The following is a 57,671-nucleotide window of genomic DNA, read 5'->3' as shown; positions in this document are numbered from 1 at the left end:
CTAATTATATGAGGCTAAAGAAATCTAATGAACAGAATATGTTACCGTTTGTTCTTGATGTATTAAATCCGTCACCAGGACTTGGCCTTAATAACGAAGAACGAACTTCATTTTTGAATAGAATAAAAGACTACGCACCAGATGTTGTTATGGCTTTGGCCGTTATTCATCATATGTCACTATCAGGTAATGTACCTTTTAGGGAATCAGCCCGTTTTTTTGCTCATTTTTCAAATAGGTTAATCATTGAATTTCCAAAACGAAATGATTCCTGGGTACAGCGATTGTTAAAGTCAAAAGGCGAATTTGAAACCTATTTTGATTTTTACAGTTCTGATAATTTTGAAATGAGTTATACAAGATTTTTCAAAATAGAACAGAAAATTGCGATCAAGAATTCTGATCGTGTAATGTATTTAATGAAGAGAAAAGTTGAGTAGTTTACGAGACAAAATTCAAGATTTTATATCTAGTGAAAAGGAAGCACCATTACTAACCTTTCTTGCAATAGCAATAACACCAGTTTTATTCTATGTTTCTAACAACTATTGGGCAGTAAATTCATTATCTCATCTGTTATTTTTTTCCGCTTTTATTTTTGGGTTTGTCCTACTGTTATATGGTATTTACTTTTTTGTTTTTAGAAGAATTGGAAGGTTTAAATCAAAGCAAAAGCATGTGCTGTTTTGGTTAATTACACTAGCTGTTATCATTTTTTTAAGCCAAACTTATTTTAACTCAACATTAAAACGCATTGCACTCCTTGTTGGTATGGCTGTTATTGGATTTGTTTTACCATTTAACCCAAGAAAGCATTATAAAAAAATGGTTGTAGTGCTATTGTTATTTTCTTGCTTGTCTTTTGTGAGAATGTCAGTTAATATTTATGAAGACATCAAACGCGATATATGGTTAGAACAGCCAGATGATATTGAAAATGTAAAATTTAAGTCCTTCCCAAATGTTTATATGATTCAACCAGATGGGTATGTCTCTAAGAAAATGATGCAATCGTCTCCGTATAATTACAAAAGTGATCTTTATGATTGGTTAGATGTAAATGGATTTAAAGTATATGATAATTTTAGGAGTAATTATCCTGCAAGTTTAACCTCCAATGCATCATTATTTGCAATGAAGCAACATAAATATGCCGATATGATATTTCCTAAAATAGAGTTTGCGAATGGAAGAGAAGTTATAACAAAACATAATCCTGTTGCATCTATTTTTAATTCCAATGGTTACGAGACCTATTTTATAGCTGAGGATGAATACTTTCAGCAAAACAAGAAACAAGAAATTTTCGATTATTATAATATAGAAAAAGATGATTTTTCGCACTTGACCAAAGGCGGAAATGAAGTGAGAGACGTCTACAAAGACTTTAAAGCCGTATATAAACCGTTGGACAGCACTCCAAAATTTTTCTTCATCGAAAAGCTAATGCCCCACCATGTAGCATTTTTTAAAACAGATGAATCTGTCTTGAAAGAACGCGATCGCTATCTGAGCAGAATTGAAGAAGTTAATATTTGGTTGAAGGACATTATTAATTATATATCTGAAAAGGATGGAAATGGAATAATTATCATTCTAGCAGATCATGGCGGATGGGTTGGCTTAAGAAGTTTTAATGACCTTTATAGTAATGAAAAACCAGAATTGATCAATTCTATTTTTTCGAATATTGCAGCAATAAAATGGACTGGTCATCTTGAAGAAGGGTTTGATAAGGACCTTGAATCTAATGTTAATGTATTTAGGGTTTTATTTGCGTCTTTAAGCAAAAATGAAAAGTATTTAGATCATATGGAAGAAGACATTAGTTACAACCTAAGATTGAACAGCTTTGGGAATAAAGACGTAATTGAAGCGATTGATCATAACGGCAATGTAACTACAAAAGATAAATGATTTATTTGTCCATGTAAAACTAGGTTTATTATACAGATTAAGAAATATAGCACTAACGATATTGAAATTTGGGATGACTTTGTGGATTCATCACCAGAGATGACCTTTTTGTTCAAAAGGAATTTTATGGACTATCATAGTGATAGATTTGAAGATTTTTCATTAATGATTTATATGGGAAATAGCCTAATTGGGTTGCTTCCTGCCAATCTTAAAGACAACACCCTTTATTCACATCAAGGTTTAACCTATGGTGGCCTTTTTCTAGAAAGCAATTATAGTATAGATTCAATATTCATTGCATTACGAGATTACTTAATTGAATTTGAAATTGAATATCTGAAGATAAGAAGTTTACCCGTCATTTATCAATCAGCCAACTCAAAGCGGGTAACAAATTATCTTCAAGGTATTAGTTCTATTTTGTACCATAGCAATAAGGTCCTGGCGATAGACTATAGTTTACCCTTGAATATTCATAAAACAAAACTTAAGCATTACCGTAAGAACCATATTAAGGGTTTTGAAATAAGAGAGGAAAGTAGCTTCGAAAGTTTTTGGAATCGTGTGCTCATCCCGCGCTTAAAATCCAGACATAACACTAGCCCTGTGCATACTTTGAATGAAATAACCCTTTTAAAATCGAGATTCATTGAACAGATAAAGCAGTATAATATCTATTTAAAGGGAGAGATTCTAGCCGGTATTACTATTTTTGACAAAGGCCATGTTGTAAAGTCCCAATACGGTGCAACGAATGATCTTGGCGAAAACCAACGTGCATTGGAATATTTGTTTATTGAATTAATTTACAAATACAAGACAGAAGGTAAACGTTATTTTTCAATGGGAACTGTTATGGATGACGCCTATCCTGAAGGCTATAACGTAGGCCTAATGAGGCAAAAAATTGAGTTGGGTTGTAAGGAGTACCAACAGGATTATTATGAAATTAAATTAGTATGATACCCTTTTTAGATCTACATAAAATTAACGCTAGATTCAAGAATCAGTTTCATGCTTCACTAGACAATGATATTAGCAATGCTCAATATATTCTTGGGAATAATGTTTCTAGTTTTGAAAAAGAATTTAGCGACTATTGCGGTACATCCTATTGTATAGGAACTGGAAATGGTCTAGATGCCTTGACATTAATCTTAAAAGGTTATATTGAAATAGGTAGGTTAAAAATTGGTGATAAAGTTATAGTTCCTGCTAATACTTTTATTGCAACTGTACTCTCTGTTATTCATGCTGGATTGGAACCTATATTTGTTGAACCAGACCCCAAAACCTATAATATAACTGCTGATACCATAAGCCCTTACCTAACTGATGATATTAAAGCAATAATTGTGGTTCATCTTTATGGTCAATTAGCTGACGTTAGTGCCATTAAAACACTTATCAAATCGAAAGCTATTTTTTTAATTGAAGACGCAGCTCAGGCACACGGTGCATACAATGAAGATGGCAAAGCTGGTAACCTTGGAGATGCCAGTGCTTTCAGTTTTTATCCTAGTAAAAATTTGGGAGCACTAGGTGACGGAGGAGCTATAACAACAAACGATAAAGAGCTAAATGATATGGTTCGAAAGTTGTCCAACTATGGATGCACAGCAAAATATCAAAATGCCCTAAAAGGATACAATACGAGATTAGATGGTATACAGGCTTCGTTTTTATCTATAAAGTTAAAAGTACTTGACAACGACAATCAACGTCGTAGAGAAATTGCAATGCGCTATTTAAAAGAAATTGCCAATCCTAAGCTGAAACTTCCATATTATAGTGGTGCAAAAAACCATGTGTTCTATGCTTTTATTGTTGAGGTCAAAAACAGAGAAGCGTTTACTCAGTATTTAAATAATAATAAGATTGGTTGGCTAATTCATTATCCAATACCACCTCACAAGCAGGAAGCATTAAAAGAGTATTCAACTTTGAGTTTACCCATAACAGAGAGGATTCATCAAAACGTAATTAGTTTACCTATAAGCCCAGTAATGACAAAAGAAGAAGTGAACGCCATTATCCAAGTTCTAAATGCCTACTAATTGAAAAAATTATTCAACTATATAAACACTGAAGTCTTAAATAAGGCCGCAAGTCTTAATACGGCAAATATTAGTATAAAGATTATTGCCGGAATCTTAATTTCCAAGTTTATCGCAGTTTTTATCGGTGCAGAAGGCATGGCATTAATTGGTAACTTGCGGAATTTTTTAAGTGCGATCCAATCCCTAGCTATAGTTGGACTTTATAAAGGAGTTGTAAAATATATTGATAAGTTTAAAAATGACGCCAGAGAACTGAGCAAAACCCTGTCTACAGTATTTTATATTGGATTTTTTACCTCAATGATCCTTGCCTTATTATGTTATTACAATGCGGAATTTATTAACAGTCTCATTTTTCAAGGCAATTATAAGTACACCTATGTAATTGAATATTTGGCTATTGTCCTACCATTTTATGCGCTAAACATGTTTGTGTTTTCAATAATGAATGGTTTTTCAAAGTATAAAATTCTATTCATTATTAATATAATAGGGCAGATACTTGGTTTGTTGGTAACCATTTTGCTGATATGGCAAGACAATATTGATGGCGCACTGGTAGCGGTGGTAATTACTCCAGCCCTTAATTTGCTAATATCTATAGTTGGTATTCTATACCGAAAAAGTCTTATAAACTTAATTAAAATAACTAATTTTAGTTTTTCCATTCTTGATAGATTAAGTCCTTACATGCTTATAGCATTAGTTTCTTCAATAGCGATACCAGTGGTTTTAATTATAATAAGAAACTACATTATCGCAGAAATAGGGTTGAAAGAGGCTGGTTATTGGCAAGCAATGAATAGAGTTTCGGACTATTATTTAATGTTTATCAATTCCTTAATGGCATTGTATATATTACCAAGATTTTCTGAAATTACAACCAAGAAGGAATTTAGAAAGGAAGTACTCAGTTTTTACAAGACTATAATACCTGTTTTTGGTTTGATTTTGCTTATAATTTACTTAAGTAGATCTGTACTGGTAAACATTCTATTTACTGAGGAATTTCAACCTGTTGAAGACTTATTTGGATACCAGATCCTTGGGGATTTTATGAGGGTATTATCTATGGTTATTGCATATCAGTTTTTGGCAAAAAAGATGTTTGCACATTTCATTGTTATTGAGATTTTTCTATTTGTAATTATATACTTTTCAAGCATATACCTTATTGATGCTTACGGGCTTGTAGGAGCAGTAATGGGCCATTGTTTAAGTTATTTTATGCATTTTGGAATTATATTGCTAATTTTTGGTAGTTCTTTGTTTGGAGTTTTGTCAGATGAAGGACTCGAAGAAAGCTAATACTGTAATATTGAAATTTCCGGATTTTATTAGAAATAACATTGTTTTAAAGATAACCTCTTTAAATGCTGTTGTTATTTCAATAAGGTTAATCGTTTCTGTTATAATTCAAAGACTGTTAGCCGTAACGGTTGGAGAGGCTGGTATCGCTAGTATTGGTCAGATTCGGAATATCCTCGCTATGCTTTCAAGTACTTCAACACTTGGTACTTTTAGTGGACTGGTAAAGTATGTTTCCGAATTTAAGAACAACCGTCCAGAACTTACAAAAGTTTTTTCTACAGCGACTGTTTTTTTGCTTTTAGGCGCAATTATTTCTGCTTTGGTTTTGTTTGTTGGGGCAGATTATTTTACAAACTATGTGTTCAAAAGTAATGAGTTTACTTATGTGTTTAAGGTATTGGCAATCATAGTACCTTTTATAGCTCTTAGCAGGGTCATAAGTGGTGTGGTCAATGGATTATCCGACTATAAGAAGTATGCCAAAATTGAACTTATTAGTTATTTGATCGCTTCTGTTATTTTGGTAGTTGGGTTATACAGCTATAATCTACAAGGTGTAATAATTGCAATTGTTATTGCACCTATAATTCAGCTTATAACTCTTGTGGCTATTTTTGGAAAGACCTTAACACAGTATGTAAAATTAAAGAACTTTAAACTTCAATTAGATTATCGTAAAAACCTTATGGCTTTTACTTTAATGTCCTTCATTTCAGCTTTTTTAATCAATTATATTGAATTAGAGATACGAACTTTAGTTACGGATGAAATAAATATCAACGAAGCAGGCTATTGGACTGCAATTACCTTTATTTCAAAAAATTACATGGTTTTTGCAACAGGCCTTTTTACGCTTTATGTTTTGCCGAGATTCGCAAGTATCCATGGTCGATTAGAATTTACTCGAGAAGTTCTTACTATTTATAAAACAATTCTACCGATATTTTTTATCGGTATGCTATTGGTTTATTTATCGCGCAACTATATTATTCAATTAATCTATCCGAATTTTACGGGAATGGAACCACTTTTTAAGTGGCAGCTGTTAGGGGATTTCATTAGACTTTGCGCGTTAGTTTTGGCCTATCAGTTTTTGGCAAAAAAGTTAGTATCTAGTTTTGTTATTACTGAATTGATTTCTCTTGTCTTATTCTATGTTTTAACAAAGCTATTTTTAAATAATTATGGTACGGAGGGGGTTGTAATTGCACACTTTGTAAGATATGCTGTATATCTAATCGTGGTTATAATTTTTGTGCATCTGTATTACAGAAAACAATCTAAGATTAATGCATAATGGCCTCTTTCCAAATTTCTAAATATTTGTCTGCACATGCTACATAATTATGATGGTCTTCAACAAACTTGCGTGCCTTTTTAGAAATTTCTATTATTTTTTTGGGATTTTCAATCAACCAAATGAGTTTGTTTGCGATTAAAACCGGATCAGGTAAAGCGTTAAGGGCTATTGTATCTCCTTCCACATTAAAGTAATCTTCCCATTCTTTTTCAGCGCCAGTAAATACAACTTTACCTTTGGCCATAGCTTCTAGGGCATTAAAACCTTGGTCATAAGCATAAACCTGATCTAATAAGATATGCGCTTTGTCAAAGCTTTTTATGTAATCTTTATAGGGTAAATTCTTCGTAATTATAATCTCTGCTTTAGTGCTGTACCTTTCCTCGACTATTTGTAATGCCTGATCAAAAATATCATTTCCTTTTTTAAAATAGTTGAAGGTATTAATGCCGTGAAAAATAATAACTTTATCCGTTATGACTGGTCTTTGGTATTTTAGTTTAGAAGTATCTATAGCATGCGGAATCATACCAAGATATTTTTTATATCCTATTAATGGTAAATGATAATCGAGATCATTTGAAATAACACCAGATATATGATTGAAGATATAATGATGAAATTCTACATGCTCCTCAGAAATATAGCTTAAGGCAGGAGAGAAGTCTCTTTTGCTTCCCTTGCCTTCAAAATATGGGGTTAATACGGAATATCTAAATTTCTTATCATAAGCATATTTTACGCTGGGATAATCTAATCCGCAAGACAACAAAAAGATGGTTTTATTCCAATCTTTTAACCAATCGAAGATTATCTTTTGGTGTTTCCTATTAAAATCGAATGGTGCTTCATTTACCAATTGAACGATATCAAAGTTTGAGAGTTTATCTTTTTTGGCTTTAATCTGGCGTTTAATACTCCATGCTGAAATATCAAAACCAAAAAGTCTAATTAAAAGATTTCTGATTTTTTTAAGAGCATAAGATGTAAAATGATCCTTAATTTCAATATCAACATCTACTTTCTTAAACCCATCCCTTAGACTTACCACAACGGCTTCGTGACCGAGATTTTCTAGCCCTTTCTTAATGTTCCATTGTGCTCTGTTGTATTCTCCAAAAAGTAATACTTTCATTTAATATCTTTACCTTCCAATTTATATGCAAAGTAATCATAAAAAAAGAATATGTATAGTTTGCCGATCACTCAGTGAAGGTGGAGCAGACCGCGTAGCATCCTTGCAATCTATCATGCTTGCCAATCTTGGTTATCAGGTGTACATCGTCACAATTTTAAATAGTATTTCCTATCCATATAAAGGCCAATTATTTAATCTTGGAGAAATAAAAGAGAAGAAAGATACCTTATTAGGTAGGTTTAACAGATTACGTTTGCTAAAGCGTTTTATCACTGAGAAAAAAATTGATATTCTCATAGACCATAGGGTTAGGACTAAATTATTTTCTGAGCATATATTATCTGGTTTAATCTATCCAAAAGCCACAATTTATATTGTACATAATCATGCAATTGATTTGTATTTCCCTCCAGTAAAATGGTTAACTAAATTACTGTATAAGCGTTCAAAAGCTATTGTTTCCGTCTCTAATGGAATTACCAACAAAGTAGCTAGTACTTATGGTTTTAAAAATTTAGACACCATTTACAACCCTATCGATTTTGATTATTTAGATAAACTAAAAATACAGACGCTAAAAGACCAAATTGATTTTGTACTGTGGTATGGTCGTTTTGAGGATGAACAAAAAAACTTAAAACTATTGGTGGAATCTTACAATCAGTCTATTCTAAAAGACAGGGCAATCAAGCTAATACTAATGGGAGATGGCAAGGATAAAGTAGATATACTCAACCTAATTTCTGACTTAAAATTGAAAGAACATGTCATTGTCCTGCCTTTTTCTGATAATCCATTTAAGTACATTGTTAATTCGAGATTTACAGTGTTGAGTAGCCGTTATGAAGGTTTTCCTATGACCGTATTGGAATCTCTAGCTTGCGGAATTCCCGTGGTTAGCGTTATGTATGATAATTATAAAGACGGTGTTTTAGAAAATGGCCATAATGGATTATTGGTAGAAAACAATAATGAATTAACATTAGCTAAAGGTCTGAATAGATTTGTAGAAGATGAAAAGTTATATCTTAGCTGCAAGCAAAATGCAAGGAGTAGTGTTATGACTTTTGCCATGTCGAATATAGCCTTGCAATGGCAAAAATTATTAGAATCCTAAAAATGAATTCAAAAATAGAGAATGTCGAACTGATTGAAATTCCCAGAGTTCATGACGAAAGAGGTTTACTTGCTGTTATTGAAGGTACAACTATACCTTTTCCGATTGAGCGTGTTTACTACTTGTACGATGTACCTTCTGATGCATTCAGGGGAGGACATGCGCACAAAGAACTGTATCAACTTTTAATTCCACTCTCTGGAAGTTTTGATGTGCATTTAAAGGATGGGGAAACCACCAAAATAATAAACTTAAATAAACCTCATAAAGGCTTATTGATTGTTCCAGGTATCTGGCGGGAAATAGACAACTTCTCTTCTGGTTGTGTTTGCTTGGTATTAGCATCAGCTCAATATAATGAGGATGATTATATCAGGAATTTTAACGACTTTCTAGCTTTTAAAAATAGCTAGATACAGTCTATTTTTAATAAGATAAGGTCTTATGTTATTCATAATCATAAGTAGGAAAGCAGGTGTTCTAAGAAGGAGTTTTTGTTTTACACTTAAATTTCTTATATCTATCAATTTTACCGTTTCTGAATGAATTTTTTCTTCACCATTAATTTTGGTTCGTAATGCAAGACCATAGCGCTTTAAATCTAAATACGCTTTTAAACTAGGGTTCTCTTTTTCTTTGTTTTTAAACGAACTTAATAATATAAAGCGTGCATCATTATCTTCTATTTTACCAAGACTATTTTCAATGGATTTATTGTAAATCATAGTGCGCTTAGGGTGAAAAACCACTGCTTCATTTAGGGCTATCCTTATCCACATATCTAAATCTTGACTGCTTAAATAAACAGGATTAAACATGCCGTAATCTATAAACTTAGACTTCTTAATTGAACATGCCGAAGTCCAGACTACCGTTTCATGCAAACTTGCTTTAAAAAAATCATCTAGTATAAAAGGTTTATCACCATTGAATTTAAAATTGAATTTTGCAGGAGCAGTTATAGAATTGCTGTGCTTAATGAAATAATTGTTAGTGTAAATTCCACAGTCTTTAAAAGTACTAATGCTTTCATAAAGACAAGCCAAATGGTTAGTTTTCCAGATATCGTCTGCATCTAAGAAAGCTAAATATTTACCTGTTGAAAAATTTGTGGCATTATTTCTTGCCTTACTAGCACCTTGATTTTCCTGATGAAACAGCCTAATCTTATCCGATTTAAAATTCTCTACCAACTTTATGCTGTTGTCCGTAGAGCCGTCATTAACAATGATAATTTCGTAATCCTTAAAAGTCTGATTTAAGGCACTCTCAAGACATTCAGAAATGTAGTCTTCTTTATTATATAGTGGTATTATGACAGAAAAAAACGGCATGTTAATGCTTTGAAATTAAGTGGTTGGCTATTGTTTTTGAGGCAGTCAAATTCTTGTCTGTTATACTTCCTTTCAGCATTACAGAATTATACAATTGTTCAAAAAATGCATCTATTTCTTGTTTGTTAATTTTTTGTTCTAATGCTTGCTTTAAAATCTGGGATAAATTGGTTTTGCTTTTCAATTTTAAACATATTTTTTCATTGTCATAAAATGTATCACCTAGAACCACAACAGATTTATATATTTTTATAGCTTCTAAACCAACAGTTGAATTATTCACGATAACAACCTTAGCTTCCTTTAATGCAACTTCTAGAGTTGAGGTATTATCGATTTCAATATTTTTGGAATCTAAATAGTTGTAAAATTCCTTGCCATATTTTCGTAGATAAAGTGGATGTTCTCTTACTACTAATTTCAATCCTTTAGGTAAATTTTCATAAATGTCTTTAATCATTACAAAATGTGAGTCATACAATGGGCTATGATTTATAAGATTTACGTCGAGGGGTAGTTGCATTGCAAAAAGAGCATATTCAGTAGTTTTAGTTAGTGATGATTTAGTTTTTCCCGCATTCTTTCTGTAGGTAATTATATCTGTAAATTTTAAGTCTGGTGGATATAGCCTAGTTTTTTCAAACAATTTCATTATTAGTATATCTATACCTCGATAAAGAGGAGAGCGATTGTATTTTTCCGTAACTATATCAGTTTGCGAATTGGGTGACTTTGCTTTGATTTTGTTTGATGGTTTATTTCTAATACTTAGGTTTGCATTTACACCCTCTTCATCAAAAAAAGTGGTATTGAATGGTCCCTGTTCTAGGTAATAAATTTGAATATTTCTGTGTTTTGCGATAGCAATTGCAATTTCAACGCATAATCTAGAATCACCAAGAGAAATTAAGTAATCTGGTCTTTTGTTATCGTATACCTTATCTAATATATCTATATATGAAAGTGCTTGTAATTTCAGGGCTCGCTTAGAAATCCCTTTATTTAGTTTTAAATGGAAATCAATAAAATTCGAGTATTTTATTCCTTTGTAGATATCAGAGGTTTCAATAATCTCTTTGTAGTATTTTCTTTTAAGGTAAGCATTTAGCCATGCTTTAAACGTAATAATTGAGTTGGGTTGTAGCCTGAAAAATGCATATAAAAAACCACTAATATGTATGCTATAGCAATTAAAATTTATCTTTTTAGTTGTCTTCTGTTTTAGCCATTTTCTTATATCAAGAAAAAATCTTGAGTGTTTGTCAAAATAACCTACACAGATTACATTCATAAGAAGGAATATTGGCTTTAGTTTTTGCGTTGTACAACTTCAAATACTTTGTTTTGGTCGCACTTAAGTGTTTTGCTCGGATATTTTAAAAGTAAAGCATAATCGTGAGTTGCCATTAAAATGGTATTTCCATTTTTGTTAATGTCTTGGAGTACTTCCATAACCTCAATACTAGTTTGGGGATCTAGATTTCCGGTAGGCTCGTCTGCCAGTATCAGTTCAGGATCATTTAGCAAAGCTCTAGCTATTGCGATACGCTGCTGTTCCCCTCCAGATAATTCATGTGGAAATTTAAAGCCTTTGGTTTTCATGTCTACCTTGTCCAAAACACTTTCAATTTTTTGTTTTATGTCTACTTTATCCTTCCATCCAGTGGCTCTGAGTACAAACTCTAAATTGCTATTAACCGTTCTGTCTGGTAACAATTTAAAATCCTGAAAAACGACCCCTAATTTGCGTCTTAGAAAGGGAATATCCTTTTCCTTCATCGTTCTCAAATTAAAATCAACAACAGAACCTTCACCTTCGGTCAATTCTAAGTCTCCGTAGAGCGTTTTCATAAAGCTACTTTTACCACTTCCGGTTTTACCAATAAGATAGACAAAATCCCCTTTTTGCATCTCAAAATTAATATTTGATAATACCATGCTTTCTCCTTGGTATATTGTGGCGTCTTTAAGTTGTAAAACGGGTTCGGACATAAATGGTTAAATGTTTGATTAGTGTAAAAGTATTATTAATAAAATCAATTGTCAAGTTGCTTAGGATACAATAACGACGAATTATTTTTTTTAATGTCTGAATGTTAATAATTAATAAGTCAGTTTATAATTATAGCTAAATTCTAGCGTTATAGCTTCTGTATTAAATTATATTTGATTCATCACAATTTATTAATCAAAAAACGAAATCAATGCTCGGATCAATCAAGCGGTTGTGCTTAGTTTTAATGATATCTACGTTGTTTAGTTATGCTCAAAAATCCGCGATTTACACAAGTGATTTAGTAGACTATCAAAAGGCCCTTATCCTATATAATAATCAGCAATTTAAAGCAGCACAATCTTTATTTGATGATTTAAAATACAATACTAGAGATGCAGTAATGAAATCTGATTGTGCATATTATATAGCAAATTGTGCAGTTATGTTAAACCAGCAAAATGCAGACGATTTGATTTTGAAATTTGTTGAAGAATATCCTACCAGTACAAAAAAGAATACCGCTTTTATGGATGTAGCTGATTATTATTTTGAAAATTCAAAATTTGCCTACGCACGGAAATGGTATGAAAAAGTAGATGAGTTAAGCATTTCAAGAAATGAAAGAAATCGTTATTACTTCAACTTTGGGTACAGTCTTTATTCTACAGGCAGCAGAAAACAAGCAACGAAATATTTAAAACGGGTAACAGATAGCAAGGAATACGGTTCACAATCCAAATATTATATTGGTTATATGGCCTATGAGGGTGACGATTATGACACCGCAAATAGATATTTTGATGAGGTTAGTGATAACGAAAAATACAAGGAAAAACTGTCGTATTATCAAGCAGATCTAAATTTTAAACTTGGAAAATTTGAACAAGCAATTGAATTGGCCAAAGCACAATTACCAAACGGTAACCCAGACGAAAAATCTGAGCTAAATAAGATCATTGGTGAGAGTCTTTTCAATTTAGAGAAATATGAGGAAGCTATTCCCTATTTAAAAGCCTATAAAGGGAAAAGGGGTAGATGGAATAACACGGATTACTATCAATTAGGCTATGCGTATTATAAGCAAAAAGATTTTGAAAGTGCTATTTCAGAATTTAATAAAATAATAGATGGAAATAATAGTGTTGCCCAAAATGCATATTATCATTTGGGTGAGAGTTATATTAATTTAGATAAGAAGCAAGAGGCATTAAATGCCTTTAGGAATGCTTCCCAGATGGATTTTGATTTAAAAATTCAGGAAGATGCATGGTTAAATTATGCAAAGATAAGTTATGAGATTGGTAATCCTTATCAGTCCGTACCACAAGTATTATATGGCTATTTGGAAAAATACCCAAAAACCGCATTCAAGGAAGAAATTGAGACTTTGCTAATTGACTCATATATCACATCAAAAAATTATAGCGAGGCATTAGAGCTATTGGAGGGAAAGACCAGTTTTGAAAACAAGCTAGCTTATCAAAAAGTAGCATTTTTTAGAGGGATAGAATTATATAATGAAGCACGATATAAAGATGCGTTAGATATGTTCAATAATTCATTAAACGAACCAAGAGATCCCATTTTTGCTGCTAAAGCAACCTATTGGCGTGCAGAAACGGAATACAATTTATCTTACTACAACGAAGCATTAGTAGGGTTTAAGCAGTTTGCAGAAAGAGATGAAGTAAAGTCACTTCCAGAACGTGAAAATTTGAACTATAACCTGGCCTACACTTATTTTAAGCTCAAGGATTATAATAAAGCTTCAGAATATTTTAATATTTACATTAATACAAAGCAAAATGATAGACTTAGACGCAATGATGCTTACCTAAGGTTAGGTGACGGATATTTTGTTTCAAGTCGCTATAATGAGGCTATTAAAGCATACGAAAAAGCGATTCAGATTAATGAAATTGAAACGGATTATGCATCTTTTCAAAAAGCAATGAGTCATGGGTATTTGGGAAATAGAAATCAGAAAATCATTGAAATAAAAACGTTTATAAATGGTTATCCAAAGTCTGCCTTAAGAGATGACGCTATGTACGAGTTAGCTAATACCTATGTGAAATCAGGAGAAATTGATAAAGCCCTGGAGATGTACGATCGTTTAAATACTGAGTATCGTAGAAGTGCATTCACATCTAAGGCTTTACTGCGTCAAGGTCTCGTGTATTACAACACAAATGATAATGAAAGCGCATTAAGAAAATTTAAAGGAGTTGCACGTGATTTCCCTGGTTCCGGTGAAGCTGTTCAGGCCGTTTCTACCGCCAGACTAATCTACATAGATTTAGGAAAAGTGGATGAATACGCCAATTGGGTCAAATCATTAGATTATGTTGAGGTTTCAGATGTAGAATTGGATAATACCATGTATCTGGCGGCAGAAAAACCATATTTGGATAATGATACGGATAATGCCATACGTCAATTCAACAAATATTTAATTGAATTTCCAAATGGAATCAATGCGCTTAAATCCCACTTTTATTTAGCCCAACTATATTACCAAAAAGACTTATTCGAGAATGCACAACCGCATTTCAAGTATGTCATGGAAGCTCCCAGAAGTGAATATACAGAACAAGCCATGGTAAAAATGAGTGAGATTTATTTAACCAATTCAAGTTGGGATATGGCCATTCCCATTTTACAGCGTCTAGAGAATGAAGCAGACTATCCACAGAATACGTTATATGCACAATCTAATTTAATGAATGCTTTTTATCAATTGACAGATTATGCCAAAGCTAATGATTATGCAGAAAAAGTATTAAGCAAAGACAAATTAAACAAAAAGATTGAGAGCGATGCACTGCTCATCATTGCAAGGTCTGCCATAAAAAGAGGCAATGAAAATAAGGCAAAGGAAGCCTATAGTAAGATTCAAAAAACGGCAACTGGTAGTACAATGGCAGAAGCTCTTTATTACAACGCCTATTTTGAGAATAGGGAAGGGCAATATGAAGCATCCAATATAACAATTCAAAAATTAGCCAAGGATTTCAGCAGTTATAAATACTTTAGCGCAAAAGGATTGGTTGTTATGGCCAAGAACTATTATGCCTTAAATGATGCTTTTCAAGCAACCTATATTCTAGAAAGTGTGATATCAAATTTCAGCGAGTTTAATGATGTTACAGAAGCTGCTACTATAGAGTTGAAGAAAATCAAGACAGAACAGGCTAAAACAAATTCATCAATCGAAACAGACAAAAACTGATACCGTTTTAGTCTTATTTAATCAAAGAAATCACAATGAATATTAAATATAAAATCGCGAGTGTAATCTTAACTATGACCCTGTTTAATGTCGCCGGGCAAGATCGCAAAAAGGATACCATAGACGATCAAGTAGTTAATGTTGTGAGACCTTATCAACCTACTATATCAGACGCTTTTAAAATTAAGGATATACCAAAATTAAGTGATTCTAATTCTGTGAAGAAAAAACCTGTTAAGTACAATATATTTTCTATTCCGGTGGCATCAACCTTCACTCCTGCAAAAGGAAAGGCCGCAACTGTAGATAAGGCAAAACCAACAAAGTTGTTTGATAATTATGCTTCATTAGGTGTGGGCACTTATACTACTGTGCTGGGCGAAGTCTATTTAAATCATGCTATAAATAGAAGTGAAAATGTAGGTGGTTATTTTAGCCACCATTCATCACAAGGAGGTATTGAAGATTTATTATTGGATGACGATTTTGCAAAGACTGTATTAAATGCACATTACTCTCAAAAATTGCGGGATTTTTCATGGAAAATTGATGCAGGTTATGACGTACGATCCTATAACTGGTATGGTTTGCCTCAAAACTTTTTTGGACCTGAAGAGGCAGGTTCCATAGATTCAGGATACTCCTTTAGCGGATTTAATATGGGTGGCAAATTGAATTTTGATGATGCAATAGTTAAAGATGGTAGTGTAAGATTTAGGCGATTTACAGATAATCGAGACTCTGGAGAAAATAGATTTATTGCCAAAACAAGTTTTAGTATTCCAATTCAAGATGAATTGCTTAGCACGTCATTCTACATAGATTATATTGGTGGCAGTTTTGATAACACTTATACCTCTGCCGATGAACTTAAATATGGAAATACAACATTGGGCTTATCGCCATCCTATCAATTAAAACATGATGATTTAACTGTAGATTTAGGTCTTAGACTCGTTTATTTAAATGATAATGAATTTGATGATAACAAGTTTTTTATATATCCAAATATTGAAGCATCATATAGGTTGGTAGACGAAATACTGATAGCCTATGGAGGTATTACAGGAGGCCTTATACAAAACTCTTACCAAGAATTTTCCAACCAAAACCCTTTCGTTTCCCCAACGTTATTTATATCACCTACAGATCAACGCTATAGTGGATTTTTGGGATTAAAAGGGAAACTCTCAAACAATGTTAGCTATAATATTAAAGGCAACTATTACGCTGAGGAAAACAAACCTCTATTCAAAGCAAATGATGCGCAGACCTTTGCTACAAGAGATTATCAGTATGGGAATTCATTCAGTGTTGTTTATGACGATGTGACAACATTTTCTATTGCTGGAGAACTTAATATAGACGTTAATAGAAACTTCACTTTAGGCATTAAAGGTGAGTATTTTAATTATTCTTTAGACAATCAGCAAGAAGCTTGGAATTTGCCGGATATTACTGGGTCTATTTTTATGGATTTTCAGATTTCAGAAAAATGGTATGCTGGAGCTAGCGCTTTTTATGTTGGAGAACGTAAGGACCAATTATTGCTAGTTGGTACTCTTATTTTTCCTGATCCTACGCCTGTAACTCTTGATAGTTACTTTGATGCCAACGCACATGTAGGTTATAAGATTAATGATCAACTTTCGGTTTTTGCAAAGGTCAACAACATTACAAATCAAGATTATCAGAGATTTTTAAATTTCCCAGTTCAAGGTATTCAAGCATTAGCTGGTGCAACGTATCAGTTTGATTTTTAATTCATTTTGTTTAAAATAATTTCAATTGTGCCAGATAATCAAAATGTGGACCATCTATGATTTTATAACACTTAAATCCAACCGTTTGACAAGCGGTTTTCAAAGTGTCAAAATCAAGATACAACCACTTCATAGGTGTTTCGATTTCTCCTTTATAACTGATATAATAATCTAACTCTCCGTAATAATTTTGGTTTAGATCAATCCAGTAACTACCTTCCTCGTCTTCGTACATATATCGAATGTCAGACGAATCAATTAATATTTTACCTTTTTTGGTTAAAAGTGATTTTAGATGTTCAAGGTATTGGTTCAGTTTAGTCAATTCCTCAAAAATTCCGGTGCCATTCATAAGTAAAAGTATAGTGTCATAAGTTTCTGTTTCTTCCAACAAATGCTTTTGTTCAACAATATTAACACCTCTACTCTTAGCAACTGAAACAGCACCCATGGAGATATCTATAGCCTTTACCTCAAATCCCTTATTTTGTAACCACAACGAATGGTTGCCTGTACCACAACCCACATCCAGAATCTTGCCATTAGAATGTTTTAATGCCTCTTGTTCTATCATTGGCATTTCCTCAAAATTTCTAAATAAATAGGGAAGCGGGAGCATATCTTTATCTGAGATATTTGTCCATGTTATGATATCCTCCGTATAATTATCATTGTGATAATCGAGTAAGGCTTTTCCAAAGACATCCTTATACATTTATCTTCAAAATTACTTTAATATTATCTTCTGAAGTTTCATTAAATTTGTGATATGCAGGATCAAATCGAAAAACTCCTTAAGCTTGCCAAAGATAAGCATAACGAAAACAAGACGTTTTTTAAAAGACTGCGAAAAAAACCACCCAAAAAATTAGATTTCATCATGCAAGAATTACATGATGAAGAGTTTGAGCGCACAGATTGTTTAACTTGTGCCAATTGTTGCAAAACTACTGGCCCTTTGTTTACTGATAAGGATATACTGCGTATTTCCAAGTATTTTAAAATAAAACCTCAAAAGTTTATTGAAATGTATCTTAGAATCGATGAAGATAATGACTATGTTTTACAATCTGTTCCTTGTACATTTTTAGGTCAAGATAATTATTGTTCTATCTATGAGGTTAGACCAAAAGCTTGCAAGGAATTTCCTCACACAGACAGGAAAAAATTTCATCAGATTTCTAATCTTACGTTAAAGAACGTTGCTATTTGTCCCGCGGCCTTTAATATTGTAGAAAACATGAAGAAAAGGATTCAAATTTGAAAGATGGTGGTGGAATAATTTTTGATGCAAACAATTTAAAGAAACTATGAAAAAATACATTGTCGTTCCCCTTTTGGTTGTCATGTTCGGCTCGTTTTTACATGCCCAACAGTGGATGCGTTCTTTAGAAATTGCCCAAAAGTTGGCATTGGTGCAGAATAAAATGATATTCATGGTTTGGGAGGAGTCTACCTTTTATGATTATCCTGTGGTTGTACAGAATAAAAAGGGACGTTACTTAGTGATTCCAAATTTATTTTCTGACGAAAAGATTAGTCCACTAATATGGCAAAACTTTGTTCCTGTTATTGTTAGCGAAGATAAATACGAAGAACATTATTTAAAAATAAAGGGTAAACGCTCCTTAAGGTACATTGATAAGTTTAATGACGATTCTATCAAAATCATGGACATAAATGGTAATATTTTAAATGTAGGTAGCAATATTGAGCCATTGCAAAATATTACTGGAATTATCGAGGACTATGCCCTAAATACAGAATTTATAGCTAGCGAACTAAGAAATTACTATACCGATAAAAGTTTTTATTCAGCCTATTTCTTAGCATCAAAATATCTTGATCTTACCTTGTATACAAGAGAAAGAACTAGGACAAAGCTTATTGATTTATCAAATATTTACTTGGAAGAAGCCAAAGAACTTGTAAAAACAGAAAACCTTGACGGTAAACAATCGCTTTTAATGCGATGTGAACTTTTAAAAATTCAAGAGTATTTATTGTTAAAACGACCTAAGAAATTACTGAGATCACTTAAAAGACTAGAAAAACAACAATCTCTTGATGATAACGAGGCGTTTGTGGCATTCTTGTATTACACTGCTTATATGAGTTTAGGAAAGCAAGAAGAAGCGCAACTATGGAAAAGTAAAGTTTCTTCTTTAAATTTGAAGAAAGCAGAAAAAATAATAAACCTAAATATTTAGATTGTTGGAAACCATAATTGACTACTTCGAAACCATTCCTTCGTCACATAGGAGTATTATTCTTGTTGGTGGTTTGGCTTTCTTTTGGATTCTTGAAAGCGGCGTACCATTATTTAAATTTAGATATAAAAAGTGGAAACACGCCATTCCTAACCTTTTCTTTACGCTAACAACGGTAATTATAAATTTTAGTTTGGCATGGATGTTACTTGGAACAGCAGATTGGGTTACGGCAAACAGTTTTGGTGTCATCAATTGGTTGCCTCAAATGCCATTGTGGCTATATGCTCTTCTAGGGGTGCTATTACTTGACTTCTTTGGTGCATATTTGGCACATTATGTAGAGCACAAAATAAAACCATTATGGATGGTGCATTTGGTGCACCATACAGATCATAAGGTAGATACCACTACTGCCAACAGGCATCACCCAATTGAAAGTGTAATTAGGTTTTCATTTACTTTATTAGGTGTTTTTTTAGTAGGAACACCAATTGCCTTAGTGTTTTTATATCAATCTATGTCTTTGGTGTTTACACAATTCACACATGCCAATATTAAGATGTCTAAAGGTTTGGATAAGTTTTTAAGTTATATTATTGTATCCCCAGACATGCACAAAACGCATCACCATTACAGATTGCCCTATACAGATTCAAATTATGGCAATATTTTTAGTATTTGGGACAGGATTTTTGGTACATATATGTACTTAGATAGAGAAAAATTAGTGTATGGTGTAGATGTTTTTCCAGATGAAGCCAAGAATAGTGATATTACGGAATTACTGAAACAACCATTTCAGAAGTACGAAAAACCAACGCTTTCTGCTGACTTTGAGGAGTAAAATATTTCTTTTAACAAGTATTGTTTTGATGGGCTGTGCAAATTCAAAATTAGATGTTCAAGGCCATAGAGGTTGTCGTGGATTATACCCAGAAAATACGCTTCCTGCATTTAAAAAAGCAATCGAATTAGGTGTTACTACCTTAGAACTTGATATCGTCATTTCAAAGGATAATAAAGTTGTAGTATCACACGAGCCTTACATCAATTCTGTTATATGTTATGATGTAAATGGAAATACAATTTCTGAAGATGAAGCTTTACAATACAATTTTTATAAACTTAATTATGAAGCTATAAAACACTTCGATTGTGGATCGAAGTTTCACCCAGTATATCCAAACCAAAAGAAACTAAAAACATACAAACCGCTCCTAAAAGATTTATTTGACTTGGTAGAGTCTCTAGGTGCTAATGTGAGATTTAACATAGAAATAAAATCCGACGAGGAATACTATGGCAAGTTTACCCCATTCCCAAGAGAGTACGTATCAGTTGTTCTAAAGGAGATTAATGATTCTGGTTTTACCAATAGATCGAACTTACAATCTTTCGATATTAACGTCCTTGAAGAAATCAATAAACAAGATCCAAAAATGCCTGTCGCATTATTAGTCGAGGAAGATGAGGAGATATTGAAGAAACTACAATCCTTATCCTTCAAACCAAAAATTATTAGTCCATTTTATAAATTGCTAAGTAAAGATTTGATTTCGACATTACATGCTGAAAATCATTTAGTAATCCCGTGGACTATAAATGAAGTTAAAGACATGACCCATTTGATTGATATGGGTGTAGATGGAATAATTACAGATTACCCAGACCGTCTGATAGACCTATTGGAAAATCGGAGTTATTAACAGGTTTATTAACAATTTATGCAGTTCTTCTATTTTTTCAGTCATTTTGTGGGATTTGTTGTACAATTTATGTAAATAGAATTATGTTTACAGCGGATTGATTAATTACTGTTGAGTAAACGTTTATGTTTAACTTAATAGTTCGCTTTGAAAAACTTATTACGAATCTGCATAGTTGTAGTTCTCCTTTTTTTATTGAGTTTTACACTTCAAGCTCAAGAGCACTACGCCAAATTAGAAAAAAATAGAAATATCCAAGCCAAGGATTTAATTCATGAGTTAAATAAAACTAAGGATACTTTAATTTTGAGAAGTAACAAGAAAATTAATTCCTTGTACTCTATAAATAAAGACTATTCCCGTGAATTAGATTTTTACGTTAATAATACAAGCTTTAAATTACCTTTAAACAAATTGTCAGTTGGTAAACATGTTATGGTTGCCGTACAGTCACCAAAACGTATCGTTTTTGTAATCAGAATTTTAAAGGAAATACCTGTAGTGTCTGAAGTAATTTCAAAGCCCAGTAAAGTTGCTTCTGCGGTTAAATTTAATGCTATAAACGCTGGAAATAATTAGATTAGGGATATAACAAATAAGGTTGTCTCATTTGTTCGTATTCCATTAGCCCTTTTGTCCAACTTGTTTTAATTTTTTCGATAGACAATCCATCTTCTATTTGTTTTTGTAGCTTTTCAGTTCCCGCTAAGGTTGTAAAGAAGTTTGTAAAAAAAGCTTCCTTTTTAGCAAATTGTTTATTCGCTTTGTAAAACGTAACTAACCACTCTAAGTTTAGGTCGTTGAGTTTTTCATTTTTTGATAGATCATAACCACTGCATAGTTTACCCTGATGCTTAGGGTACTTCGCTCCTTCATTTGGTATAGGTGTGAATTCATAATTATGACTTTTCAATGAATAAAATGGGCTACCAATTATTTGAAACTGTTTGTTGGTTCCTCTGCCAACGCTAATGTTAGTACCTTCAAAGAAACATAAACTAGGATACAGATTAATTGCTGTATCATTAGGTAAATTTGGGGATGGTTTAATAGGTAAGCTATAGGCAGTATTGTGTGTGTAATTTTTAATAGGAATTATTTCCAAACCGCATTGAATATTGTTTTCCAACCAGCCTTCACCATTAATCATTTTGGCATATTCGCCAATTGTCATTCCGTGAACAACGGGAACAGGATGCATACCAACAAAGCTTTTATGTTTCATTTCTAAAATTGGGCCGTCTATATAATGGCCATTTGGGTTTGGTCTATCTAAAATTATAACAGGAATATTTTTTTCAGCACAAGCTTCCATCACATAATGTAAGCTAGAGATATAAGTGTAGAAGCGAGCACCAACATCTTGTATATCAAAAACAATCAGGTCCAAACCATGTAATTGTTCTACACTTGGTTTTTTATTTTTTCCGTATAGTGACACAATTGGGATCCCGGTTTTGGTGTCTATTCCATCCTTTACAAACTCACCTGCATCGGCAGTACCTCTAAAACCGTGTTCGGGAGCAAAGACCGTTTTAATATCTACATTGTGCTTTAATAATGAATCTACTATATGTGTATAAGAATTATCATTAAAAACAACACTAGTTTGATTGGCAACAATTCCTATGCGTTTACCGTTAACTAAGGGTAAGTATAAATCCATTCTGTTAGCGCCAACAACCACTGAGGAATCTTTTTGAACAAGTTGGGTAGAAGTGTCACTTTTAACCCATTCATTTTTTGTTTTATTACCGCAAGAGATGGCAACCAAAACAAATAATAAAACTGTATTTTTGAAAACCTTAAAACGCATATATCGGTTTGAATTTTGAATTGTTTATAGCTAAACGGATAATTGGCAATAAAACGTATAAAAGTAGTGTATCAGCACCAATTATTAAAATTGGTATTGCGGCCATTGCCATTGGAATAATCGTGATGCTAATTGCCATTGCTACTGGTCTCGGACTTCAACAAAAAATTAGAGATAAGGTTGTAGCATTTAATGGACATGTCGAGATTACCAATTACGATACAAACGCTTCGGATGAATCACAAGTACCTATAGCACTGAAACAAGAATTTTATCCAGAGTTCAATGCTATCGATGGTATTCGTCACATACAAGGTGTGGCTACAAAGTTTGCTGTAATTAGAACAGAAACGGATTTTGAAGGTGTTGTTGTAAAAGGAGTAGGAGCGGATTACGATTGGCAATACTTTGAGGAATTCCTTGTTGCGGGCAGGCTGCCTGATTTCACCGGGAAACGCAATGAAGAAATTCTAATTTCTGAATACTTGGCAAATCGACTTGGATTTATCGTTGGCGACAAATTTCAAACCTTGTTTGGTGAAAATTTAAATAGGCTTCCAAATATCATTAACTATGAAATAGTTGGTATATATAATTCAGGATTTCAGGAGTTAGACGAAAAGATTTGTATTGCAGATTTAAGGCATATACAGCGATTAAACAAATGGAATTCAAATGAAGTCGGGAATTTTGAAGTTTTTATTGAAGACTTTAGATTGCTAGAAGAAAAAACCAATGCCATCTATCAAGAAATACCATCTTTACTTAATGCAAGAGCTGTAGATCAAAAGTACTTTACCGTTTTTGAATGGATTAAAATATTTGACAATAACACCTATGGAATTATTGCCATTATGATCGTCGTTGCTGGAATTAATATGATTACGGCCTTGCTGGTATTAATACTGGAACGTACCACAATGATCGGAACCCTTAAAGCTCTTGGTTCTTCAAATTGGAGTATTAGAAAAATCTTTCTTTACAATGCTTCTTATCTTATCGGTTTAGGTTTATTCTGGGGAAATCTGATTGGGCTAGGAATGTTATTAGCTCAGAAATATTTTAAACTTTTTCCATTAGATCCAGATACTTATTACGTTAGCGAGGCACCAGTTTATCTAAGCTTGGATTATATCCTATATCTCAATATTGGGACCTTTATTGCATGCTTGCTCATGCTCATGATTCCATCGGTTATTGTCGCAAAAATTTCGCCTATTAAGGCCATTCGCTTTGATTAAAACATAACTAACTTTTAACGATTTAGTTAACACTTTTAACTAATTTTGCATCGCAAAATAGATTTATGGATTACGCTGAAAACATTTTAGAAACAATAGGTAATACACCATTGGTTAAATTAAATAAATTGGTCGAGGATTTACCTTGCTTGGTTTTGGCAAAATATGAAACCTTTAATCCTGGAAATTCCGTTAAAGACAGAATGGCACTTCAGATGATAGAAGATGCAGAGGCAGACGGTAGGTTAAAACCAGGAGGCACAATTATTGAAGGCACTTCTGGAAATACAGGTATGGGACTTGCCTTGGCAGCTATTGTAAAGGGATACAAGTGCATTTTTGTGATTAGTGATAAGCAGTCCAAAGAAAAAATGGATGTGCTTAGGGCTGTTGGTGCTGAGGTGATTGTTTGCCCAACGGATGTTGAGCCAGATGATCCAAGAAGTTATTATTCTGTTTCTAAAAGACTAGGTGAAGAAACACCTAATTCATGGTATGTAAATCAATACGACAATCCAAGTAATTGTAAAGCACACTTTAAAACTACTGGTCCTGAAATTTGGGAGCAAACAGATGGTAGGGTAACTCATTTTGTGGTAGGTGTGGGAACAGGAGGAACAATATCTGGAGTGGGAAGCTATCTTAAAATGAAAAATCCAAATGTAAAAGTTTGGGGTGTTGATACTTATGGTTCTGTTTTTAAAAAATACCACGAAACAGGTATTTTTGATGAGAATGAGATCTATCCATATGTAACAGAAGGCATTGGTGAAGACATATTACCTGCCAACGTTAATTTCAATATTATAGATGGTTTTACAAAAGTTACTGATAAAGACGCGGCTGTTTATACCCAAAGACTTGCTAAGGAAGAAGGCATGTTTCTAGGTAATTCTGCAGGTGCAGCTATAAAAGGAGTGTTACAGCTTAAAGAACATTTTAAGCCAGATGATGTCGTTGTGGTCCTCTTCCATGATCATGGTAGTCGTTATGTCGGAAAAATGTTTAACAACGATTGGATGCGTAAAATGGGTTATATTGATTAACTAAAACCTTTACTCAGTTTCGTGGTAAAAGGCTTTTCGCCATATTTCGCGTACATTATCGCCATTGTTGTTCTGATACTCAAGGGTAAGTATTCCATCTAATATGTTGAAACTTGAAGTTAATAGCTCACCAGAAGTACTTTCAAAATTTAAATCGTAGGGTAGTCCAGTAACGAAAAATAATCCTGACGTTTCTGTATCACTGGTCAATGTATAACGACCTATGAGGTCTTCAAAATTATTGTCTTCAGAAAAAATCAGCGATTCTTCCCCAGACTCAATTGGCAAACTATTATTTAATGTGCGAATTTCTAATTTCCACTCGCCAATAAAATCAGCAATAGCTGAGTACTTTGGTTTATCCTCATAACTACAGCCATACCAGAATGAAAAAACCGTTAAAAGTAAAAGTAAACGTTTCATAATGCTTTTTTATTTAAAGTTATAAAAAGTGTTCGGGAACAAAAAAATAATTAACAAATGATGCTGTTTTTAATATAGATTGAATTTTGCACACCGTGACTTAGAATAGTGATATAAAAATTACAATGCATTAGGTATAAAATGCCCTGTATTTTTACTGTAAGTTCGATTAACTCAATTAATAGAGCATTTTTTTTAGTTAAAACTTTGATTTTAAGTAATTTTTGACATATATTCGCTGAAATGCATATTTATTCGATAAAGTGCATAACCCTAAATTTACTATAAGCGATGAAAGTAGAGCAACTGTCCCTAACAGATGCGTCCTGGCATGATGTGGTACCAAATATAGAATTGGAGGCAAGTCTCCTTTTGCTATTCATTTCCCCTACATTCAAAGGAAAAGAAGAATTAATCAAATCTTTAAGAAAAAAGTTTTCCAATGCAACCATAATGGGTTGTTCAACGGCTGGTGAAATTTCGGATGTCAAAGTTAATGATAACACCGTTTCTCTGACGCTAGTGCAATTGGAGAAAACTACGCATAACCTTGAAATGGTTAAGGTAAATAGTATGGATGAAAGTTTCAGCGCTGGTATAACACTTGCAAAGAAACTCCAGGCAAAAGACCTTCAACATGTCATGGTTTTTAGCGATGGACTAAATGTAAATGGTGCAGATCTAGTATCAGGATTAAAAAGTGTTTTACCTAATACAAGTATTACAGGTGGTTTGGCAGGTGATTCTGGTAATTTTTCCGAGACGTTTATCGTGGCAAATGACATTATAACCGACAAATCAATCGTGGGTATTGGATTTTATGGAAGTGAATTAAGGGTTGGCTTTAGTTCTAAAGGTGGCTGGGATAGCTTTGGTATAGATAGACTTGTTACCAAATCAAATAAAAACGTGTTGTATGAATTAGATGGTTTACCAGCTTTAGAACTTTATAAATCGTTTTTAGGAGACAATGCTAAAAACTTACCAAGTTCAGGACTGCTTTTTCCATTAAGTATGAGGATTAATGATTGTGATACACCTGTGGTAAGAACAATACTCGGTGTTAATGAGAAGGACCAAAGCTTAACTTTTGCTGGAAATATTCCGGAAGGTTCTTACGTACGCCTGATGAAGGCAAATATCGATAGATTAATTGACGGCGCTGAAGATTCTGCAAAAGATGCGTGCAAAGCATCAAATATAGATACACAACTTGCAATTTTAATTAGCTGCGTAGGTAGGCGTTTTGTTCTGAAGCAACTAGTTGAAGAAGAAGTCGAGGCAGTCAAAGAAATAGTTGGTGTAAACACAAAAATAACAGGTTTTTATTCTTATGGCGAAATAGCACCTTTCGGGAAATATTCTCCTTGTGAATTACATAACCAAACAATGACCATAACTACCTTATCAGAGTGTTAGACAAAAGTGCACATAGATTGTTACGCCGGCAAATTAAGAATGCTGGTTTTAATAAAGATGAGTTAGAAAAATTCAAGGATTTTTTTAATATGGTTAATGATGCCTATAATAGTTTTGATGAGGATATTAGACACATAGAAAATATTTTGGATCGAAGTTCGCATGAGCTTTTTAAGTTAAACCAGACATTGAAATCTCGTGTCGTTAGTGCGGAGAATGAATTAAATACAATTGTGAATTCCATTGAGGGCGTAATCTTTAAAACAGATATGGAGGGTAATTTCAAATACCTCAACAAAGCATGGGAGGATTTGACGGATGTACCTGTAGAAAAGGCCCTAAATCACACGTACAGAGATTTATTGTTTGGTAAAAATGAAGCAGAGAAAGCTCGAATCAGACGGTTTTTTAGTGAAGGCAAAGAAGACTATTCAACACTTTTTAAATATACCAAGCCAAATGGAGAAAAACTTTGGATACAGCTAAAAGTAGAAATGACTAAAGATGCAAATGGTGATAACATTGGTACTATAGGAACAATGATTGATGTTACTCAATTAAAGGAAACCGAAATAGAATTGAAGCATGCTAACAAAACCAAAGATGCATTTCTATCTACAATGTCTCACGAAATTAGAACACCGCTAAACGCTGTAATCGGAATGTCCGACATACTTTTAATGGAACGATTTTTGCCTGAGCAGTTAGAAAACCTGCAAGCACTTAAATATTCAAGTGAACATCTATTGGCACTAATTAACGATCTGCTGGACCTGAATAAATTTAAATCCAGGGAAATAAAATTAGTTGAAGACGATTTTATTTTAACAGAGTTTATACAAAATATTCAATTGCACTTTAAACAAACGGCTATTAAGAAAGGGCTTGGTTTTGAAGTAATAATGGATAGTAAATTACCAAAAATAGTAAAAGGAGATAGTCTCAAACTTTCACAGGTGCTTAAAAACTTATTGAGTAATGCATTTAAATTTACCCATGAAGGAGGAATTACATTTTACATTGAACTCGCAGAACGTTCAGAGAAAGAATGTAAAATAAGGTTTACTGTAGAAGATACAGGAATAGGAGTATCTTACAACAAGCAGAAGGACATCTTCAAAAGCTTTGTGCAAGCAAATGATAATACAACAAAATTGTATGGTGGGTCAGGATTAGGACTTTATATAAGTAAAGAACTCCTAAAGATTCAATCGAGCAAACTCAATTTAAAGAGTAAAAAAGATGAGGGATCTACCTTTTGGTTCGAAATACCCTTTAAATATTCAGTTGAAAAGTCTATTGCCAAGAAAAATGTATTGGTTAAGAACAAGAAAATAGATTTGAGAGTTTTGGTTGCGGAGGATAACAATTTGAATGCATTACTACTAAGAAAGCTCTTTAAAAAATGGAATCTAGATTATGTAATTGCAAATGATGGACAAGAACTATTAGAAATCTACAATCAGGGAGAATTTGATATCATATTAATGGATTTGCAAATGCCAGTTATGGATGGCTATACTACAACGCGAACCATTAGAAAATTAGATGACACTGATAAATCACTTATTCCGATAATTGCACTTACTGCTTTCACGCAATCAGAAGTGAAAGAAAAGATTGAACGCTATAAAATGAATGGATATTTGAGTAAGCCTATAGATGTAAATGAGTTGCACGCATTGTTAAGATTTTATAGTAAAGAAAAACAAGAAGCTGTTTAGTTAAAGAATTTTCTTTTACTATTTTGGCATATGCAAGAAGAATTTCTTCATTATGTTTGGAAACACAAGGCTTTAAAAACAACCCAATTAAAAGCTGTAAATGGTGAGGCTATCCTTATCAAAAATTTTGGACAGCACAATCTTAATTCAGGTCCGGATTTTTTCAATGCACTGATACAAATAGATAATCAACTATGGGCTGGTAATGTTGAGATACACATTAAATCTTCTGACTGGTATGCGCATAACCACGAAAAAGACCGAGCATATGACAGCGTTATATTGCACGTAGTTTGGGAGCACGATATCGAAATATTCAGAAGGGACAATTCAACACTTCCTACTTTGGAGTTGAGCAATTATGTAGATGTAAAACTCTATGGCAATTATAAAAAACTAATCCGTTCTAAATTATGGATAAATTGCCAAAATGATTTTTCATCAATTGATGATTTTACTGTAATGAATTGGTTAGAGCGCCTTTATATTGAAAGGCTAGAAAGCAAATTGAAAGATATAAATAATCTTTTAAAAGATTCAAAAAATAATTGGGAGGCCGTTTTGTTTAAATTGTTATTCAAAAATTTTGGTCTTAAAACAAATGGAGAATCGTTTTTGAGTATCGCGAATTCTATTGATTATTCAGTGTTTCAAAAATCGAGAAATGATGTTTTCCAAATGGAAGCGATACTTTTTGGGCTATCTGGACTTTTAGAAAATGATGGGCAAGAGCCCTATATGATAAATCTAAAAAATCAATATTTATTTTTACAACGGAAATTTAATTTGAGTGATAGTGGAGTGCTAAAACCAAAATTTTTTAGACTAAGACCGCACAATTTCCCAACGATTAGAATTTCTCAATTTGCAAATCTATATGCACTTCAGACTAATCTGTTTTCACGGATAATTGAAGTTCAGGCAAAGAAGGAGTTTTATGAACTTTTTAGAATTGGAGTAACCGATTTTTGGAAGTCTCATTATACCTTTTCCAAAGTATCTAAAATATCTCAAAAGCCATTGACTAAGTCATTCATTGATTTGTTGATAATCAATACAATCATACCCATAAAATTTTCATATGCCAGGTTTATAGGTAAAAAAGCTGATGATGAAATTCTTGATTTACTCAAGGAACTAAAGTTTGAAAAAAATGCCATTACCCAAAAATTTTTAGATTTAAAATCTCTTGAAACGCACGCTTTAACATCTCAGGCATTATTGGAATTAAAGCAAAATTACTGCGATAAAAATCAATGCTTACGATGTGCCATTGGTAATGGTTTAATCGTCAAAAATTAATTACCTTGCGTCTATGAATCTATTTTATGCCCTATTATTATATTTTCAAAAGCGTGGTTATTATGTCTGCCAGAGAATTGCTGATAGATTAGGAATAAGAGCTAAGATTGTTAGGACCACATTTATGTATCTCACCTTTGTAACCTTGGGTTTTGGTTTTGCATTGTACTTGTTCTTAGCATTTTGGATGCGAATAAAAGATATCCTGTATACAAAACGTTCTTCAGTATTTGACTTATGAAAGTTCGTAACCCTCTGCTAAGACTCTTTAGGTCCAAAATATACACTGCGCTACTCCTGTTACTATTAGTTCTTTTTATCGGTGTGTCAGGATTCAGATTTATCGCAGATTACAGTTGGATTGATGCTGTTTATATGACAGTAATAACCATCACGACAGTAGGATTTGAAGAGGTAAACCCATTAAATACAACAGCAAAGATATTTACTGTTTTTTTAATACTTTCGAGTGTTGTGATTGTTGGATATGCCATTTCGATCATCACTGAATATATTCTTAGTAAAAATAATTTAGAAGATATAAAACAACGCAAAATGCAAAAGGAAATAAGCACAATGAGAGACCATATTATTATATGCGGATTTGGGCGAAATGGGAGACAGGCCGCTAGAAAACTAAAAATCTATAAGAAACCTTTTGTAATTATTGAAAGAAACAAGGATATCATAGAGCGTCTACAAGAAGAAGGATATCCGTATGTCTTGGGAAATGCCAATGAAGATGAAACCTTATTAGAAGCAGGCATTGATCGTGCAAGTACGCTTATTTGTGCCTTACCAAGCGATGCAGATAATTTATTTGTGGTGTTATCTGCACGTCAAATAAATGGTAAAATGACAATTATTAGTAGGGCTTCCCAAGAAGCGTCTTATAATAAATTAAAATTAGCAGGAGCCAATAATGTAATATTACCAGATAAGATAGGTGGAGATCATATGGCATCACTTGTAGTAATTCCTGGATTGGTTGAATTTATAGATAATCTTGGTATAGTCGGTGAAAGTAATATCAATATTGAAGAAGTAAAAGTTGAATTGTTGTACGATGCTAAAGAAGTAAAGACTATAAGGCAATTAGACCTGCGCAAAAAAACAGGTTGTACAGTAATTGGGTTTAAAAATAAAGATGGTGAATATATAGTTAATCCGGAGGCAGATACCAAATTATTTACTGGCACCAAAATAGTGGTTTTGGGTAGACCTGAGCAAATTGAAAGATTAAATTCTGAATATAATATACCCTAGATTTTAAGCCCATTTTAACTTACTTGACTTTATAAACTCGTTTTTTTTTAGCATCTTGTCGGCTACTTTAACAAGAACTAACTAATACTACTACAAATGAAGAAATATCTTCTTGCAACTAGTGTGCTACTATTACCATTATTAAATTTTGCCCAAGAAGCAACAAAAGGTATAGACGAAAAAGTAAATGATGCCTTTATGCCCTTCGCTGTTTGGTGGGAAGGTTTAATTTTAACGTCTGTACCTATTGCAGGTTTAAGTGTGCCTCTCGTTGTAATATTATTAGTTGCTGGAGCTACATTCTTTACTGTCTATTTCAAGTTTCCAAGCATAACCAGATTTCCTACTGCCATTAGTACGGTAAGAGGAAAGTATGTAGATATTGAAAAGCACGGCGTTGCTAAATTATATGATAACGAAGAGCCCTTAGATGTTGATGATATACAACGTACCATACGGGACGAAAGTGCTGCAGGCGAGGTTTCACATTTTCAGGCGTTAGCTACAGCAGTATCGGGCACAGTTGGTTTAGGGAATATTGCAGGAGTTGCTGTTGCTATTGCAATGGGTGGTCCTGGCGCTACCTTTTGGATGATTATATGTGGACTGCTTGGTATGGCAACAAAGTTTGTAGAATGTACCTTGGGTGTTAAATATAGAGATGTTGGAGATGATGGAACCATTTATGGAGGTCCAATGTATTACTTGTCAAAGGGATTGAAATCGCGAGGAATGACAGGTCTTGGTAAAGTTCTTGCTGGAGTTTTTGCCGTTTTGTGTGTTGGCGCTTCATTTGGTGGTGGTAATGCCTTTCAATCAAATCAGGCAACAGTTCAAATATCATCTTTAATTGGTCTAGAAGGAGGTTCTAATGGATTTATAATTGGCATAATTTTAGCTGTCTTAGTCGGAATCGTAATCATCGGTGGAATCAAAAGAATTGCGAAAATTACCGAAAAGATAGTACCCTTTATGGCAGGAATTTATGTTTTGGCGTCCTTGATAATAATTTTCGCAAACATATCTTATATAGATGACGCTTTTGGTTTAATTTTTAAAGGTGCATTTTCACCTATGGCTGGATTAGGTGGTTTTATGGGAGTCTTAATAGTTGGATTTCAAAGAGCGGCATTCTCCAATGAAGCTGGTGCTGGTTCTGCTGCTATTGCTCACTCTGCAGTAAAAACTAAGTATCCTGCCTCAGAAGGTGTTGTAGCATTATTAGAGCCTTTTATAGATACGGTAGTTATTTGCACCATGACCGCATTGGTAATTATCTTCTTCAATATCGATGGAGCAAATATGCAAAGCGTATTTGAATATGGTGCGGTAGAAGGAAGTAATGTTTTAATTTCTGCTACTGGAGAGCAAATTGGAGGTGTGGATTTAACATCCGAAGCATTTGATTCTGTAATACCAGGATTCTCATACGTTTTAACCATTGCAATAGTGTTGTTTGCGTTTTCTACAATGATTTCTTGGTCTTATTATGGCCTACAGTCGTGGAAGTATCTGTTTGGTAGAGGCCAAGTGGCAGATTTACTTTATAAGATTTTATTTCTAGTTTTTGTAATTATTGGAGCTGCGGCAACTCTTGATGCTGTTATTAAGTTTTCTGATGCTATGATTCTTGCACTGGTCTTTCCAAATATGTTAGGACTATTACTTTTATTCCCTCGTGTTAGAGATGAGATGAAACGTTATTTAGATGCTATATCTAAAAAACAAGAAGCATTGGAGGAAGGTCATGAAGACCTTTCTAAGCATTTGTAAATGACTCTTTTAATGAAATTTTTTAAACCCCATTTTCAGTTTTCAAATCAACAACGAAATGGGATTTTTTTATTGCTTCTAATTATTTTTGTGCTGCAAATTATTTACATGGTTCCATATTTTACTGAGAAGCAAGAATCATTCGATAGTCCAATAATTGACACTCTACGATCTGAGATAGACTCTCTAAAAGTTGCAAAGTTAGAAGAAAATAAAACAACTATTTATCCTTTTAACCCAAATTACATTACTGATTTTAAAGGATATTCCTTGGGAATGAGCAATGAAGAAATTGATCGCCTACATGAATTTAGATCCAAAAATCAATGGGTAAATTCTGCCTCACAATTTCAAAAAGTTACAAATGTATCTGATTCCCTATTGGCTGAAATTTCACCATATTTTAAATTTCCAGAATGGGTTAACAAACCAAAAAAACAGTATTCAAATACTTATTTAAATCAAAATACAACCAAAACATTTGAACAAAAAATAGACTTAAATAAAGCAACCAAAAGTCAACTTCAAAAGGTCTATGGTGTAGGTGAAAAACTTTCTGAACGAATAATTACGTATAGAAATCGATTAGTGGGTGGGTTTCATTCAGAAATTGAATTAACTGAAGTTCATGGTTTAACAGACGAGGTAATTGAAAATATCAAAAAAGATTTTGTTGTAAAAACCCCTCGGACTATAGTTACTTATAACCTTAATACAGCATCTAAGGATGATTTGGTCCTAATAAAGTATGTAGACTATGAAATTGCGAGTAATATTATAGAGGAAAGAACACTCCGTGATGGCTTTAAGTCTTTGGAAGAATTAACAAAAGTTGAGGATTTTCCTCTAAACAAATATGAGATAATTAAGTTATATTTGCACCTTTAAAAAATTGCATAAAATGTCGAGGTTGTATTTTACGGAAGAGCATAATTTATTTAGAGAAAGTTTAAGAGATTTTTTACAAAAGGAAGTTGTTCCGCATGTAGAAAAATGGGAAAAACAGGGTAGTTTAGATAAATTCATTTGGAAGAAGTTTGGAGAGATGGGATACTTCGGTTTGGCCTATCCAGAACAGTATGGAGGTTTAGACCTCGATTTGTTTTATACTGTTATTCTTCTTGAAGAATTGCAAAAAATAAACTCTGGTGGATTTGCTGCTGCAATCTGGGCACATGTGTATTTGGCAATGACCCATATCAATAAAGAAGGCGACGAGGCAATAAAAGAAAAGTATCTTACGGCCAGTATAACAGGAGATAAAATAGGCTGTCTATGCATCACAGAACCTTTTGGAGGAAGTGATGTTGCTGGTATGCGCACTACCGCTGTAAAAAAAGGCGATAACTACATAATTAACGGGTCTAAAACCTTTATAACTAATGGTGTTTACAGCGATTATCTGGTAGTAGCGGCAAAAACAAACCCTGAATTGGGCAATAAGGGAATAAGTATTTTTGTTCTTGATAGAGAAATGCCAGGGATTTCTGCTACCAAATTAGATAAACTTGGTTGGCGAGCGTCGGATACAGGAGAAATAGCATTTGATAACGTTGAAGTTCCTACTTCGCATCTCATGGGAGAAGAAAACCAAGGTTTTGGTTATATAATGCAACATTTTGCTTTAGAGCGCTTAATCATGGGCATTAATGCACATGCTAGAGCAGAGTTTGCTTTAGACTATGCAAAACAATATATGAGCGAGCGCACCGCTTTTGGTAAAACCATCGATAAATTTCAGGCATTAAGGCACACCTATGCAGAGTGTGAAACTCAAATGGAAATTTGTAAACAATTCAACTACTATGTGGCAAAAAGATTAGATATGGGTGAGTATGTTGTAAAAGAAGCAACCATGTCTAAATTACAATCTACAAAAATGGCAGATGAAGTTATTTACCAATGCCTGCAATTTCTAGGAGGCTATGGCTACATGGAGGAATATCCATTAGCGAGACTTGCTCGTGATAGCCGACTCGGTCCGATTGGTGGTGGGACATCTGAAATCCTTAAAGAGATTATTGCCAAAATGGTAATTGATAATAAAGATTACAAACCAGCTACATAATTAAATATTAGTACATTTGGATATTAAAATCTCAAATGGCTATGATTTCTAACCTACGTCTCAGCTTATTTTTTGCTTTCACATCGGCTTTTATTTTTGTTGCCAATGCTCAGATTGAGCTCAAAAATAAGGTTGTAGATTTTTCCACTTTATTACCTCTAGAAAATGCAAGTATCTACATAAAAAATACTACTATTGGTACGGTCAGTAATTCAGATGGTAGATTCCTTTTGCTCGTACCAGAAGGATTTAGTCAAGATACAATAGTAATTTCATCAATTGGTTTTAAAACCTTTAAAACAAAAGTAGATGAATTTGACAATTCTCTAGATATCTTTCTTGAAGAAGATATTGCCACATTAGATGAGGTTGTAATTCTGGCAGAACCAAGGCCAACAGATGGAAACGGTATTGTACTTAAGGCTATTGAGAAGTTAGATGTAAATCTGCCCGATTCATCTTATGTCCAAAAAGGATTCTTTCGCCATAAAGAACGAAATAAGGTAGAGTTTAAGTGGTTGATAGAAAGTGCTATTACCTTATATGATTCTGGTTATACTGTATCCGCAAAAGATTATCTTAAGCTAAATGTTGATGAAGTTCGAAAGAGTTACGATTTACGTGATATAGACAGTATTTTTTCATATGTAGCTTATACCAATCAAAAGGACTCTGGTAAGCGCATTAAGATAACAGATGTAGAAAGGTCAGAGCTTTCAAAAGAGCAATTAGTTAAGGCAATAAAATGGAACGATACCAGAGTAAATGGATTAAAAAACTTGTTTTCTGGAAAGCTGAATTTACTGAGAAATTCAAAAGATAACAATGCATTATTTGGAGAGGAGATTCTAAGTAATCATCAATTTGAACTAGATACAATTCTAGTAGATAATGAACGTAAAATCTATAAAATTAAAATTGATAAGAGTTTTGATTTTGTTGGGCTTCAAACCGAAGGTATTTATAACGAAGGCTATATCGCAAATGGCTGGCTTTATATTTATTATGATAATTACGCCATTAAACGAATAGAATATAACTTAATTGCAGCGTCAGATGCTCAAAAAATAAGAAGTAAGCGCTTGTTTGATACACAGACCAACCACAAGCTAATTCTAAATTACATGGAGTTTCAAGATAAAATGTACCCGAATTACATTTACTACGAAACGCCAAAGTTGGTTACTGTTGGTCTTAAATCAGATACCAAGATGACCGAAAGTCAAAAAGAACGTTATAATAAAAATGAGCGTTACTATTCAACTATACAAGAGGTGCTATTTTCAGAAATTGTATTAGATAATGACATTATCAAACTAGAGTTGGAGAAAGATTGGGATGCAGATATTTTTGCTACTAAACCATACAATAAAGAGTTCTGGAGAAACTACAATGTATTATTAGAAAGCGAAGAAGACGAAAAACTTATTAAAGACCTAACCAAAAAGGCACAATTATTTAAGGAATAATTTTAATTGCAAATCTAAAAATCATCTTATCTTTGCGCCCAAATTTTAAAAGGGAGGAGGTTAAGTTCCAATGTTAAAAATACAGGTAAACGAAGGCGAAAACATAGAGCGGGCACTAAAGCGATATAAACGTAAGTTTGACAAAACTGGCACAAAAAGACAGTTGCAAACAAGAAAGTACTTTATAAAACCATCAGTTGAGCGTAGAAAAGAACTGCAAAAAGCAGAATATGTTCAAATGTTACAAGATAAAGAAATTTTATAATCATCATTATCACTAGTAAAATCCTGTGTTTATCACAGGATTTTTTATTAAGAGCTATTTTGTATCTATTTGGTTATATTTATTCTCAAGCTTTTAAAGATGAGTATTAAGGCATTTTCAGATTATCTTTCATTAGAGAAAAATTATTCACAGCATACCGTTACTGCTTACATTAATGATGTAAATTCTGCTCAGGACTTTTTGGCTGAAAACTATAATGACGTCAATATCAAAGACGCAGACTACAGTTTAATAAGACAATGGATTGTTGAGTTAGTGGATAATGGCGTAAGCAATAGATCTATAAATAGAAAAATATCTTCATTGAATGCCTATTACAAGTTTTTGCAGAAAACTTTGGTAATTAAGAGTAACCCGTTAAGCAAACACAAGGCACTTAAGGTCGGAAAAAAGTTAAATCTCCCATTTTCTAAAAATGAGCTTAAAGCGGTCTTGGACCAAAGTATTGAAGTTGTAGATTTTGAATCTGCCAGGGATAGCTTAATCATTGAATTATTTTATTCAACGGGAATAAGAAGAATTGAATTAGTTAACATTGAGCTTTCGGATGTAGATTTAAAAACTAAACAACTTAAAGTAATCGGAAAGCGCAACAAGGAGCGCTATACTCCCATAATTAACTCTGTTGTTCAATCCTTTGAGCGTTACCTGCAATATAGAAATGAACTACAACAAATCACAGACAAAAAGGCAGTTTTTTTAACCAAAAAGGGTATTAAAATTTACGAAATGCTTGTTTACAGAATAATAAATAAGTATTTTAGTAAGGCGTCTTCAAAAGCAAAATGTAGCCCACATGTACTGAGACATTCTTTTGCTACTCACTTATTAAACGAAGGTGCAGATTTAAATGCAGTGAAAGAACTTCTTGGACATACAAGTTTGGCAGCTACTCAAGTATACACGCACAATAGTATAGCAGAATTAAAAAAGGTCTATGCCAAATCGCACCCAAGAAATAAAAAGTAACTGCGTTAAAAATATTGAAGGTGATTAAATGTCAATTTATCATCATTTGTTTAACCTAAAAATGAGCTTATGAAAGTAAACACTCAATCCGTAAATTTTACTGCAGATCGTAAACTAATTGATTTCATTCAAAAACGTATGGATAAATTAGACTTGTTTTATGATAAAATCATACAATCAGATGTATATTTAAAGGTGGAAAATACTAGCGGTAAAGAGAACAAGGTATTTGAAGCTAAGATTAGAGTTCCAGGAGACAGCTTTATTGTAAAAAAACAATGTAAAACATTCGAGGAAGGTGCCGATATTGCTATTGCCTCTCTAGAAAGACAAATTAAAAAAAGAAAGCAAAAATTGAGAGCCCATAGCTAACTAAAATTTTTTCAAAAATGTTTTGAATACAAAAATAAAACACTACATTTGCAGTCCGTTAGAAATAGCGGACTTTTTTGTGGTCTTTTTTGACCCAGAAAACGAAGAAAAAAGGCCGATATAGCTCAGCTGGCTAGAGCAGCTGATTTGTAATCAGCAGGTCGTGGGTTCGAGTCCCTCTATCGGCTCTTAACTAAAAAAGAATCAGTTCTTTAGTTTATTGATTTTTGGGAAGATACTCAAGCGGCCAACGAGGACAGACTGTAAATCTGTTGGTTTTTACCTTCGCAGGTTCGAATCCTGCTCTTCCCACCAAATGCAACAAAGAAAAAGTTTGTTTCATAAAAGCGGGAGTAGCTCAGTTGGTAGAGCGTCAGCCTTCCAAGCTGAATGTCGCCGGTTCGAACCCGGTCTCCCGCTCAATATTCCTGTGAAGGCAGGAACTCATTAGATGTAATGTAATGAGAAACTAAAACCTTTACGCCGGTGTAGCTCAGGGGTAGAGCGTTTCCTTGGTAAGGAAGAGGTCACGAGTTCAAATCTCGTCATTGGCTCTTTTTTCTAAGAGATAGTTTAGAATTTAAATTGAACACTAATATTTAATAAGATTAAAATAAATTAAACATGGCAAAGGCAACTTTTGATCGTTCAAAACCACACTTAAACATTGGTACTATTGGACACGTAGATCACGGTAAAACAACTTTAACTGCTGCTATTACTAAAGTATTAGCTGATGCAGGTTTTTCAGAGGCTAAATCTTTTGATCAGATTGATAACGCACCAGAAGAAAAAGAAAGAGGTATAACAATTAATACTTCACACGTAGAATATCAAACAGCTAACCGTCACTATGCACACGTAGACTGTCCAGGTCACGCGGATTATGTAAAGAACATGGTAACTGGTGCTGCTCAAATGGATGGTGCTATTTTAGTTGTTGCTGCAACGGATGGTCCTATGCCACAAACACGTGAGCACATCTTATTAGGTCGTCAGGTAGGTATTCCTCGTATCGTTGTTTTCTTGAACAAAGTAGATATGGTTGATGATGAAGAGCTTTTAGAATTGGTAGACATGGAAGTTAGAGACTTATTAAACTTCTATGAGTACGATGGAGACAATGGTCCAGTTGTGGCTGGTTCTGCTTTAGGCGCACTTAATGGTGAGCAAAAGTGGGTAGACACTGTAATGGAATTAATGGAAGCCGTTGACACTTGGATCGAAGAGCCAGTGCGTGATATGGATAAGCCATTCCTAATGCCAATTGAGGATGTATTTTCAATTACAGGTCGTGGTACTGTAGCAACAGGACGTATTGAAACTGGTATTGCTAAAACAGGTGATCCAGTAGAAATTATCGGTATGGGTGCTGAGAAATTAACATCTACTATTACAGGTATCGAAATGTTCCGTCAAATTCTTGACAGAGGTGAGGCTGGAGATAACGCGGGTATTCTTTTAAGAGGTATTGAAAAAACGCAGATTTCAAGAGGTATGGTAATCACTAAACCTGGATCTGTAACGCCACATGCTAAATTCAAAGCTGAGGTTTATATCCTTAAAAAAGAAGAAGGAGGCCGTCACACACCATTCCACAATAACTATCGTCCACAGTTCTATGTAAGAACTACTGACGTTACAGGTAACATTACTTTACCTTCTGGTGTTGAAATGGTAATGCCTGGTGATAACCTTACTATTGAGGTAGATTTAATCCAGCCAATTGCAATGAACGTAGGTTTACGTTTCGCTATCCGTGAAGGTGGTAGAACAGTTGGAGCTGGTCAGGTAACTGAAATATTAGACTAAACATTATAATGTTAAATAGTTAATTAAGGTGTCCTGTAATACAGGACGCCTTGATTATTATTTACGGGTTTAGCTCAGTTGGTAGAGCACTGGTCTCCAAAACCAGGTGTCGTGAGTTCGAGTCTCGCAACCCGTGCGAAGCAAAATAAGGCTGTAATAGAGTCTGAAAAACAAATAACAAATGGCAGGAATTATAACATATATAAAAGAGTCTTTTGAGGAATTAAAAAACAATGTGTCTTGGACACCTTGGCCAGAAGCTCAGAGATTAACAGTTTTGGTAGCTGTATTTTCAATTATTTTTTCATTGGCTATTTGGGGTGTTGACACGGTTTTTAGTCGTGCAGTTAAAGCATATTTTCAATTTATAAACTAACAATATTACAGAAACGATTATGTCTGATAAAAAATGGTATGTTGTTAGAGCTGTAAGTGGACAGGAAAACAAAATAAAAACTTACATCGAAAACGAAATTGCAAGATTAGGGCTTGAGGATTATGTTGACCAAGTATTGGTGCCTACAGAAAAAGTAATTCAAATCCGTAATGGGAAAAAGATTAACAAAGAGAAAGTCTATTTCCCTGGATACATAATGATACAGGCAAACCTTAGCGGTGAGATTCCACATATTATAAAGTCCATTACAAATGTAATTGGCTTTTTAGGAGAGACTAAAGGTGGTGATCCTGTACCGTTAAGACAATCTGAAGTAAATAGAATGTTAGGTAAAGTAGATGAATTGGCTATTGAAGCAGATGCTCTTGTGGCCATACCGTTTACAAAAGGAGAAACCGTAAAGGTTATAGATGGACCATTCAATGGATTTGATGGTACTATAGAAAAGATAAACGAAGAAAAGCGCAAGCTTGAGGTAATGGTTAAGATTTTCGGTAGAAAGACACCATTAGAATTGAGCTATATGCAAGTAGAAAAGTTATAATAATTGTTACAATAAAGATAGCGTTCATTCTAGCTTCCAATTTAGATATAACGCACTAAACATTTAAAAATGGCAAAAGAATTAGACAAAGTAGTTAAGCTACAAGTTCGGGGAGGTGCTGCGAATCCGTCGCCACCGGTTGGACCCGCTTTAGGTGCTGCTGGAGTTAATATCATGGAGTTCTGTAAGCAGTTTAATGCGAGAACCCAGGATAAACCAGGTAAAGTTTTACCTGTGGTCATTTCTGTTTACAAAGACAAATCATTTGAATTTGTAATCAAGACACCACCAGCTGCAGTACAATTATTAGAAGCGGCCAAAGTAAAGAAGGGTTCTGGAGAACCAAACCGACGAAAAGTAGCAAAAGTAACTTGGGATCAAGTTAGAGCTATTGCTGAAGACAAAATGCAAGATTTAAATGCATTTGAAATAGGTTCAGCAATGAAGATGGTAGCTGGTACAGCTAGATCTATGGGAATCACTGTTAAAGGAGGTGAGGCTCCAAACTAAAATTTTTGAAATGGCAAGATTAACAAGAAAGCAAAAAGAAGCACGAGCAAAGGTTGATAAAAACAAACTTTACTCGTTAGAAGAAGCTTCAGCTTTACTAAAAGAAATAACATACACAAAGTTTGACGCTTCAGTAGATTTAGCAGTTAGACTTGGTGTAGATCCTCGTAAGGCCAATCAAATGGTTCGTGGTGTTGTTTCATTACCACACGGTACAGGTAAAGATATGAAGGTTCTCGCATTAGTAACTCCAGATAAGGAAGCCGAAGCTAAGGAAGCTGGTGCAGATTATGTTGGGTTAGATGAATACTTACAAAAAATAAAAGATGGTTGGACAGACGTTGACGTTATCGTTACAATGCCAAGCATTATGGGTAAGTTGGGACCATTAGGTAGGATATTAGGCCCAAGAGGTCTTATGCCAAACCCTAAAACAGGAACAGTTACAATGGATGTAGCTAAGGCTGTTAGTGAAGTAAAAGCTGGTAAAATAGATTTTAAAGTTGATAAAACAGGTATCGTACATGCACCAATTGGAAAAGCATCTTTTAGTGCTGAGAAATTGGTTGGTAATGCAAACGAGCTTTTAACTACTTTAATGAAGTTAAAGCCAACTGCAGCTAAAGGTACTTATGTAAAGAGTATTTACATGTCAAGTACAATGAGCCCAAGTATAGCAATTGATACTAAAATAGGATAGTAGTTAAACTTAGAATATTATGACAAGAGAAGAAAAATCGCAAGTAATTGAAGAGTTAACTGCTCAATTAGCTGAAAACACTAATATCTATCTTACTGATATTTCTGGGTTAGATGCAGCAACGACTTCAAACTTAAGAAGAGCTTGTTTTAAATCAAACGTAAAACTGGCTGTTGTGAAGAATACGCTTTTAGAGAAGGCAATGGAAGCTTCTGATAAGGACTTTGGTGAATTACCATCTACTTTGAAAGGGAACACTTCTGTTATGTATTCTGAAGCAGGGAACGCACCTGCAAAGGTTATTAAACAATTCCGAAAAAAATCAGATAAGCCTTTATTAAAAGGTGCTTTTATTGAAGAAGCTATTTATATTGGTGATGACTTATTAGATACACTTGTAGAAATTAAGTCTCGTGAAGAGCTTCTTGGAGAAATTATTACAATATTACAATCGCCAGCTAAGAATGTTATCTCAGCACTTAAATCAGGTGGAGGAACCCTAGCTGGTATCGTAAAAACGTTATCTGAGAAAGAAGGATAAAATAAACACACAAAAATTATTATAACACACACATTAAACAATAGAAAAATGGCAGATTTAAAAGATTTCGCAGAACAATTGGTTAATTTAACCGTAAAAGAGGTTAACGAATTAGCTACAATATTAAAAGATGAGTATGGCATTGAGCCTGCTGCAGCTGCAGTTGCAGTTGCTGCTGGAGGTGGTGCTGCAGGTGGCGGTGAAGCTGCTGAAGAGCAAACTGAATTTGATGTTATATTAAAAGCAGCTGGAGCATCTAAGTTGGCTGTTGTAAAATTAGTTAAGGAGTTAACTGGTTTAGGATTAAAAGATGCTAAAGGCTTAGTAGATGAAGCACCAAGTACAATAAAAGAAGGTGTTTCTAAAGACGAAGCAGAGGGCTTAAAATCTTCTTTAGAAGAAGCAGGAGCTGAGGTTGAGCTTAAGTAAGCTCAGCTTAACCTACAACATATGGTTTAGGTCTGGAGTTACCCTCTAAGACCTAAACCCTTTTGTGTATATAAAGGATATGCACAATTTTAATTTTTTTTAATAAAAAATCTCGTTCATCAATGTTAGCAAAAAAGGCTGAAAGAATTAATTTCTCTTCTATTGTAAATAGAACAGATTACCCAGACTTTTTGGATATTCAAATAAAATCCTTTCAGGATTTTTTCCAATTAGAAACAAAGTCAGAAGCAAGAGAGAATGAAGGTTTGTATAACACCTTCATGGAGAACTTCCCAATTACAGATACACGTAATCAATTCGTCTTAGAATTTTTAGATTACTTTATAGATCCTCCAAGATACACGATTGAAGAATGTATCGAAAGGGGATTAACTTACAGTGTACCTTTAAAAGCAAGATTGAAACTGTATTGTACAGATCCAGAGCACGAGGATTTCGAAACTATAGTTCAAGATGTTTATTTAGGTACTATCCCTTACATGACACCTAGTGGTACATTTTGCATAAACGGCGCTGAGCGTGTAGTTGTATCGCAGTTACATAGATCACCTGGTGTGTTCTTTAGCCAATCATTCCACGCTAATGGTACGAAGTTGTATTCTGCAAGAGTAATTCCTTTTAAAGGTTCTTGGATAGAATTCGCAACGGATATCAATAGTGTAATGTACGCTTATATTGATAGAAAGAAAAAATTACCTGTTACTACTTTATTCCGTGCAATTGGTTTTGAGCGTGATAAGGATATTTTAGAGATATTCGACCTTGCAGAGGAGGTTAAAGTTTCTAAAACAGGATTGAAAAAAGTTATTGGTCGCAAGTTGGCGGCACGTGTTCTTAATACATGGCATGAAGATTTCGTAGATGAAGATACTGGGGAAGTTGTATCTATTGAGCGTAACGAAATTGTATTAGATCGTGACACCATTGTAGACAAAGAAAATATTGAAGAAATCCTTGAAGCAGGTGTAAAAACAATTCTTTTACACAAGGAAAGTGCCCAACAGGGAGATTATGCCATTATTCATAACACATTACAGAAAGATCCAACAAACTCAGAGAAAGAGGCTGTTGAGCACATTTACCGTCAGTTACGTAATGCAGAACCGCCAGATGAGGAAACTGCACGTGGTATAATTGATAAGTTGTTCTTTTCTGATCAGCGTTATTCTCTAGGAGAAGTTGGACGTTACAGAATGAACAAAAAATTAGGTCTTGATATCGGTATGGATAAGCAAGTGCTTACTAAAGAAGATATCATTACCATCATAAAATATTTAATTGAGTTAATTAACTCTAAAGCAGAGATTGACGATATTGACCACTTATCAAATCGTCGTGTACGTACGGTTGGTGAACAGTTATCGTCTCAGTTTGGAGTTGGCTTAGCACGTATGGCACGTACTATTCGTGAGCGTATGAATGTACGAGACAACGAAGTATTTACGCCAATTGATTTGATAAATGCTAAAACATTATCGTCTGTAATTAACTCGTTCTTTGGTACAAACCAATTATCTCAGTTCATGGATCAAACAAATCCATTGGCAGAGATTACCCACAAACGAAGATTATCGGCCTTAGGACCTGGGGGTCTTTCTAGAGAAAGAGCAGGTTTTGAGGTTCGTGACGTTCATTACACACACTATGGTCGCTTGTGTCCAATTGAAACACCAGAAGGACCAAACATTGGTTTAATATCTTCACTTTCAGTTTACGCTAAGGTGAATTCAATGGGATTCATTGAAACTCCATATAGAAAAGTTGAAGATGGTGTCGTAGATATCAAGAATGCGCCAACATATTTAAGTGCAGAAGAGGAAGAAGAAAAATTAATCGCCCAAGCAACAGTTGAGGTAGATGGCAAAGGTAAAATTACTCATGATAAGGTAATTGCGCGTCAAGAAGGAGATTTCCCTGTTGTGGAGCCTTCAACTGTAAGTTACACAGACGTTGCGCCAAATCAGATCGCATCGATTTCGGCATCGTTAATACCTTTCTTAGAGCATGATGATGCAAACCGTGCCTTAATGGGTTCTAATATGATGCGTCAAGCTGTACCTTTATTACGTCCAGAATCACCAATTGTGGGTACTGGTTTAGAACGTCAGGTTGCATCAGATTCCAGAGTTTTAATTAATGCCGAGGGCGAGGGTGTCGTTGAGTATGTTGATGCTGATAAAATTGTGATTAAATACAAGCGCACTGAAGAGGAAGCAATGGTAAGCTTTGATAGTGATGTCAAAGAATATCCATTGGTGAAATTCAGAAAAACCAACCAAGGGACTTCAATAAACTTAAAGCCTATTGTTCAAAAAGGTGATAAGGTTACAAAAGGTCAGGTGCTTTGTGAGGGTTATGCAACGCAGAATGGTGAACTTGCACTTGGTAGAAATATGAAAGTGGCCTTTATGCCTTGGAAAGGATATAACTTTGAGGATGCTATTGTAATTTCTGAAAAAGTTGTTCGTGACGATATTTTCACGTCAATTCATATAGATGAATATTCGTTAGAAGTAAGAGATACCAAATTAGGTAATGAGGAGTTGACTAATGATATTCCAAATGTTTCAGAAGAGGCTACTAAAGACCTTGATGAGAATGGTATGATTCGTATTGGTGCTGAAATTAAACCAGGCGATATCTTGATTGGTAAGATTACACCAAAAGGTGAATCTGATCCAACACCAGAAGAAAAACTTTTGCGTGCAATTTTCGGGGACAAAGCAGGTGATGTAAAAGATGCTTCTTTAAAAGCTTCACCATCATTAAATGGCGTTGTAATAGATAAGAAGTTGTTTGCAAGAGCTGTAAAAGATAAGCGTAAAAGAGCACAAGATAAAGAAGATATCGAAAAGCTCGAAGATGCTTACGATAAGCGTTTTGACGATCTTAAAAATATTTTAGTTGAAAAATTATTTGCAATTGTAAATGGTAAAACCGCTCAAGGTATTTATAATGATCTTGGAGAAGAAATTATACCAAAAGGTAAGAAGTATACTTTAAAAATGTTGAACGCTGTGGATGACTACACGCATTTAACATCAGGAAAGTGGACTACAGACGACCATACAAATACTTTAGTTGCAGACTTAATTCACAACTATAAGATTAAGGAAAATGATTTACAAGGTTCACTCAGACGCGAGAAATTTACAATCTCTGTAGGAGACGAGTTACCTTCAGGGATCATTAAACTTGCAAAGGTTTATATTGCTAAAAAACGTAAGCTAAAAGTTGGTGATAAAATGGCAGGACGTCATGGTAACAAAGGTATAGTTGCTCGTATTGTACGTCAAGAAGACATGCCATTCCTAGAGGACGGAACACCTGTAGATATCGTATTGAATCCACTAGGTGTACCATCACGTATGAATATTGGTCAGATTTATGAAACTGTACTAGGCTGGGCAGGTCAAAAATTAGATCGTAAGTACGCGACACCAATTTTTGATGGTGCTACTCTAGATCAAATTAATGAATATACTGATGAAGCTGGTATACCGAGATTTGGCCATACCTATTTATATGATGGTGGAACCGGAGAGCGATTTGACCAGGCTGCAACAGTCGGTGTGATTTATATGATTAAGTTAGGTCACATGATTGATGATAAGATGCATGCACGTTCAATAGGCCCGTACTCGTTAATTACGCAACAACCGCTTGGTGGTAAGGCGCAATTTGGAGGTCAACGTTTTGGTGAGATGGAAGTTTGGGCACTTGAAGCCTACGGTGCATCAAGTACATTGCGTGAAATCTTAACTGTTAAATCAGATGATGTAATAGGTAGAGCTAAAACTTACGAGGCAATCGTTAAGGGTGAGCCAATGCCAGAGCCAGGATTACCAGAATCTTTCAATGTACTTATGCACGAATTGAAGGGACTAGGATTAGATATTAGATTAGAAGAGTAAAACTTAGGTGTATAACTTTGGTCAATAAATGACTGAAGTTATGCGCTGAATACCATAAACAACATGGCAAGAAAACAAGATAAGAATACATTACAGAAGTTTAACAAAATTTCTATCGGTTTAGCATCACCTGAGTCTGTTCTAGCGGCATCTCGAGGTGAAGTTTTAAAGCCGGAAACTATTAATTATCGAACACACAAACCTGAACGTGATGGTTTGTTCTGCGAGCGTATTTTTGGTCCCGTAAAGGATTACGAATGTGCCTGTGGTAAATATAAAAGAATTCGCTACAAAGGTATTGTTTGTGACCGATGTGGTGTAGAGGTAACCGAAAAGAAAGTACGTAGAGATAGAGTAGGGCACATTAATTTGGTTGTCCCTGTAGCACATATCTGGTATTTCCGTTCGTTACCAAATAAAATTGGTTATCTACTTGGATTACCATCTAAGAAATTAGACATGATTATCTATTATGAGCGTTATGTTGTAATTCAACCTGGTAATGCAGTAAATGCTGAAGGTGAGCCTGTTCAAAAGATGGATTTCCTCACAGAAGAAGAGTATTTGAATATTTTAGAGACACTGCCACAGGAGAACCAATATCTAGAAGATACAGATCCAAATAAATTCATTGCTAAAATGGGTGCCGAGTGTCTCATTGATTTATTGGCGAGAATTGATTTAGACGAGTTATCATACGATTTAAGACACAAGGCAAATAATGAAACTTCTAAACAACGTAAAACAGAGGCATTGAAACGTCTTCAAGTTGTTGAAGCTTTTAGAGAGTCTAACTTAAATAGAGAGAATAAGCCAGAGTGGATGATTATGAAGGCAATTCCGGTAATTCCGCCAGAATTGAGACCTTTAGTACCACTAGATGGAGGTCGTTTTGCGACATCAGATTTAAATGATCTCTACCGTCGTGTAATTATCCGTAACAACCGTCTTAAAAGATTGGTCGAAATCAAAGCACCAGAAGTAATCTTGCGTAATGAGAAGCGTATGCTACAAGAATCGGTAGATTCATTATTTGACAACACTCGCAAGTCTTCAGCTGTTAAAACAGATTCCAACAGACCATTAAAGTCGTTGTCAGATTCTCTTAAAGGTAAGCAAGGACGTTTCCGTCAGAATTTACTTGGTAAGCGTGTAGATTATTCTGCTCGTTCTGTTATTGTTGTTGGACCAGAATTAAAATTATTCGAATGTGGATTGCCTAAAAATATGGCAGCAGAGCTTTATAAGCCTTTTATCATCAGAAAATTAATTGAAAGAGGTATTGTAAAAACTGTAAAATCTGCTAAGAAAATTATAGATAGAAAAGAGCCTGTAGTATGGGATATCCTAGAAAATGTTCTTAAAGGACATCCAGTATTACTGAACCGTGCTCCTACATTACACAGATTAGGTATCCAAGCGTTCCAGCCAAAACTTATTGAAGGTAAAGCAATTCAGTTACATCCATTAGTGTGTACCGCATTTAACGCGGATTTCGATGGTGACCAGATGGCGGTACATTTACCATTAGGACCGGAGGCAATTTTAGAGGCACAATTGTTAATGCTAGCCTCTCACAATATACTCAATCCAGCAAATGGATCACCTGTAACAGTACCTTCACAAGATATGGTTCTTGGTCTATATTACATGACCAAGCTACGTAAATCTGATAAGGATTATAGAGTTAAAGGCGAGGGGTTGACATTCTATTCTCCAGAAGAAGTAACTATTGCTTATAATGAGAAAAAAGTAGATCTTAATGCTGGAATCAAAGTAAGAACTAAAGATTTCAATGAGGAAGGCGAGCTAACAACTCAAATTATTGAAACAACAGTAGGGCGTGTACTTTTCAATGAAAAGGTTCCTGAAGTTGCTGGATATATAAACGAGGTATTAACTAAGAAGTCTTTGAGAGATATCATTGGTAAGATCCTTAAAGTTACATCTGTTCCTGAAACGGCAGAGTTCTTGGATGAAATCAAAACTTTAGGATATCAATTTGCCTTCCAAGGTGGATTGTCGTTCAGTTTAGGAGATATCATCATACCAGAAGAAAAGCACGCAATGATTGATGCGGCCAACAAGCAAGTTGATGGTATTATGGGTAACTATAACATGGGTCTTATTACCAATAACGAACGTTATAATCAGGTTATTGATATATGGACTTCAACGAATGCCGAATTAACTGAGCTTTCTATGAAACGCATCCGTGAAGATCAACAAGGATTTAACTCAGTTTATATGATGTTAGATTCTGGAGCTCGTGGATCTAAGGAACAAATCCGTCAGTTAACTGGTATGCGTGGATTGATGGCTAAGCCTAAGAAATCTAATGCAGGTGGTGGCGAAATTATTGAAAACCCTATCCTTTCAAACTTTAAGGAAGGTCTTTCAATTTTAGAATACTTTATCTCTACTCACGGTGCGCGTAAAGGACTTGCTGATACAGCCCTTAAAACAGCTGATGCAGGTTATTTAACACGTCGATTGGTAGATGTATCCCAAGATGTAATTGTATATGAAGAGGACTGTGGTACATTAAGAGGGATTGAAGTTTCAGCACTTAAGAAAAATGAAGAAGTAGTTGAGAAACTAGAAGATCGGATCGTAGGTAGAACATCGCTTAATGATGTTTATGATCCACATACCGAAGAATTACTGGTAGAAGCAGGTGGGCATATCGATGACACAATTGCTAAGCGCATTGAAAATTCTGCTATAGAATCTATTGAAGTGCGTTCACCGTTAACCTGTGAAGCTAAGAAAGGCATCTGTGTTAAATGTTACGGACGCAACTTAGCTACTGGCAAAATGGTACAACGTGGTGAAGCCGTTGGTGTTGTGGCAGCACAATCGATCGGTGAGCCAGGAACCCAGCTTACACTGCGTACGTTCCACGTAGGTGGTATTGCAGGTAATATTTCAGAAGAAAATAAGTTAACAGTCAAGTTTGATGGTGTTGCTGAAATAGATGATCTTAAAACAGTTAAGACAAAGGATAACGAAGGAAATAATGTCGATGTAGTAATTTCTAGAACTTCAGAATTAAAGTTAGTAGACGCTAAAACTGGCATTGTTTTAAGCACAAACAACATACCTTACGGTTCACACATTTTTGTTAAGCCAGGTGCTAAAGTGAAAAAAGGAGATGTTATTTGTAAATGGGATCCTTACAATGGAGTTATTATTTCTGAGTTTGCTGGAAAAGTAAAATATGAAAACATTGAACAAGGGGTAACATATCAGGTTGAGATTGATGAGCAAACTGGTTTCCAAGAAAAGGTAATCTCAGAATCCAGAAACAAGAAATTAATCCCAACATTATTAATTGAAGATTCTAAGGGAGAAACGATTCGTTCTTATAATCTGCCAGTTGGGGCACACATCATGATAGATGATGGTGATAAGATTGAAATCGGTAAGATTTTAGTTAAGATACCTCGTAAATCAGCAAAAGCTGGAGATATTACAGGTGGTTTACCTCGTGTAACAGAGTTATTTGAAGCACGTAACCCATCCAACCCAGCTGTTGTGAGTGAGATTGATGGTGTAGTTTCTTTTGGTAAGATTAAGCGTGGTAACCGTGAAATCATTATAGAATCAAAATTAGGTGAGATTAAGAAATACTTAGTTAAGTTATCTAACCAAATCTTAGTTCAAGAAAATGATTATGTAAAAGCCGGTATGCCATTATCAGACGGATCAATTACTCCAAACGATATATTAAATATTAAAGGACCTTCTGCAGTGCAGCAGTATTTGGTAAATGAGGTGCAAGAGGTATACCGTTTACAAGGAGTTAAGATTAATGACAAACACTTTGAAGTGGTTGTTAGGCAAATGATGCGCAAGGTAAGAATTATGGATTCTGGTGATACAATTTTCTTGGAGAATCAATTAGTTCATAAATCAGATTTCATTGAAGAGAACGACAAGATCTTCGGAATGAAAGTTATTGAAGACAGGGGCGATTCAGAGAATTTTAAATCAGGTCAAATTGTAACTGTAAGACAATTACGAGATGAAAATTCTGTACTTAGAAGAGAAGATAAAAATCTTGTTACGGCTAGAGACGCACAACCTGCGACAGCTACGCCAATTTTACAGGGTATTACAAGAGCATCATTGCAGACCAAGTCGTTTATTTCAGCGGCATCGTTCCAAGAAACGACTAAGGTATTAAACGAAGCTGCAGTAAATGGTAAGATTGATACATTAGAAGGACTTAAAGAAAATGTAATTGTTGGTCACAGAATACCAGCGGGTACAGGAGTTAGATCTTATGACAATATCATCGTAGGATCTAAGGAAGAGTTCGAAGAAATGATGAAAGCTAAAGAAGAGATGAATTTTAACTAAATGAGACTCAAGTTTATCTAGCCGAAGGCGAAAGTAAACTTGCTAGTCGAATTTATCCTGAACTGGGTTCAGGCTCTCAAATAATAAAAGCCTTCAAACTAATTTAGATTGAAGGCTTTTTTAAATTAAAGTAAATAAACATGCCAGACGAAAAAAAGAATCCAAAAAAAGGACAAATTAATATTGAGCTTGATGAGAAGATTGCAGAAGGTATATATTCCAACTTAGCAATCATTAATCATTCGGTCTCAGAATTTGTAGTAGACTTTGTAAACATCATGCCAGGTGCACCAAAAAGTAAGGTGAAATCTAGAATTATATTAACACCGCAACATGCAAAACGATTGGTTAAAGCTTTAAGTGATAATGTTGCTCGGTTTGAAAAAGCTCATGGTGAAATCAAAGATTACGAGCAACCACCGATTCCTCTGAATTTCGGACCGACAGGTCAGGCTTAAATTTTGAATTGTTGTTGCGAGAAATTTTTTCATGGAGCAACCACCGATTCCTCTGAATTTCGGACCGACAGGTCAGGCTTAAATTATAATGGTAAGCGGTTGCTTCAAATTTTTCTCCTGAGCAATCTCCGATCTAATGTAGTTTTGTGACAATTTAAGTTGATTTAATTCAGATAACTGTTAAGTGATACGAAAAGAAAACCCAATAATAAAATTAATGGGTTTTCTTTTTTGCAGTTCGTCATCAATAAGGTTAGGCTACCTCCTTACTATTTAAATAATATTGAAGTGCTCCAGATGGGCAGCGTTTTACTTGTTTTATAATTTTTTTGGTCTTTGCACCTTCTAAATTAATCCATGGAATAACGGAATGTCTAAAGACTTCAGAAAGCTGGTTGGCACATAATTCGGCGTTGATACAACAACTCGGTTCGTAGGTTACAGTAATTTTACCATTACTGAAAACATTGTGATTTGTTTCCATAATAAGTAGATCAATTTGGGGTTAATCTTGTCTTAATTAAAACATATAGATAGTAATAATAGATAAAAAGACGATAAAATGCAAATATCATCGTTCTATTACATAAATTGAAGGCAACATTCGATGAAATGCATGATGCAATTAATCAAATTCAGAAGTCATGTGAAAAGTAATGCTTGGATATTTTTGTTGTGTCATCTGGAGAGAGAAAAGGGAATCTGCCAAAAAGACCAATTGACCTTGTTTGTCTTTGGCTAAATAGCGTTGCTTAACTCTCAAGAATTCTTTAAATTCTTCGCTCTTCTCGTTTTCTGTCTGTACCCAACATGCTTTGTGAACATTTAAATTTTCATAAGTACACTTGGCTCCATACTCATGTTCTAAGCGGTACTGAATAACCTCATATTGCAAAGCACCTACGGTACCAATGACCTTTCTGCTATTATAATCTAATGTAAAAAGCTGTGCTACACCTTCATCCATTAACTGGTCTATACCTTTGTATAATTGCTTAGCCTTTAAAGGATCCGCATTATTTATGTACCTGAAATGTTCTGGAGAAAAACTTGGTATACCTTTGTAGTTAATCACTTCGCCTTCGGTCAAGGTATCCCCAATTTTGAAATTTCCAGTGTCCTGCAGTCCTACAATATCTCCTGGGTAAGAGATATCCACTATTTCTTTCTTCTCGGCAAAGAAGGCATTAGGACTAGAAAATTTTAATTTCTTGTTGTGCCTAACATGCAGATATGGTGTATTTCGTTTAAATTCACCTGAAACAATTTTAACAAAGGCAAGCCTGTTTCTATGATTGGGATCCATATTAGCATGGATTTTAAATACAAAGCCAGTAAACTTATCCTCATCTGGTTTTACCAAACGTTCTTCACTTTGTTTCGCCCTTGGTTTAGGGGCAATCTCAACGAAGCAATCCAATAATTCCCTAACGCCAAAATTATTAAGTGCAGAACCAAAAAATACAGGCTGAAGATCGCCTTTCAAATAGGCATCTTTATCAAACTTTGGATAAATACCAGATACCAATTCAATTTCATCGCGCAATGTATTTGCTGATGATTCACCTACGTAGTTGTCAAGTTCCGAAGAGGTTAAATCATTAATTTCTATCGTGTCCTTTACATGTTTTTTGCTGTCACTTTTAAAAAGGTTGATATTCTTTTCCCATAGATTATAAATACCCTTAAAGTCGTAGCCCATACCAATAGGGAAGCTCAGAGGTGTAACTTTTAAACCTAGTTTTTGCTCTACTTCGTCTAGCAAATCAAAAGCATCTTTTCCTTCTCGATCAAGTTTATTAATAAAAACTATCATTGGTATGTTGCGCATTCTACAAACTTCAACAAGCTTTTCAGTTTGTTCCTCAACACCCTTTGCAACGTCTATGACAACAATCACACTATCAACAGCAGTTAGTGTTCTAAAGGTATCTTCAGCAAAATCTTTATGACCAGGTGTATCTAAAATATTAATCTTAATGCCATTATACTCAAAGGCCAAAACAGAAGTGGCAACAGAGATACCACGTTGGCGTTCAATCTCCATAAAGTCGCTAGTAGCACCTTTTTTAATTTTATTGCTTTTAACGGCACCAGCTTCTTGTATTGCACCACCAAATAAAAGAAGCTTTTCGGTTAATGTAGTCTTTCCTGCATCTGGGTGTGATATAATACCAAAGGTACGACGCCTTTCAATTTCAGCTTTAAAACTCATGGATATATTATAAGGAATGCAAATTTAAAAGAAACGGGAATATTACTATAATTTGGTTTGCAGAATTTTAGAGTAAAAAAAACCGTTTTATACGTTTTAACTCTTTTTTAGGATACTAATCGAAAAATTTTTAAAGGAATAATTCTTTCAATGTATTTTTCCGAAAAATGTAATGTAAGTTTAATTTGTTAAACATGCATAAATATATGTCCCAAATAACTACTAATAGCCTACACCTTTCTAAAGTTGATTTACAACATATCTTCTAAGGCCTGTATTGGCAACTTACAGTTAATGAGTGACTTATATTTTAAGACCGTGTCCATAGTGATATAGACATGTTAAAGTCTTTAATACAAACTTTCTTACGAAAACGCTTGTATTTTGCATTTTAACGATTATATTTGCAGATAATCGATGATTTGTTTCGTCGATATACGTGTTATAAATAATATATCAACCTCATAAGATTATGAAGAATTCTACTCGATTCTCATTAGAAAAGAAAATTTTATTAGTAGTCCTTCTACTATTCAGTTATTCTCAATTATCATTTGCACAATGTGCTGACGTTTCACCAACAGGTGATTGTGATTTTGATTTGGTCCTGAACGGCTCGGATATTGATGATGACAATGACGGTATCTTGGACTCAGTTGAAGATGCTAATAGCGACTTGGATAATGACCCATCAACTAATCCAACGGACACTGACAGTGATGGTATTCCGGATTATTTGGATTTAGATTCAGATAATGATGGAATTTATGATGTCCAAGAAGCTGGTTTTGGATTGCAAGATACCAACGCTGACGGACGCATTGATAGCAATGATACTGGCTTCTTTGATGTCAATACAAATGGGGCAGATGATACTGCTGAATTATTGACACCAATAGACACAGGTTCTGATGGGAGCTTTGATTTTCAGAACTTAGATAGTGATAATGACAGCTGTAGTGACGCAAATGAAGCTTACGGGTTTAATGGAGCAGATGGTAATGACGGAGGTCAGTTTGGAATTGGTGATCCTTCAACGGTCGATGGCAATGGATTAGTAATAGAAGTAGGAGTTGTATATTCGTTAGGGACAAATTTTACTGTTACTGATGGAATCTCTTCGGTCTGCGCAGCGGCGGCATTGCAGTGTGGTGTTATTAATTCACTCTACCAAACAAGAGGGAATTCGACTTTAGGAGTGACAGAAGTTTTTAGACTAAACCCATTTCTTCAAGCTTATGTAAATATAGGAACACTTCCTGGAGTACCTAATACTTCAGCAACAAATAGTGCATACAGCGCTGCTACACAATATGTTTATTCAAGTAATGCGGCTAATGTGGTTAGAGTTTATGATCCAGCAAATAATTATGCTTTTGTTGGAGAAATTACAGTTACAGGAGCATCAGCACCCTTTACATTTAGACTTTTTTCAATTGGTAATACTGTAGGATACATTAATAATGTGGGTCCAACAAGTTATATAGTAACCTTTGATGTCACAGCTATTGCGTCTTATCCTGCAACGCGTCCTGCCACAAATGTTACCGTCTCAGGGACTTTTTCAGGTGCTGCGGATTATGCTCGGGTTGGTAATCATGTTTATGGTATGACAATGAATGGCCCATTAACGACACCTATATTAACAAAAGTAGATGTTAACACGGGGGTCTCACAAACATTTGATTTAACGCTTGCTAATGCAACTACAAATACAGATCCTATATCAAATGCTACTTTTGGAGCTGTATGGCAAGATGAACAAGACAATTTCTATGCATTTAATAATGGAAATGGTGATATTTATCAAATATTAGATGTTACCACGGCAACGACAGGAACAGCTTTTACAAAGGTATTAATAGCCGATCCTTCAGGTCAAAATGATGGTTTTGGATGTGAGATTGGAGTAAATCCTTTGGATTGGGATGGTGACGGTATAATAGATACTGCTGATATTGATGATGATAATGATGGTATTTTAGACACAGAGGAAGATGAAAATATCGATGGAGATAACAATCCATTAACCAATTTTACAGATACTGATGGTGACGGCATACCAAATGGTTATGATTTGGATTCGGATGGTGATGGTATTCCAGATAATAATGAAGCGCAGTCTACCGGAGCCTATGCGGCACCATTAGATTCCAATAGTGATGGCATACCAGATGATACAGATGGCGATGGTCTTGCTGATACTTATGATAGTACGCCAGCAGGCGGACCTGCAGGCAGTATTGGAATAACTCCAGTTAATACAGACGGAATACTAACAACAAGTGATACAATTCCAGATTACCTAGATCCAGATTCCGATAATGATGGTCAATCAGATACAATAGAGGCTGTAATAACACTAACAGGTAATGATGCAGATTTTGATGGTTTAGATGATGCAATAGACGTAACATCAGGCTTGGAAGATCCAAATGGTATTATAAATGACACTGGAATTTTACAAAATACAGATGGTATAAATGATGTTGATTTCAGAGATGTTGTTGATACAGATGGAGATGGTGTCCTAGATACAGAAGATTTAGACGATGACAATGATGGCATATTAGATACTGCAGAGGCTGAAGGAGGAAACGATCCAATTGGAGATGAGGATGGTGATGGGATTCCTAATTTTGCTGACACAATTGATAACGGTGGAGCTGGAGACGGTTCAACCACAAACTACACCGATTCAGATCTTAACGGTATACCTGATGTGTTCGATTCGGATGATGATGGAATACCAAATCATTTAGACGTTGATAGTGATGGTGACGGTTGCTTTGATGCTATCGAAGGAGCGGGAACCTTTACAGGTGGTGATTTAACATCTAGTAATAATTTGGCAGATGATGACGAAGGTTCTGTTGATGCCTTTGGAGTACCATCAAATACTGGCAGTCCACAAGCTACAACAGCTGGTTTAACAGATGCTGGAGATACATCGGCTTGTGCAAGTTGTGCAATAACAGATATTACATCATCAAACGAATCTGCATGTAATGATAATGGGACACCTTCAGATATTACAGATGACACTTTTACGGCAGATGTTACGGTAACTTTTACGGATGCACCAACTACGGGTACATTGGATTTGACCGGAGATGGAACTGCTTCGGTTTCGGCTGTTGGCTTAACCTCTCCGCATACTTTTGTTGGAGTAACTTTACCAGCTAATGGTATTGATATATCCTTAACAGCAACATTCTCAGATGATGTTGCATGTACATTTACAAACGCAACAGTAACCACAGCTCCATTTGAGTGTAGTGATGACGCCTGTCCAGATGTAATTGCACCAGGTAATCCAACAGCAGCATTAACAGGTGCAGAGGTAATCTTTGATATTGATAATCCAGGAGATAATACATTACCTGCGACCTTAAATTCAATCACAGTTACTGGGCAACCTAATCCTTTCACAGGAATTTTGAGACCAGAATTTGCTAATTATCAGTTTGTCAATCCGTTAGCTACTAATCAATTTATTGT

The 57,671-nt window shown here is 34.4% G+C and carries 49 protein-coding genes and 5 tRNA genes (1 of these 54 running past the window's edge); 45 read left to right on the top strand and 9 right to left on the bottom strand.

Going from position 1 to position 57,671, the window contains the following annotated elements; translation table 11 throughout:
* From LBU54_RS09745 to LBU54_RS09720, 6 genes are all read left to right on the top strand, one after another.
* Positions 1-440 carry the 3' end of a class I SAM-dependent methyltransferase gene (locus LBU54_RS09745; RefSeq protein WP_224528803.1) on the top strand. The gene continues 946 nt to the left of window position 1, outside the view, so 440 of the gene's 1,386 nt are visible here — the last part of the coding sequence; its start codon lies beyond the left edge, outside the window; the stop codon is at positions 438-440.
* Positions 433-1,917, top strand: a complete 1,485-nt coding sequence (locus LBU54_RS09740; RefSeq protein ID WP_224528802.1) for an alkaline phosphatase family protein — start codon at positions 433-435, stop codon at positions 1,915-1,917. Before LBU54_RS09745 ends, LBU54_RS09740 begins: the two co-directional genes overlap by 8 nt.
* Before the next feature lie 126 nt (positions 1,918-2,043).
* Positions 2,044-2,883: a FemAB family protein gene (locus LBU54_RS09735; RefSeq protein WP_224528801.1), complete on the top strand. Its 840-nt coding sequence runs from the start codon at positions 2,044-2,046 to the stop codon at positions 2,881-2,883.
* On the top strand, positions 2,880-3,977 hold the full coding sequence (locus LBU54_RS09730; protein ID WP_224528799.1) for a DegT/DnrJ/EryC1/StrS family aminotransferase: 1,098 nt from the start codon (positions 2,880-2,882) through the stop codon (positions 3,975-3,977). The genes LBU54_RS09735 and LBU54_RS09730 overlap by 4 nt, the downstream gene beginning before the upstream one ends.
* Positions 3,978-5,288 carry an O-antigen translocase gene (locus tag LBU54_RS09725; protein WP_224528798.1) on the top strand — a complete coding sequence of 437 codons (1,311 nt, stop codon included), beginning with the start codon at positions 3,978-3,980 and terminating at the stop codon, positions 5,286-5,288.
* Entirely contained in the window at positions 5,266-6,588 is a 1,323-nt protein-coding gene (locus LBU54_RS09720) for an O-antigen translocase (RefSeq protein ID WP_224528796.1), read from the top strand. Before LBU54_RS09725 ends, LBU54_RS09720 begins: the two co-directional genes overlap by 23 nt.
* Here the strand turns inward: LBU54_RS09720 and LBU54_RS09715 are convergent.
* Positions 6,578-7,726, bottom strand: a complete 1,149-nt coding sequence (locus LBU54_RS09715; protein ID WP_224528794.1) for a glycosyltransferase — start codon at positions 7,724-7,726, stop codon at positions 6,578-6,580. The two genes, LBU54_RS09720 and LBU54_RS09715, sit on opposite strands and share 11 nt — an antisense overlap.
* Positions 7,727-7,751: 25 nt before the next feature.
* Between LBU54_RS09715 and LBU54_RS09710 the strand changes: the two genes are divergently transcribed.
* Positions 7,752-8,846, top strand: coding sequence for a glycosyltransferase (locus tag LBU54_RS09710; protein ID WP_224528792.1), 1,095 nt, complete (start codon positions 7,752-7,754; stop codon positions 8,844-8,846).
* 2 nt (positions 8,847-8,848) lie between these two features.
* Positions 8,849-9,259, top strand: coding sequence for a sugar 3,4-ketoisomerase (locus tag LBU54_RS09705; RefSeq protein WP_224528790.1), 411 nt, complete (start codon positions 8,849-8,851; stop codon positions 9,257-9,259).
* On the opposite strand, the gene LBU54_RS09700 is transcribed toward LBU54_RS09705, so the two are convergent.
* The 3 genes from LBU54_RS09700 to LBU54_RS09690 are packed head-to-tail and all read right to left on the bottom strand — an operon-like array spanning position 9,239 to position 12,172.
* Positions 9,239-10,180: a glycosyltransferase family 2 protein gene (locus LBU54_RS09700; RefSeq protein ID WP_224528788.1), complete on the bottom strand. Its 942-nt coding sequence runs from the start codon at positions 10,178-10,180 to the stop codon at positions 9,239-9,241. The genes LBU54_RS09705 and LBU54_RS09700 overlap by 21 nt on opposite strands.
* 1 nt (position 10,181) lies before the next feature.
* Complete coding sequence (locus LBU54_RS09695) at positions 10,182-11,471, bottom strand: capsular polysaccharide export protein, LipB/KpsS family (protein WP_224528786.1); 1,290 nt, start codon at positions 11,469-11,471, stop codon at positions 10,182-10,184.
* A 17-nt stretch (positions 11,472-11,488) separates the two neighbouring features.
* The gene (locus tag LBU54_RS09690; protein ID WP_224528783.1) at positions 11,489-12,172 is read right to left on the bottom strand and encodes a cell division ATP-binding protein FtsE; all 684 of its coding nucleotides are present in this window, start codon (positions 12,170-12,172) and stop codon (positions 11,489-11,491) included.
* 212 nt (positions 12,173-12,384) lie between these two features.
* Between LBU54_RS09690 and LBU54_RS09685 the strand changes: the two genes are divergently transcribed.
* Positions 12,385-15,408, top strand: a complete 3,024-nt coding sequence (locus tag LBU54_RS09685; protein ID WP_224528781.1) for a tetratricopeptide repeat protein — start codon at positions 12,385-12,387, stop codon at positions 15,406-15,408.
* Between the two features lie 35 nt (positions 15,409-15,443).
* Entirely contained in the window at positions 15,444-17,171 is a 1,728-nt protein-coding gene (locus LBU54_RS09680; RefSeq protein ID WP_224528779.1) for a TonB-dependent receptor, read from the top strand.
* A 10-nt stretch (positions 17,172-17,181) separates the two neighbouring features.
* Here the strand turns inward: LBU54_RS09680 and LBU54_RS09675 are convergent, their stop codons facing one another.
* Positions 17,182-17,886 carry a class I SAM-dependent methyltransferase gene (locus LBU54_RS09675; RefSeq protein ID WP_224528777.1) on the bottom strand — a complete coding sequence of 235 codons (705 nt, stop codon included), beginning with the start codon at positions 17,884-17,886 and terminating at the stop codon, positions 17,182-17,184.
* Between the two features lie 54 nt (positions 17,887-17,940).
* On the opposite strand from LBU54_RS09675, the gene LBU54_RS09670 reads away from it, so the two are divergent.
* The 5 genes from LBU54_RS09670 to LBU54_RS09650 all read left to right on the top strand — a co-directional run bounded on the left by LBU54_RS09670 (position 17,941) and on the right by LBU54_RS09650 (position 21,669).
* Positions 17,941-18,435 (top strand): YkgJ family cysteine cluster protein, encoded by a 495-nt coding sequence (locus LBU54_RS09670; RefSeq protein ID WP_224528775.1) that lies wholly within the window; start codon positions 17,941-17,943, stop codon positions 18,433-18,435.
* Between the two features lie 46 nt (positions 18,436-18,481).
* The gene (locus LBU54_RS09665) at positions 18,482-19,381 is read left to right on the top strand and encodes a hypothetical protein (RefSeq protein WP_224528773.1); all 900 of its coding nucleotides are present in this window, start codon (positions 18,482-18,484) and stop codon (positions 19,379-19,381) included.
* 4 nt (positions 19,382-19,385) lie between these two features.
* Positions 19,386-20,228, top strand: coding sequence for a sterol desaturase family protein (locus tag LBU54_RS09660; RefSeq protein ID WP_224528771.1), 843 nt, complete (start codon positions 19,386-19,388; stop codon positions 20,226-20,228).
* Positions 20,229-20,256: 28 nt separating this feature from the next.
* The gene (locus LBU54_RS09655; protein ID WP_224528769.1) at positions 20,257-21,090 is read left to right on the top strand and encodes a glycerophosphodiester phosphodiesterase family protein; all 834 of its coding nucleotides are present in this window, start codon (positions 20,257-20,259) and stop codon (positions 21,088-21,090) included.
* 147 nt (positions 21,091-21,237) lie between these two features.
* Positions 21,238-21,669, top strand: a complete 432-nt coding sequence (locus tag LBU54_RS09650; RefSeq protein ID WP_224528767.1) for a hypothetical protein — start codon at positions 21,238-21,240, stop codon at positions 21,667-21,669.
* 1 nt (position 21,670) lies between these two features.
* Here LBU54_RS09650 and LBU54_RS09645 read toward each other — a convergent pair whose 3' ends face one another.
* Positions 21,671-22,906: an exo-beta-N-acetylmuramidase NamZ family protein gene (locus LBU54_RS09645; RefSeq protein ID WP_224528764.1), complete on the bottom strand. Its 1,236-nt coding sequence runs from the start codon at positions 22,904-22,906 to the stop codon at positions 21,671-21,673.
* An 8-nt stretch (positions 22,907-22,914) separates the two neighbouring features.
* Here LBU54_RS09645 and LBU54_RS09640 point away from each other — a divergent pair, with 8 nt between their 5' ends.
* Both LBU54_RS09640 and LBU54_RS09635 read left to right on the top strand, forming a co-directional pair.
* Positions 22,915-24,147: an ABC transporter permease gene (locus LBU54_RS09640; protein WP_224528761.1), complete on the top strand. Its 1,233-nt coding sequence runs from the start codon at positions 22,915-22,917 to the stop codon at positions 24,145-24,147.
* Positions 24,148-24,212: 65 nt separating this feature from the next.
* Complete coding sequence (locus LBU54_RS09635) at positions 24,213-25,193, top strand: PLP-dependent cysteine synthase family protein (RefSeq protein WP_224528758.1); 981 nt, start codon at positions 24,213-24,215, stop codon at positions 25,191-25,193.
* A gap of 9 nt (positions 25,194-25,202) precedes the next feature.
* Here LBU54_RS09635 and LBU54_RS09630 read toward each other — a convergent pair whose 3' ends face one another.
* Positions 25,203-25,616, bottom strand: a complete 414-nt coding sequence (locus LBU54_RS09630) for a hypothetical protein (RefSeq protein ID WP_224528756.1) — start codon at positions 25,614-25,616, stop codon at positions 25,203-25,205.
* A gap of 291 nt (positions 25,617-25,907) precedes the next feature.
* Between LBU54_RS09630 and LBU54_RS09625 the strand changes: the two genes are divergently transcribed.
* The 27 genes from LBU54_RS09625 to LBU54_RS09495 all read left to right on the top strand — a co-directional run bounded on the left by LBU54_RS09625 (position 25,908) and on the right by LBU54_RS09495 (position 51,955).
* On the top strand, positions 25,908-27,035 hold the full coding sequence (locus LBU54_RS09625; protein ID WP_224528753.1) for an FIST signal transduction protein: 1,128 nt from the start codon (positions 25,908-25,910) through the stop codon (positions 27,033-27,035).
* On the top strand, positions 27,029-28,759 hold the full coding sequence (locus LBU54_RS09620) for a response regulator (RefSeq protein WP_224528752.1): 1,731 nt from the start codon (positions 27,029-27,031) through the stop codon (positions 28,757-28,759). Before LBU54_RS09625 ends, LBU54_RS09620 begins: the two co-directional genes overlap by 7 nt.
* A 30-nt stretch (positions 28,760-28,789) precedes the next feature.
* The gene (locus LBU54_RS09615; protein ID WP_224528751.1) at positions 28,790-30,061 is read left to right on the top strand and encodes a DUF2851 family protein; all 1,272 of its coding nucleotides are present in this window, start codon (positions 28,790-28,792) and stop codon (positions 30,059-30,061) included.
* A gap of 13 nt (positions 30,062-30,074) precedes the next feature.
* Positions 30,075-30,302, top strand: coding sequence for a PspC domain-containing protein (locus LBU54_RS09610; protein ID WP_224528750.1), 228 nt, complete (start codon positions 30,075-30,077; stop codon positions 30,300-30,302).
* Complete coding sequence (locus tag LBU54_RS09605) at positions 30,299-31,327, top strand: potassium channel family protein (RefSeq protein ID WP_224528749.1); 1,029 nt, start codon at positions 30,299-30,301, stop codon at positions 31,325-31,327. The genes LBU54_RS09610 and LBU54_RS09605 overlap by 4 nt, the downstream gene beginning before the upstream one ends.
* A 96-nt stretch (positions 31,328-31,423) precedes the next feature.
* Positions 31,424-33,100 (top strand): alanine/glycine:cation symporter family protein, encoded by a 1,677-nt coding sequence (locus tag LBU54_RS09600; protein WP_224528748.1) that lies wholly within the window; start codon positions 31,424-31,426, stop codon positions 33,098-33,100.
* 108 nt (positions 33,101-33,208) lie between these two features.
* Positions 33,209-33,988, top strand: coding sequence for a ComEA family DNA-binding protein (locus tag LBU54_RS09595; RefSeq protein WP_224528747.1), 780 nt, complete (start codon positions 33,209-33,211; stop codon positions 33,986-33,988).
* A 13-nt stretch (positions 33,989-34,001) separates the two neighbouring features.
* The gene (locus LBU54_RS09590; RefSeq protein ID WP_224528746.1) at positions 34,002-35,168 is read left to right on the top strand and encodes an acyl-CoA dehydrogenase family protein; all 1,167 of its coding nucleotides are present in this window, start codon (positions 34,002-34,004) and stop codon (positions 35,166-35,168) included.
* A 41-nt stretch (positions 35,169-35,209) separates the two neighbouring features.
* Positions 35,210-36,637, top strand: a complete 1,428-nt coding sequence (locus tag LBU54_RS09585) for a carboxypeptidase-like regulatory domain-containing protein (RefSeq protein ID WP_224528745.1) — start codon at positions 35,210-35,212, stop codon at positions 36,635-36,637.
* A gap of 70 nt (positions 36,638-36,707) precedes the next feature.
* A complete protein-coding gene (gene rpsU / locus LBU54_RS09580) occupies positions 36,708-36,902 on the top strand; it encodes a 30S ribosomal protein S21 (protein WP_224528744.1) in 195 nt (64 codons plus the stop codon).
* Between the two features lie 99 nt (positions 36,903-37,001).
* Positions 37,002-37,892, top strand: a complete 891-nt coding sequence (locus LBU54_RS09575; RefSeq protein ID WP_224528743.1) for a tyrosine-type recombinase/integrase — start codon at positions 37,002-37,004, stop codon at positions 37,890-37,892.
* 69 nt (positions 37,893-37,961) lie between these two features.
* Positions 37,962-38,264: an HPF/RaiA family ribosome-associated protein gene (locus tag LBU54_RS09570; RefSeq protein WP_224528741.1), complete on the top strand. Its 303-nt coding sequence runs from the start codon at positions 37,962-37,964 to the stop codon at positions 38,262-38,264.
* 114 nt (positions 38,265-38,378) lie between these two features.
* Positions 38,379-38,452, top strand: a tRNA-Thr gene (locus LBU54_RS09565).
* Between the two features lie 41 nt (positions 38,453-38,493).
* Positions 38,494-38,579, top strand: a tRNA-Tyr gene (locus tag LBU54_RS09560).
* Positions 38,580-38,611: 32 nt separating this feature from the next.
* A tRNA-Gly gene (locus LBU54_RS09555) sits at positions 38,612-38,684 on the top strand.
* A gap of 62 nt (positions 38,685-38,746) precedes the next feature.
* Positions 38,747-38,818 (top strand) — tRNA-Thr (locus tag LBU54_RS09550).
* Between the two features lie 70 nt (positions 38,819-38,888).
* The gene (gene tuf, locus LBU54_RS09545; protein WP_224528739.1) at positions 38,889-40,076 is read left to right on the top strand and encodes an elongation factor Tu; all 1,188 of its coding nucleotides are present in this window, start codon (positions 38,889-38,891) and stop codon (positions 40,074-40,076) included.
* A gap of 63 nt (positions 40,077-40,139) precedes the next feature.
* Positions 40,140-40,212 (top strand) — tRNA-Trp (locus LBU54_RS09540).
* A 45-nt stretch (positions 40,213-40,257) separates the two neighbouring features.
* Positions 40,258-40,452 carry a preprotein translocase subunit SecE gene (gene secE, locus LBU54_RS09535; protein WP_224528737.1) on the top strand — a complete coding sequence of 65 codons (195 nt, stop codon included), beginning with the start codon at positions 40,258-40,260 and terminating at the stop codon, positions 40,450-40,452.
* A 19-nt stretch (positions 40,453-40,471) separates the two neighbouring features.
* Entirely contained in the window at positions 40,472-41,017 is a 546-nt protein-coding gene (gene nusG, locus LBU54_RS09530) for a transcription termination/antitermination protein NusG (protein ID WP_224528732.1), read from the top strand.
* Between the two features lie 69 nt (positions 41,018-41,086).
* On the top strand, positions 41,087-41,527 hold the full coding sequence (gene rplK / locus LBU54_RS09525; RefSeq protein ID WP_111684313.1) for a 50S ribosomal protein L11: 441 nt from the start codon (positions 41,087-41,089) through the stop codon (positions 41,525-41,527).
* Positions 41,528-41,537: 10 nt separating this feature from the next.
* Positions 41,538-42,227 carry a 50S ribosomal protein L1 gene (gene rplA / locus LBU54_RS09520; RefSeq protein WP_224528729.1) on the top strand — a complete coding sequence of 230 codons (690 nt, stop codon included), beginning with the start codon at positions 41,538-41,540 and terminating at the stop codon, positions 42,225-42,227.
* A gap of 19 nt (positions 42,228-42,246) precedes the next feature.
* A complete protein-coding gene (gene rplJ / locus LBU54_RS09515; RefSeq protein ID WP_224528727.1) occupies positions 42,247-42,768 on the top strand; it encodes a 50S ribosomal protein L10 in 522 nt (173 codons plus the stop codon).
* Between the two features lie 48 nt (positions 42,769-42,816).
* Positions 42,817-43,197, top strand: a complete 381-nt coding sequence (rplL, locus tag LBU54_RS09510) for a 50S ribosomal protein L7/L12 (RefSeq protein ID WP_224528724.1) — start codon at positions 42,817-42,819, stop codon at positions 43,195-43,197.
* A gap of 122 nt (positions 43,198-43,319) precedes the next feature.
* Positions 43,320-47,132, top strand: a complete 3,813-nt coding sequence (rpoB, locus tag LBU54_RS09505) for a DNA-directed RNA polymerase subunit beta (RefSeq protein WP_224528722.1) — start codon at positions 43,320-43,322, stop codon at positions 47,130-47,132.
* Between the two features lie 63 nt (positions 47,133-47,195).
* The gene (gene rpoC, locus LBU54_RS09500) at positions 47,196-51,497 is read left to right on the top strand and encodes a DNA-directed RNA polymerase subunit beta' (RefSeq protein WP_224528721.1); all 4,302 of its coding nucleotides are present in this window, start codon (positions 47,196-47,198) and stop codon (positions 51,495-51,497) included.
* Positions 51,498-51,637: 140 nt separating this feature from the next.
* Positions 51,638-51,955: a DUF3467 domain-containing protein gene (locus tag LBU54_RS09495; protein ID WP_224528720.1), complete on the top strand. Its 318-nt coding sequence runs from the start codon at positions 51,638-51,640 to the stop codon at positions 51,953-51,955.
* Between the two features lie 253 nt (positions 51,956-52,208).
* Here LBU54_RS09495 and LBU54_RS09490 read toward each other — a convergent pair whose 3' ends face one another.
* Both LBU54_RS09490 and LBU54_RS09485 read right to left on the bottom strand, forming a co-directional pair.
* Positions 52,209-52,439, bottom strand: a complete 231-nt coding sequence (locus tag LBU54_RS09490) for a (4Fe-4S)-binding protein (protein ID WP_224528719.1) — start codon at positions 52,437-52,439, stop codon at positions 52,209-52,211.
* A gap of 141 nt (positions 52,440-52,580) precedes the next feature.
* Positions 52,581-54,170 (bottom strand): peptide chain release factor 3, encoded by a 1,590-nt coding sequence (locus tag LBU54_RS09485; RefSeq protein ID WP_224528717.1) that lies wholly within the window; start codon positions 54,168-54,170, stop codon positions 52,581-52,583.
* A gap of 472 nt (positions 54,171-54,642) precedes the next feature.
* On the opposite strand from LBU54_RS09485, the gene LBU54_RS09480 reads away from it, so the two are divergent.
* Positions 54,643-57,671, top strand: a 3,029-nt coding sequence (locus tag LBU54_RS09480; RefSeq protein WP_224528715.1) for a beta strand repeat-containing protein, incomplete at its 3' end; no start/stop codon positions are given.

The organism is Winogradskyella alexanderae (genome assembly GCF_020166335.1).
In the GTDB taxonomy this organism is placed as follows: domain Bacteria; phylum Bacteroidota; class Bacteroidia; order Flavobacteriales; family Flavobacteriaceae; genus Winogradskyella; species Winogradskyella alexanderae.
The sequence above is the reverse complement of the archived record's forward strand: the minus strand, read 5'-3'. Positions and strand labels throughout refer to the sequence as shown.

What these genes read in the sequence shown, in the direction of transcription:
- nusG (WP_224528732.1), top strand. Translation starts at nt 40,472, where the DNA reads ATGTCTGATAAAAAATGGTATGTTGTTAGAGCTGTAAGTGGACAGGAA.
- LBU54_RS09710 (WP_224528792.1), top strand. Translation starts at nt 7,752, where the DNA reads ATGCAAAGTAATCATAAAAAAAGAATATGTATAGTTTGCCGATCACTC.
- LBU54_RS09490 (WP_224528719.1), bottom strand. Translation starts at nt 52,439, where the DNA reads ATGGAAACAAATCACAATGTTTTCAGTAATGGTAAAATTACTGTAACC.
- rpoB (WP_224528722.1), top strand. Translation starts at nt 43,320, where the DNA reads ATGTTAGCAAAAAAGGCTGAAAGAATTAATTTCTCTTCTATTGTAAAT.
- LBU54_RS09615 (WP_224528751.1), top strand. Translation starts at nt 28,790, where the DNA reads ATGCAAGAAGAATTTCTTCATTATGTTTGGAAACACAAGGCTTTAAAA.
- LBU54_RS09575 (WP_224528743.1), top strand. Translation starts at nt 37,002, where the DNA reads ATGAGTATTAAGGCATTTTCAGATTATCTTTCATTAGAGAAAAATTAT.
- rpsU (WP_224528744.1), top strand. Translation starts at nt 36,708, where the DNA reads ATGTTAAAAATACAGGTAAACGAAGGCGAAAACATAGAGCGGGCACTA.
- LBU54_RS09700 (WP_224528788.1), bottom strand. Translation starts at nt 10,180, where the DNA reads ATGCCGTTTTTTTCTGTCATAATACCACTATATAATAAAGAAGACTAC.
- rpoC (WP_224528721.1), top strand. Translation starts at nt 47,196, where the DNA reads ATGGCAAGAAAACAAGATAAGAATACATTACAGAAGTTTAACAAAATT.
- LBU54_RS09735 (WP_224528801.1), top strand. Translation starts at nt 2,044, where the DNA reads ATGGACTATCATAGTGATAGATTTGAAGATTTTTCATTAATGATTTAT.
- LBU54_RS09610 (WP_224528750.1), top strand. Translation starts at nt 30,075, where the DNA reads ATGAATCTATTTTATGCCCTATTATTATATTTTCAAAAGCGTGGTTAT.
- LBU54_RS09605 (WP_224528749.1), top strand. Translation starts at nt 30,299, where the DNA reads ATGAAAGTTCGTAACCCTCTGCTAAGACTCTTTAGGTCCAAAATATAC.
- LBU54_RS09485 (WP_224528717.1), bottom strand. Translation starts at nt 54,170, where the DNA reads ATGAGTTTTAAAGCTGAAATTGAAAGGCGTCGTACCTTTGGTATTATA.
- LBU54_RS09630 (WP_224528756.1), bottom strand. Translation starts at nt 25,616, where the DNA reads ATGAAACGTTTACTTTTACTTTTAACGGTTTTTTCATTCTGGTATGGC.
- LBU54_RS09655 (WP_224528769.1), top strand. Translation starts at nt 20,257, where the DNA reads ATGGGCTGTGCAAATTCAAAATTAGATGTTCAAGGCCATAGAGGTTGT.
- LBU54_RS09585 (WP_224528745.1), top strand. Translation starts at nt 35,210, where the DNA reads ATGATTTCTAACCTACGTCTCAGCTTATTTTTTGCTTTCACATCGGCT.
- LBU54_RS09595 (WP_224528747.1), top strand. Translation starts at nt 33,209, where the DNA reads ATGGTTCCATATTTTACTGAGAAGCAAGAATCATTCGATAGTCCAATA.
- LBU54_RS09685 (WP_224528781.1), top strand. Translation starts at nt 12,385, where the DNA reads ATGCTCGGATCAATCAAGCGGTTGTGCTTAGTTTTAATGATATCTACG.
- LBU54_RS09720 (WP_224528796.1), top strand. Translation starts at nt 5,266, where the DNA reads ATGAAGGACTCGAAGAAAGCTAATACTGTAATATTGAAATTTCCGGAT.
- LBU54_RS09705 (WP_224528790.1), top strand. Translation starts at nt 8,849, where the DNA reads ATGAATTCAAAAATAGAGAATGTCGAACTGATTGAAATTCCCAGAGTT.
- LBU54_RS09625 (WP_224528753.1), top strand. Translation starts at nt 25,908, where the DNA reads ATGAAAGTAGAGCAACTGTCCCTAACAGATGCGTCCTGGCATGATGTG.
- rplJ (WP_224528727.1), top strand. Translation starts at nt 42,247, where the DNA reads ATGACAAGAGAAGAAAAATCGCAAGTAATTGAAGAGTTAACTGCTCAA.
- LBU54_RS09590 (WP_224528746.1), top strand. Translation starts at nt 34,002, where the DNA reads ATGTCGAGGTTGTATTTTACGGAAGAGCATAATTTATTTAGAGAAAGT.
- LBU54_RS09570 (WP_224528741.1), top strand. Translation starts at nt 37,962, where the DNA reads ATGAAAGTAAACACTCAATCCGTAAATTTTACTGCAGATCGTAAACTA.
- rplK (WP_111684313.1), top strand. Translation starts at nt 41,087, where the DNA reads ATGGCAAAAGAATTAGACAAAGTAGTTAAGCTACAAGTTCGGGGAGGT.
- LBU54_RS09670 (WP_224528775.1), top strand. Translation starts at nt 17,941, where the DNA reads ATGCAGGATCAAATCGAAAAACTCCTTAAGCTTGCCAAAGATAAGCAT.
- tuf (WP_224528739.1), top strand. Translation starts at nt 38,889, where the DNA reads ATGGCAAAGGCAACTTTTGATCGTTCAAAACCACACTTAAACATTGGT.
- LBU54_RS09665 (WP_224528773.1), top strand. Translation starts at nt 18,482, where the DNA reads ATGAAAAAATACATTGTCGTTCCCCTTTTGGTTGTCATGTTCGGCTCG.
- LBU54_RS09680 (WP_224528779.1), top strand. Translation starts at nt 15,444, where the DNA reads ATGAATATTAAATATAAAATCGCGAGTGTAATCTTAACTATGACCCTG.
- LBU54_RS09730 (WP_224528799.1), top strand. Translation starts at nt 2,880, where the DNA reads ATGATACCCTTTTTAGATCTACATAAAATTAACGCTAGATTCAAGAAT.
- rplA (WP_224528729.1), top strand. Translation starts at nt 41,538, where the DNA reads ATGGCAAGATTAACAAGAAAGCAAAAAGAAGCACGAGCAAAGGTTGAT.
- LBU54_RS09600 (WP_224528748.1), top strand. Translation starts at nt 31,424, where the DNA reads ATGAAGAAATATCTTCTTGCAACTAGTGTGCTACTATTACCATTATTA.
- LBU54_RS09635 (WP_224528758.1), top strand. Translation starts at nt 24,213, where the DNA reads ATGGATTACGCTGAAAACATTTTAGAAACAATAGGTAATACACCATTG.
- LBU54_RS09690 (WP_224528783.1), bottom strand. Translation starts at nt 12,172, where the DNA reads ATGTCCGAACCCGTTTTACAACTTAAAGACGCCACAATATACCAAGGA.
- LBU54_RS09495 (WP_224528720.1), top strand. Translation starts at nt 51,638, where the DNA reads ATGCCAGACGAAAAAAAGAATCCAAAAAAAGGACAAATTAATATTGAG.
- rplL (WP_224528724.1), top strand. Translation starts at nt 42,817, where the DNA reads ATGGCAGATTTAAAAGATTTCGCAGAACAATTGGTTAATTTAACCGTA.
- LBU54_RS09675 (WP_224528777.1), bottom strand. Translation starts at nt 17,886, where the DNA reads ATGTATAAGGATGTCTTTGGAAAAGCCTTACTCGATTATCACAATGAT.
- LBU54_RS09715 (WP_224528794.1), bottom strand. Translation starts at nt 7,726, where the DNA reads ATGAAAGTATTACTTTTTGGAGAATACAACAGAGCACAATGGAACATT.
- LBU54_RS09695 (WP_224528786.1), bottom strand. Translation starts at nt 11,471, where the DNA reads ATGAATGTAATCTGTGTAGGTTATTTTGACAAACACTCAAGATTTTTT.
- secE (WP_224528737.1), top strand. Translation starts at nt 40,258, where the DNA reads ATGGCAGGAATTATAACATATATAAAAGAGTCTTTTGAGGAATTAAAA.
- LBU54_RS09645 (WP_224528764.1), bottom strand. Translation starts at nt 22,906, where the DNA reads ATGCGTTTTAAGGTTTTCAAAAATACAGTTTTATTATTTGTTTTGGTT.